Origin of the sequence: Cedecea neteri (genome assembly GCF_000758325.1) — a bacterium.
Classification (GTDB): Bacteria; Pseudomonadota; Gammaproteobacteria; order Enterobacterales; family Enterobacteriaceae; genus Cedecea; species Cedecea neteri_B.
Genome location: NZ_CP009459.1, coordinates 2,977,150 through 3,034,820, shown reverse-complemented (window position 1 = coordinate 3,034,820; position 57,671 = coordinate 2,977,150). Strand labels below are relative to the sequence as shown.

Here is a 57,671-nt window from a genome sequence, read left to right as displayed (position 1 = left end):
TGCTGGAGCGTAGCCTGACTGACACCCGCACGCGCCGCCAGCTGCTCCATGGTGGCATCCGGTAACTGGAAGAAATTCTCCAGAAAAAAGCGGGCCAGCCGCGTTTCTTGTGGAGAAGAGTCGGCTAACCCATGGACCAGGTGGTAAACAATATCCATCGCTGAAAGGTTCCTTGTGTCTGCGTCGCAGGCGGATAAATCATCATAATGCTTTGAAATTATTTTTCAATTAACTTTGCCGCGACGCTTTGCCGTTGCTCTCCCCCTCCTCGGTAAAAGCCTTGTTATTCCTTTAACATTCGGGAAACCAATAATCCAACGCAGATCACGGTCATGAAAATAATTTTCATACATGCTGAATAAACGCGCTGTTGTTTGAAACACGTTTTCAATTTGAAGGATAAAGGTAATGAAAAAGATCATGTTGTGTTGTGCCGCAGGGATGTCCACCAGCATGCTGGTGCAGAAAATGCGCGCCGAGGCCACGAAACGCGCCCTGGACATTCAAATTGACGCCGTCTCTGTCGCCGAAATTGAAAGCCACCTCCAGAGCGCCGACGTGGTGCTGCTCGGCCCTCAGGTGCAGTTCGAACTGGCACGCCTTTCCGAGCTTTCAGCTCCTCTCGGCAAACCGGTCGCGGTGATCGACATGATGGATTACGGCACCATGCGCGGCGACCGCGTACTGGATAAAGCCATCACTCTGATGGCCTGACAACCGGGAGAAACCAATGAAAATTACCGTTGTAGGCGGGGGCAGCAGCTACACCCCGGAACTGATTGAAGGCCTGATCCTGCGCCATGCCGCCCTGCCGATGACGGAGCTGGCGCTGGTGGATGTAGAAGCGGGCCGCCAGAAGGTGGAAATCATCGCCGCGCTGGCTCGTCGCATGTTCGACAGCAAAGGTCTGGAGCAGGTCAAAGTGACGGTACATTACGAACCAGACGCCGCGATTGCGGGTTCCAGCTTTGTGCTGACCCAGCTTCGCGTGGGGCAACTGCCCGCTCGTGCCGCCGACGAACGCCTGGGCCTCAGCCACGAGCTGCTGGGCCAGGAGACCACCGGCGTCGGCGGTTTTGCCAAAGCGCTGCGTACCATTCCGGTGATGCTGGACATTGCTAAACGCGTGGAGCATCTGGCCCCGAATGCGTGGATTATTAATTTCACCAACCCGGCAGGGATCGTCACCGAGGCGGTTTCCCGCTACAGCTCCGCGAAGATTGTGGGCCTGTGCAATGTGCCGGTGACGATGCACCACACCATCGCTGACATGCTTCAACTGCCTTACGACAAAGTCACGCTGCGCTTCGCCGGGCTCAACCACATGGTGTGGGTGCACGAGGTGATTGCCGATGGCCGTGACGCGACCGCCGAGGTGATTGAAATGTTGTGCGACGGCGAGCAGTTGTCGATGAACAACATTAAAGCGATTCCGTGGCCGCCCGCCCTGCTGCGTGCCCTGAAAGCGATCCCTTGCCCGTACCATCGTTACTTCTGGCAAACCCGCACCATGCTCAAAGACGAGCTGGCGGATGCGGCCAACGGGAAAGGTACGCGCGCTGAACAGGTGATGAAAGTCGAGGCCGAATTGTTTGAGCTGTACGCCAACCCGCAGCTCGACAAAAAGCCGGAGCAGTTGAGCCAGCGCGGCGGCTCGTTCTACTCGGAAGTGGCCCTGGAGCTTATCGACGCCCTGCACAACAACCTCGGCAAACAGATGGTGGTGAATACCGCCAACAACGGCGCTATTCAGGGGCTACCGGACGACGCAGTGATCGAAACCAACTGCGTGATCGATGCGCTGGGGGCTCATCCGCTGGCCTTTGGCAAACTTCCTCCTTTGATGAATGGCCTGACTCAGCAGGTGAAAGACTTTGAACGGCTGACGATTGAAGCGGCGGTTCACGGCGATAAGCAGCAGGCGCTCCTGGCGCTGATAGCGAACCCGCTGGTGGCTGACGTGAATATCGCTCAGACGTTGCTCGACGAAGTGCTTGCAAGCAACAAGGCGTGGCTGCCGCAGTTTAATTAGCGCCGATTACCGGTGGGCGATGCTTTACGCCCACCCCACAACAGAAATCAATAACAATAATGCCCGGCCATGCGCCGGGACAGGGGTAACCGTGTCCGCAAAGAAATCGTTTCTTGAAAAATATGTGCTGCCCGTGGCGCTGAAAATCGCCGGGCAAAAGCACGTGCTTTCCGTCCGCGACGGGATCATTCTGAACATGCCGTTCATGCTGATTGGCTCGTTCTTCCTGATTTTCGCCTATCTGCCGGTGCCGGGTTACCCCCAGCTAATGACCGATCTGTTTGGGGCCACGTGGCAGACCAAGCTGCTTTATCCGGTGAAAGCGACCTATGACATCATGGCGATTATTTCGAGTTTCGGGATCGCCTATCGTCTGGCCGAAAAATACCGCACTATCGACCCGCTCACCGCCGGGGCGGTGTCACTGGTCGCTTTTATCATGACCATCCCGCAGAACATTATGTTCACGCCGCCGTCCGGCGGGCCCGCTGAGTTCGTGAAGGGCGTGCTGCCGATGGGGCAAATTGGCAGTCAGGGGCTGTTTGTCGCGATTCTGATCGCCCTGCTTTCTACCGAGATTTACCGGTTTATCAGCAACCGTAATCTGGTGATCCGCATGCCAGAAGGTGTGCCGCCTGCGGTAGCAAAATCGTTCCTCGCGCTGGTGCCGGGTTTTTGCGTGCTGGCGGTGGTGCTGGCGCTTCGCCTGCTGGTGGAAGCCACGCCGTTTGGTGACATCAACACTATGATCACGGATCTGGTCGGCATTCCGATGAGCCACATTGGCGGCTCGTTACCGGGAATGATTGTGTCGGTGATCCTGATTGGCATTCTGTGGACGCTCGGCCTGCACGGCGACACCATCGTGCTGGTGTTTATCCGCCCGGTCTGGCTGACCAATATGTCCGAGAACCTGGCGGCATTCCAGAACGGTCTGCCTATCCCGCACATCATTACCCAGCAGTTCTACGACCTGTGGATCGCCCCTGGCGGCACCGGGGCGCTGCTAGGCCTCGTGATCTTTATGCTGATCCGCAGCCGCAGCGTGCAGATGAAGCAACTGGGTAAGATTGCCGCGCCGGGCAGCCTGTTTAACATCAGCGAACCGATGGTGTTTGGCATTCCGCTGGTGATGAACCCGTACCTGGTGGTGCCGTTTATTTTGACCCCGGTGGTGCTGGTTATTGTCTCCTACACGGCGATGGCAACAGGCCTGGTTGCGCCACCTGCAGGGATTGCGCTGCCGTTCACGACGCCGATTATCGTCAGCGGCTATTTGGCGACGGGCGGCCATATTTCCGGCTCGATTCTGCAGATTGTGAACCTGGCTATCTCGCTGGTGATGTATTACCCGTTCTTCCGGGTCTGGGATAACCTGAAGTTCCGCGAGGAACAGCAGGCGAATCAGGCGACGGCAGCTGCGCCGGTTGAGGCGGTGAGTGAGCGGAGTACGGTGTAGCGGTTTATTTGGCTGCGAGTGGGTAAAGCCCCTCACCCCGGCCCTCTCCCCAAGGGGGCGAGGGGGAAAACGGCATGCAATCTTTTTTATTCCCTCTCCCCAAAGGGAGAGGGACCTTCAGCCGACTTACTTCTTCACATCCACCTGATAAAAAATGTGCTTCCCGAACGGGTCAATTTCATACCCGGTCACCTCTTTACGCACCGGCTCGAAAATCGTGGAGTGGGCAATCATCACCGCAGGCATCTGGTCGTGCATCATTTGCTGCGCTTCTTTGTAGAGTTCGACTCGCTTATCGTGGTTCCCCTCGGCACGGGCTTCAAGAATCAGCTTATCAAACGGCTGATAGCACCATTTGGATGAGTTAGACCCGCCGTTGGCCGATGTGCAGGTAAATAGCGGCCCGAAGAAGTTGTCCGGGTCACCGGTGGCCGTCGTCCAGCCCATCAGCGCCGCCTGGTGCTCGCCGCCCTTCACTCGCTTGAGGTATTCGCCCCATTCGTAGGTGACAATTTTCGCCGTCACACCAACTTTCGCCCAGTCCGCCTGAATCATCTCCGCCATACGTTTAGCGTTCGGGTTATACGGACGCTGCACCGGCATCGCCCACAGGTCAATGCTCATGCCGTTGGCAAACCCGGCTTCTTTGAGTAGCGCCTTCGCTTTTTCAGGATCGTAATCGTAGTCTTTGAGCTTGTCGTCCGCGCTCCACACGCCCGGCGGCAGCAGGTTTTTCGCCTCGATGCCCGTGCCGTGGAACACCGCTTCGATAATCGCCGGTTTGTTAATCGCCATTGCCAGCGCCTGTCGCACTTTCACATTATCCAGCGGCGGCTTCTGGGTGTTAAAAGCCAGAAAACCGGTATTCAGCCCCGCTTTTTGCATCAGCGTGATGTCTTTGTTTTCCTTCATGCGCGGCAAATCCGCCGGGTTCGGGAACGGCATTACCTGGCATTCGTTTTTCTCAAGCTTGGCGTAGCGAATCGAGGCATCCGGCGTGATGGAGAACACTAAACGGTCGATTTTTGATTTGCCCTGCCAGTAATCAGGGAAAGCGGTATAGAGAATGCGGGAGTCTTTCTGGTATTGCTTCAGCTCAAACGGCCCTGTGCCGATGGGGTCGGAATCAACGCGCTCAGGCGTGCCAGCCTTCATCATGGCATCAGCGTATTCGGAAGAGAGAATCGAGGCAAAATACCAGCCCAAATCCGCGACAAACGGCGCTTCCGGGTGTGCCAGCGTGAAGCGCACGGTGTTGTCATCCACTTTATCAATCGCGGTGATCAGCTTGCCAAACTCCAGGCTTTCGAAGTTGGAATAGTTGCCGTTGGAGACGTTGTGATACGGATGCTTCGGATCTTTCTGGCGCATAAACGAGAAAATCACGTCATCCGCGTTGAAATCTCTGGTGGGCTTAAAATATTTGTTGCTCTGGAACTTCACACCTTTGCGCAGATGGAAGGTATAGACTTTGCCGTCCTCGCTGACGTCCCAGCTTTCGGCCAGGCTGGGCTGCAGTTCCGTGGTGCCGACTTTAAAATCCACCAGCCGGTTATAAACCGGCACCGCGCTGGCATCCACACTGGTGCCCGAGGTATAGAGCTGCGGGTTGAAGTTTTCCGGTGAGCCTTCGGAGCAATAAACCAGCGTGCTGGCCGCCACGCTGGTACTGATAGAGAGCGCCGCTACGGCAAGTGCAAGCGTTGTAATCTTTGTTTTCATCGCTGTCTTCCTGTGGTGTTTGTCCTGACCCTGAATGAATAAAGCTTGTGCAAAGCGCCTTAATAAATAACATTAAATTTACATTGCCAACAAACAACATCGAACAATAAGGAAACACTATGTCTTCGTCGCTCAGCGAGCAGCTCACCCAACGCTTCTTTCGTTATCTGGCGGTGACCAGCCAAAGTGACCCGCGCGTCAGCAGCCTGCCCAGTACCCCAGGGCAACACGAAATGGCCAGTATGCTCGCTGAAGAACTGCGTACGCTGGGACTTGAAAATATTGTGATTGATGAGCACGCCACGGTCACCGCCGTGAAGAAAGGCAACGTGGCCGGCGCGCCGCGCGTGGGGTTCATTACACACATTGATACCGTTGACGTTGGCCTTTCCCCGGATATCCATCCGCAGATCCTCCGCTTCACGGGCGAAGATTTATGCCTGAACGCCAAAGAGAACATCTGGCTGCGCACGGCGGAACACCCTGAAATCAACGCCTGGCCTGGGGAAGAGATTATCTTCAGCGACGGCACCAGCGTGCTGGGCGCGGACAACAAGGCCGCCGTCACGGTGGTGATGACGCTGCTGGAGAACCTGACTGCAGAGCACCAACACGGCGACATTGTGGTGGCCTTCGTCCCGGATGAAGAAATTGGCCTGTGTGGCGCCAAAGCGCTGGATCTGGCGCGTTTTGACGTCGATTTCGCGTGGACCATCGACTGCTGCGAACTGGGCGAAGTGGTGTATGAAAACTTCAACGCTGCCCACGCGGAGCTAAAATTCACCGGCGTCACCAGCCATCCGATGTCCTCCAAAGGCGTACTGGTGAACCCGCTGCTGATGGCGATGGACTACATCAGCCATTTTGACCGCCAACAGACGCCAGAACACACCGAAGGGCGTGAAGGTTACGTCTGGTTTAACGGGATGCAGGCTTCACAGAGCGAAGCGCTGCTGAAGGCAAATATTCGCGACTTCGATTTGGCCAACTTTGAACGCCGCAAACAGCAAATTGGCGAAGTGGCGCAGAAGATTGCTGCGCAATACCCGACTGCACGCGTCGAGTTCAGCATCAGCGATACGTACAGCAACATCAGTAACGCCATTACCGATGACCGCCGGGCCATTGATTTGATTTTTGCCGCTCTGGATGAGCTGGGGATTGAGCCGAAGGTGATCCCAATGCGCGGCGGCACGGATGGCGCGGCGCTTTCGGCTAAAGGCTTGCTGACGCCGAACTTCTTTACCGGCGCGCACAATTTCCATTCGCGATTTGAGTTTTTACCGCTGCGGGCGTTCGAGGCTTCTTACAATGTGGCGCTGAAGCTTTGCCTGCTGGCGGCGAAGTAATTTTCCCCTCACCCTAACCCTCTCCCCTAAGGGAGAGGGAATTCATACAGAGAACGCTTTAATTCCCCCTCTCCCTTCCAGGGAGAGGGACGGGGTGAGGGTTAATTTTTACATTTACTTCTTACGCGCCAGCATCGTGGCAAAACGCAGCTTGATGCGGTTGCCGTTCTCATCGGTCTTGTGCAACTGCCCCACATCTTCGTTGTATTTAATCAGTTCCCATCCTTCGTAGTAGTTCCGCAGCTCCCCCTCTTTAAAGGCAAACGGGAAGCCGACCGTGCACGGGAAATCCTCGGTATCCATGGCCGCCACAATCAGGTTGTAGCCGCCGGGTTTGGTGCAGCGCTGCATATTGGCGATAAGCCCTGGGATCGTGCTTCGCTCGAGGAACATCATCACCACGGTGGAGAGAATAAAGTCGTACTCGCCGTCAAAGCTCAGCTGGTTAAGGTCAGCCTCGGCGGTGACAATGTTTTTCAGCCCTTCTGTTTCGATAATCTGATTCAGCCTGGCGATGCTCATCGGGTTTTTATCCCAGGCGGTGACGTCGAACCCTTTCTGGTTCAGGTACAGGCTGTTGCGCCCGCCGCCGCAGCCAAGATCCAGCGTTTTGCCTGGCGCAACGTACTTCACGGCGTTCAGTACATCAGAATGTGTGGCAGTTAAGCCGTATTTTTCGCTGTAATAGCTTTCAGACTTCTCGGTCATGACAGATCCTTTTTTTCAGGCCGCGCGGTGCGCAGAATCAATTTTCCCTGCATTAGCAGGATAAAAGTACGCGCCAGCAGCAGGCCGATAATCACATTAGTAAAAATAAACAGCGGCACGGCAATGACGTGAAACAGCCCGTCCCCGCTGCCCGCGCTCAGATGGAGCGCCGTGGTGGCCAGCGCAGAAATACCGAATGAGAAACTCCAGAAAGAAGCATTGAACGGCTGCGCCAGGTACCAGGGCATTAAGCGCAGCATGAAAAGCAGTTGCAGCAGGCCGTAGCCAAACAGCATTTTGGCAAAGAAATCCGTCACGCCGCCATTCACGGCAAGGTAAGCGCTGCAGGCCACCAAGGCAGGGGCAAGCTGAATGCCCAGCGATGTGCGCACCGGCGTGGGCAGTTCCCCGGCGCTGCGCATACGGTGCAAAATCGCCGGTTCCAGACTGAGCCAGGAAAACACACCGGCCCCAAGGAACAAGATCCCCAGGTCGTGATAACCCAACGCGCCGCAGGCCATCGCGCTGATAAAATTATTGGCGACGGTGGGCAAATACAGCCCCGGCGTCGTGGCATCCTGCGGGTGCGTGCCCCGCCATAATCCGGCGGATTGCCAGGCGGCATAACAAAGCTGCACCACGGCACCAAAGCCAAACATCACTGCGGCGAGCGGGCGTAGATAAGGGGCCACGCCGATGGCCACCAGCATGGTCGTCGCCGGGAACAGGCTCACGAAGCTGCTCATTAAAGGATGATGAATTTCTGCCAGCACGCTGTGCGGGTAGCGCACCAGACGCGTCACGAACGCTAACGCCAGCAGCAGCCAGATGCCTGCGGCAAGCGCCACCAGCGTCTCACCGATAAAAGACGGCACCGGCCAAATCGTGGCGGCATATCGCCACGCAAACCCCATGCCGATGATGCCCAGCACCATGCCAAAGTAGCCTGCGGGAAGATTGATAAAGCTGCCGGTGGTCGGTTTATTCATTTTGTTTATTTTTTAAAATGTATTTTAAATGCATTTTATGCGATTACGCCGCCAAACGCTACGCCGGTGAATTACCTGCTACGTTTATCAGCAGTGCACAGCGAGAAATCACCATGAAAAAATATCGGCTTACGGACGTTTCACGGCTTCATGATTATCAGCATGATGGCGAACAGCGGCAAGTTCGACTCTGGCAAATTGAGGCGCTTTACGCTTTCGGCAACGTCGTGGCCGGGCAATGCGGCGGCTGGATTGAAGAAGAAGCGAACTTAAGCCACGCGGGAAGCTGCTGGCTTGAGCCTGACGCCCTGGCCTGGAACGGTGCACGCGTTGAAGACGACGCCAAAATCCGCGGTGAGTCTGAAATCTGCCATCGCGCAAAAGTGGGAGGCAACGCGCGGGTCGAGGATTCCCGCATCAGCGGCGAATGCTTTATTTCTGGCTCGGCCCGCGTGTTGCAGCAGAGCCAGGTGATTGCCGTGCTGGGGCTGACCGAAGATACAGAAATGCGGCTGCAAATCTACGGGAACGCCACGGTGCTGGCCTCACGCATCGTCCATCAGGCGCAAATCTACGGCCACGCCCGCGTGAACAACGCCTTTGTCGAACACCGCTCAGCCATTTTTGATAACGCCGTAATTGAAGGCAATGCAGAGAACAATGTCTGGGTTTGTGACTGTGCACAGGTGTCCGGTAACGCACGTATTATTGCCGGCAGCGGCGACAGCCAGATCCCGACCATCCGCTACTCTTCTCAAGTTTACGGCAACGCCCTTATTGAAGGCGACTGCGTGCTCAAGCACCGCGTCCAGGTCTACGGTAACGCGGCGCTTATCGGCGGCCCGGTTCTGCTGGACAACAATGTGCAAGTGTATGGCGAGGCGAAAGTGATGGGTAACGTGCTCATCGAAAACAACGTGCAGATTTATGATGAGGCGGCGGTGGAAGGCTTTGGCGGCGAACTGATTCATCTTCGCGGCATGAAGGATATTAATGGCGCACAGCGAATTACCCGCACGCCGTTTTACGGCATTTTTTAATCAACAATGCGCCCGTAAATATTCTGATCGTGGAACTCGTCGTTCAGAAACTCGGCCTGTTTCAGGCAGCCTTCAAGGGAGAAGCCATTGCGTTGGGCCACCCGGTTACTGGCCCGGTTGGTGACGATACATTTGATGACAAACCGGCGCACCGTCCCTTCCCCCGCATACTTGCCGATCGCGGCCTCAATCACGGCGGAAATGATCCCCTTGCCCTGCCGATCCTCGCTTAACCAGTAGCCGATGTAGGCCGTTTTGTCGGTCGGGACTATCTGGTTAAAGGAAAAGACGCCCGCCAGCTCGCCGCGATAGAGGATCATAAACATCTTCGCGTAGCCCTTATGGTGGAGAACATAGTTCCCCTGCAGCGTTTTGCGGGTGTCGTCCTCGGAAACAACATACTGCGGCCAGTTCATCGCCTTTTGCAGCCAGCTCTTGTTACGCTGCACCAGGACAAAAACGTCTTTGACGAACCGCTCATTCACCGAATGCAGCTCGATGTCATCATTAACCGCGATCACTTCATCCTGCCAGGCCTGCTGTTGTTCCACGCGCGACTCCCGCTTTTATTAGAAGGTGACAGTTATCTTATGTCACTTTTTTGTGGCAACGCACGAGATTTAAAACACCGCCAAAAGTGAACATATAGAAATTCATTATGAAAGAGTATTTATGCAATAAGAGGACGAGACGGTGAAACGGGCATAAAAAAGCCCCGCGGCTTTTACGCGGCGGGGCTGGTGATTAACGCATTTCGCGGTCGTCGACGTATTTACGTTTGTCCGGCGGCGGCGGGAAGTACTGGTAAAGCCAGGTTTCACTGATCGCTTTGCCCTGGCAACGCAGGAACATGCGCATCTCGACCGGGTCGGTAGAGTCGTTGGTAGGGTACCAGTCAAACAGAATTCGGTAGCCGTCGAACGGTTCTACGTAGAGGATCTCAATCTGTTTCGCTTCGCCGTTGGAGAGCGTGATCACCGGCTCAATGCCCTTCGGCGCGGCGGCTTTCAGGTCGCCCCCGATAAAGTCGATAGCAAAGCGGCGGGACCATTTCTCCGGGAAGTGTTCGCCCGGCGCCCAGCCTTCCGGGAAGCTGCCCATCCCGGTGCGGGTGGCGTAAACGCGGGCCAGATCCGTCGTCACCGGCGGCAGACCGCTCCAGTAGAGGCGATATTTAAACTCGAACTCATCCCCGGCTTTGACCGGTTTTTCCGGCTGCCAGAAGCAGACAATATTGTCGAGCGTTTCGCCGGTGGTCGGGATTTCCATCAGGCCAACGGTGCCTTTACCCCACTTGTTACGCGGCTCCACCCACAGGCTCGGACGCTTGTTGTACCAGCCCATGATGTCCTGGTAGCTGGCAAAGTCGTGATCCAGCTGCAGCAGGCCAAAGCCTTTGGGGTTCTCGTCCATAAAGGCGTTGAACTGAAGTTTCTGCGGATTATTCAGCGGGCGGCAAATCCACTCGCCGTTACCGCGCCACATGGCCAGGCGGTCGGAGTCATGAATTTGCGGGTGAATGGTGTCGCAGGTCCGGCGTTCATTGGTGCCGCAGGCAAACATGCTGGTCATCGGCGCGATGCCCAGCTGCTTGACGTCTTTACGGGCATAAAGGTGGTTGTCCACCTCCATCACCACGCGCTCGGCTTCGCAGCTGATAATAAATTTGTACGCGCCGGTCACGCTCGGGCTGTCGAGTAAGGCATAGACCACAAAAGTCGTGTCGGAGGCTTTCGGCGTTTCGAACCAGAACGAGGTGAAGTCCGGGAACTCTTCCGGCGTGTCGGTGAAGGTATCCACCGCGAGGCCACGGGCGGAAAGGCCGTACTGGTATGTGCTGTCTACGGCGCGGAAATAGCTTGCCCCGAGGAAGGACACGACGTCACGTCGCGCCAGCTCAGGTGCTTTGAAGACTTTCAGGCCGGCAAAACCAAGATCCGTCTGGCCTTCGAGCTGTTTGGTGTCCACGCCGGCATTGTTGTAGTTAAACAATTCAGGGCGGAAGTGGATCTCGCGCGCCTGATGGGTGGCGGAATCCAGCGAGAACATTCTGACGCGGCGGCGGAACCCCATGCCGACGTGGAAAAATTGCACGTCAAGCTGGCGGTTTTCGATGTTGTTCCACAGCGAATGATCGGCGTCGTACTGAATGGCGTTATAAGCCTGAGGCGTCAGGTTAGCCAGCGTGTTGGGCAGCGCGCGCGGTGCACCGCCCCATGGTTTTTTCGACAGGTCGTGCGCCATGCCCTGAAGCACCGCAAAATCGAAGGCGGTTGAATGCCCGTCTGCGATACCTGATTCGGCAGCAAAGGCGCTTCGGGAGAACAGCGTGGCAAGGGTTGGCGTGCCGCAGGCAGCGGCGAGAGCCATAGAGGCCTGGATAAAACGTCTGCGATTCATGCCTGAGAAATCGTCCTTATGTGTCGATGTGTTTTGTTCCTCCCGGCGGGAAGAACAGCGGCAAGAGACTGCTACCTGTACGACCGCACACTCTAGACAAAATTCACAGTGAATCCAATGGGCGGAGAAGGCGTTTGGGGGAGGAACGAAAGTTTTTTTTCAGGAAACCAGATATCACCGAAAAATTCGCCATGGCCTGGCGAAAAAAGCGTTCAAGGCCCGTCAGCCATTGTGCCGACGAGCCCTGATAAACGTTACTTCACGCTAACGTCGATGCCAGGGAAGAACTTCTGTGCAAGCTTCGTCACGGTGCCGTCGGCTTTCACTTTATCTATGGCCGCATCCAGCTCTTTTTTCGTGACCGCGTCACCTTTACGCAGACCAAAACCAATCCCGCTGCCGAGGATGGTGTCGTCGCTAACCGGCTTGCCGATAAAGCCAAAGCCCTTACCCTGCGGCGTGCTGAGGAAGCCAGCCTGGCCCGCAGCGGACATCACCAGCGAGGCATCAATACGGCCATTCAGCAAATCAGCCCAGGCCATGTTCTGGTCTTTGTACGACACGACGTTCACGCCCTGCTTTTCCCAGTGCTCTTTGGCATAGGTTTCCTGAATGGAGCCCTGGAGCACGCCGATGGTTTTGCCTTTCAGCCCTTCCGGCGTGGCTTCAAGGCCACTGCCTTCTTTGCCCACCAGTTGAGACGGGATACGGTAGATTGGCTGGGTAAAATCAATACTCTTGCGGCGCTGCTCGGTGATGTTCATTGCCGAGTTGATGGCGTCAAACTTCTTCGCCACCAGCCCTGGGATCAGCGAATCGAACGACGTTTCAACCCAGGTACATTTGAGGCTGGCCGCCTGGCAAATGGCTTTCCCCAGCTCGACGTCAAACCCTTCCAGCTCGCCCGCGCTGTTGCGGCTTTCAAACGGGGGATATTCCGCTTCGAGGCCATAGCGCAGCTCACCGGCTGCCAGCGCAGAAAACGAAGAACACAGCCCAAGAAGCAAACTTAGCGCATAAACTTTTTTCATCATGACCCCTTATCAGCGTGGCTTAACCCGGCACAGCGCCTCAGCGCCCGCCCGTAATGTAGCTTCATCTTTGGCAAATGAGAGCCGGATAATTTTATTGTCAGTACCATCGGTATAAAACGCGGAGAGCGGAATGGTCGCCACGCCGTAATCGGTGATTAGCCGCTTCACCATCTCGCTGTCGGACTCATCGCTGAAGTGCCCGAAGCGGGCCAGCAGGAAGAATGACCCACCGCTCGGCAGCAGTTCAAACGGCGAATCAGCCAGCAAAGACTGCATTAAATCACGCTTGCGCTGATAAAACGCCGCCAGTGAAAGATAAGTTTGCGGATCGCTCATATAGTCGGCGAACGCATACTGCATCGGCGTGTCGGCGGAGAACATCAGGAACTGATGCACCTTGCAGATCTCATCCATCAGCGCCGCCGGGGCCAGGCAATACCCGACCCGCCAGCCTGTGACGTGGAAGGTTTTACCGAATGACGACACAACCACGCTGCGCTCGGCCAGCTGCGGGTGCGTCGCCATGCCGTGGTGCTTTTTGCCGTCAAAGACAATGTGTTCATACACTTCATCGGACAGAATCACGATGTCGGTATTGCGGGTTAGCGCCGCCAGCATTTCCAGGTCATGGGCGCTGAACACCTGCCCGCTTGGGTTATGCGGCGTGTTCACGATAATCATCCGCGTGCGTGGCGTAATCGCCGCCCGCACTTCGTCCCAGTTAACGGTGAAATCCGGCAGGCTCAGCTTGATCGCCACCGGTTTGGCGCCCTGCAGGCGGACAATCGGTGCGTAGCTGTCAAAAGATGGCTCAAAATAGATAACTTCATCGCCGGGATGTACCAGGCCGCCGATGGCAGAATAAAGCCCTTCGCTGGCGCTGGCGGTGACCAGCACCTCCTCTGCAGGGTCATACACGGCCCCGTAAAGGCTCGCCACTTTATCGGCAATCAGCTGTTTCAGGGATGCCAGGCCGGTCATCGGGGCGTACTGGTTATGCCCTTCCTGCATGGCTTTGGTGACGCCGGCGATCAGTTTTGGGTCACACGGGAAGTTGGGGGCACCCTGAGAAAGATTTATCGCCTTGTGCTGCGCGGAAAGCTGGCCGATCACCGTAAAAATCGTGGTTCCGACGTCCGGCAATTTTGAACGTTGTTGTACCGGGGTTTGTATGGCCATAGCGGCTCCTGAACGTGATGCGATTTGCATAACTATTCAATATCGCCGCCATTGCCACGACAATCGAATTGTTGTCATAATAGCCATGCGAAAAATGCATAGCTCAGCGGAGAGCATCATGACCCGGCGTAATTTTCCCCTAAATACTCTCGATGCTTTCCTGGTCACGGCCAGGCACCTGAACCTCACCAGAGCGGCAAAAGAGCTTTGCCTGACCCAGGGTGCCGTCAGCCGTAAAATCGCGGCGCTGGAACAGTGGCTGGGGTTTGCGCTATTTGAGCGCCATGCACGCGGATTACGCCTCACGCCCCAGGGCAGCGCCCTGCTGCCCGATCTCCAGAGCGCCTTTAACACGCTGCTGGACGTAGCCGACCGGGCCTGCCATAAGCCTGAAATTATTCGTCTTAAGGCCCCCACCTGCGCTATGCGGTGGCTGGTGCCGAAACTGATTCAGCTTGAGCAACGTATGCCTGAGATCCAGGTAGCGTTAACCACCACCGTGGAGCACGGCGTCAATTTCAAAAACGAGCCGTTTGATGCCGCCATCGTGTTTGGTCAGCAGGCCAAAAGCGGCACGCTGCTGTTTGAAGAAAGGCTGACGCCGGTTATCAGCCAGGCGCTTATGCCGCCAGAGGGCAGCAACTGGGAGCGATTAACCTTTTTGCACCCGACTCGCGATCGCACCGACTGGTCATTGTGGCTGTCAGATAATCCCTCTCCCCCGTGGCAAACGATGCAGAAAAATCAGCATTTCGACACTATGGATCTGGCGATCAGCGCCGCCATTCAGGGATTTGGGATAGCCATCGCAGACGAAACGCTGGTGGCCGAAGATCTTCGTACCGGACGGCTAGCGCGGCCTTTTGCCGGGAGCGTAAAAACCGGGGCCAGTTACAGGCTGGCAGTGAAGCCCGGCAGCGAAGGCACCGCCGGGCTGGAGGCATTTTGCAATGCGTTACTCAGTCCAGACTAACGTGGTGTTTCATCACTCGCTTAAATAACTGCATTCTCAGCCGCATAAAGCGATTTTCTACCTTAAACTGCCCCCGCAGATGAACGCCCAGCCGCAAGGTGCGGTCTCGCCCTTTGGTGCTGGCAGGCCAGCTTAACGGCCCAGGTAACGCTTTGCTGCGCGCCCCGGCGCTGCGGGCGAAGCTGACCCAATAATCGCCAATCTGAGCGGCAAACTGCAGGTCACGTTCAGTCACATATTCACTGGCAGGCGGGGAAAGCTGCAGCGTGTTAAACACATAAGCCACTTCGTTGCCGTGCCAGGTGCCGTTGGCGTAAGTTTCACGCTCGGCCTCCGCCACGTAGTCAAAATAATACCGCCAGCAGGGCTGGCCCGCGCGCTGCTGCGCCTGCATCACCACAAACCCCAGCGTGGTAAAGGCCATGTCCCGGCACACCTGACGCCCCAGCTCAGCATCGCCTTTAACGCCAGGATACAGCAGCTTGATCAGCCCCAGGCCAAAACGCTTTTCCCGACGCAGAAGCTCAACCTGGCCCGCAGGGTCAATCCCGAAGTAGCTCAGCACGCTGGCCTCATCGCTGTTGCTGCCCACCATCAGCGGCATGCGGTGCTGCCGTCCGGCAAAAAACGTGTCCAGCATCGGTTCAGGCAGAACAATGTCGCCGCTGACGGGCGTCGGCCCGATGTTTAGCGGGGCCTCCAGCGCCCATAGTTCACTGGCGGGAAGGGAACGCAGCGCTTCAGCATCTGCATTTTTAAGCCCAAAATGCTCTGCCACCGCCACGCCGCGCTTCAACGCTTTACGGCGATCGACATCCGGCAGCGTATAGGCGCTTTGTATGATTCCTTTGTGGAACAGGCCGCTGGCCAAAGGCGACGCCAGCAGAGAAAGCACGCTGCGAGCGCCTGCTGACTCGCCAAACAGCGTAACGTTGCTAGCGTCCCCGCCAAAAGCTGCGATGTTGTCCCGCACCCACTTCAGCGCAGCTATCTGGTCGAGCAAGGCAAAGTTGTGAATCGGCCCTTCCGGGTTTTCTTCATCCAATGCAGGATGAGCAAAAAAGCCCAGATGCCCAAGCCGGTAGTTCACCGTCACTAACACCACGCCGCGCGAGGCCAGCGCAGCGCCATCATACGGCGGCAAAGAGCCAGCCCCGATGGTGTAGCCTCCCCCATGCAGCCAGACCATCACCGGCAAGGGTTTGCCCGTTCCACGGGCGGGTGTCCAGATATTGAGGTAAAGGCAGTCTTCTGAGAACTGGCCCGGATCGCCGCCGCCGACGGCTTTACAGTATTCCAGGCTTTGCCAGCAGGCCGGAGCGAAGGTATCGGCGACGCGAATACCTTGCCAGTTTTCTGGCGGCTGAGGCGCTCGCCAGCGCAGATTTCCAGTGGGAGGCATGGCAAAGGGAATACCGCGATACACCGCAATATTCCCCTGAAGGGCGCCGCTCAGTTGACCCTGAGCGACGTTAACAACGTGTTCCATCTGCTGTTCCTTGTGACTGACATTCCAGCAGGGTAACGCGTTTACAGTAAACCGCAACGGCGTTTGCTGCGATCCTCCGCCTGTTGATAAAGGCTGAATTCATCGGCGACCGCCGCACCCAGCGCCGTTTCGAACTCGCTGCGGCTGGAGTGCCCGTGCTGCCGCTGCCCACCGTCACTGCCTAAATTTGACTGGAAGATGCCCGCGGCGCTAACCGGCAGGAAGTCTTCATAGATAATAGGCTGGGCGATGAGCCAGCCGCGCTCAATCAGCAACTGCGGATCGTCGCCTGGTTTGATGGACTGGCGATGCATGTCCCCCACCGGCGTCAGGCGGTAGCGAAAATAGGCCAGCCCCTGGCGACGTAGCAGCGCATCGCTGTCCGGGAAGCGGCTGAACACTTCCTGCAAATGCTGCTGATGGCTTAGGTTGTCCGTGCCGTTACCCGCTTCGAGCAATAATTCATCATACAGCGCGCGGCCTTTCGGCGTCAGCGCCACGCCGCGCTGTTCAATCTCACCAAACCGGGCGGTGTGCGTGCCGTGGTGCTCACCGGCAAACAAAATAGGCTCTTCCAGCGCTTTAAAACTGGTCTGACGCAGCAGAATGGGCCGTTCCCGGCGAGGCGGGCCTTCAATAATGGCTTTGGGCGAGATACCCCGCTCCGGCATCATCGCCTGAACGCGGTCGATATCCAGCGTGCGCGGCGTGAGATGGTTAATGTGACAGCCGCGGAAGCAAACCACATCGGCAATCAGGCGGTGTTCGTCATGCAGAGCGCGGTATGTGTCGGCGTCAACCGTGGCATGCTGATGCCAGCGGAACGTTTCCAGCGCTTCAGCCACAAAGGTGTTCGCCTCTGCCTCGCTGAATCCGCCCTGCCTGTCGTGAAGATCGAGCATTTCGCGGCAGCGGGGAGTGAAAATGTCGCGTTTATCGAGAATGGCGGCAGCACGGGCCCTTAGCGTCGGGTTGTCGATAAGCTCCAGACGCAATAAAGAGGTAAACACGCGGAAGGGATTTCGTGCCAGCGCCTGGTCGTCAATCGGGCGAAAAGCGGTCGAATGCACCGGCACCCCGGCCTGGGAAAGATCGTAGTAGCCCACCGGATGCATGCCCATCACCGCGAAAATTCGCTTCAGCACCGCCAGCTCTTCGGCCTTCCCTACGCGAATCGCGCCGTGGCGCTCTACGTTTAATCTTGCCAGCTCGTCGGCATTTTCGAGTTGCTGGTGCAGCTCAGGATCGTGTTCCAGCACGGCCAGGTTTACATCCGCCACCAGTTCTAACAGCGTGCCGTACTGCGGAACTTCTTGCTGGTACATCGCCGACATAGCTTGCGAAAATTTGTCCCGAATCTCATCGGCCGTGAGGGTGTTCGCCATGATGTCATGCCTCCAGTGGATAGTGCTGAAAGCGTAGAACCTGGTGGATCACTTATCAGGAAGAATTTCCATTTTGTGATCTGCTTTGCAGCACCTAAAAAGTAATTTTTTCAGCATATTACATAACGCAGCGTTATGCAGAATGCCCGCCACAAAGATTATAAATTAACAAAAAATTAACTAAAACAGGCCGCGTTAAAATCTGCCGACTGGCATCACTTTTCAGCAAAATAGCGCCCTTTTGTCGAAAAAATCTTCTCTGATTTAAAGCGGTTATGTACCTGGCCATAACGAAATGTTAATAATATTTTGCAATGAAGTTATCAAAATTCAACACCGAGGCTTGTCAGCGAAGCCGGACTGTTTTTAACATTGCTTATGGAAAAAAATGGTCTCTTCAGTCAGCGCATTCGCTTGCGCCATTTACATACTTTCGTGGCCGTCGCTCAGCAGGGAACACTGGGCCGCGCGGCTGAAACTCTTAACCTGAGCCAGCCTGCGCTCTCCAAAACCCTCAATGAACTGGAGCAGCTTACCGGTACACGCCTGTTCGAACGCGGGCGGTTAGGCGCTCAGCTTACGCTCACCGGCGAGCAGTTTTTAACCCATGCGGTAAAAGTTCTGGATGCCCTGAATCATGCCGGGCAGTCGTTTGTCCGCCGGGAAGACCGGCCTTCTGATGTGATACGAATTGGCGCGCTGCCTACCGCCGCGTTGGGTATTTTACCGGCGGTGATCGGCGAGTTTCATAGGCAGCAAAGCGACGTCACCCTGCAGGTCGGCACCATGAATAACACCATGCTGCTGGCAGGGCTAAAGTCCGGGGAACTGGATTTAGGCATCGGGCGCATGTCCGATCCTGAGCTGATGACGGGCCTGAATTATGAACTGCTGTTCCTTGAGTCTCTCAAGCTGGTTGTTCGCCCTAATCACCCGCTGCTGCATGAAAATATCACCCTTAGCCGGGTGATGGAATGGCCTGCGGTGGTTTCTCCCCAGGGTACGGTGCCGCGCGATAACGCGGAATCTTTGCTCGCTTCACAGGGCTGCAAACTGCCTTCCACCTGTATCGAAACGCTTTCGGCTTCGCTCTCTCGCCAGCTGACCGTAGACTACAACTATGTCTGGTTTGTGCCTTCCGGCGCGGTGAAGGACGATTTACGCCAGGGTACGCTGACCGCACTTCCTGTTCCGATTCCGGGCGTCGGGGAACCTATTGGTATTCTTACGCGAGTGGACACTCAGCTCTCAACGGCCGCGCAAATTCTGCTGTCTTCGATTCGGAAATCAATGCCGTCCTGAGGGAGGTCACCGCCATCCCGCCGCTCAACGGCTTCGTTTGGCGTGTTTCTCCCAGGTTTCCAGTTTGGCCTGCTCTGATTTTTTTAAAGCCACATAGCAGGCCCCGCTGCCGCCGTGGTGCGGCATCGCCACGCAAAAAGCCTGCACTTCGTCAAACTCGGCCAGCCAGCGCCCAAGGAAGCTACGCACCACGTTGGCATGGGATTTATCTTCTCGCCCTTTGCCGTGCACGATCAGCAGATTACGCAGGCCATCCTGCTTAGCCTGCATAATATAGGCAAACAGCATCTGCCGGCAGCGCTCCACGGGCTGGCGGAGCAGATTAAGGCTTGCTTGCTGGCTGTATTTTCCGAGCCGGAGCTTGTCCAGTACGCCGCTCTGTAGGCCCTCACGCTTGTACTCCAGCGGCGTGTCGAGGGGAATGATGTCCAGAAAATCGGTGGTGAGAAAGTTGTCCAGTTGGGTAGTGTCTGGCTTTACGCCAATGCGATCTTTCTGAGGTTTGATCCACTGGCTGTCCGCACAGTTTTTCAGCGGTTTGACATCCTCCATGGCGTCAAGAAACAGCGATTTGTCGTCAAGGTTCACGGTCAATCCTCCTGAGTTAGCTGGCGCTACTATAACCCCGCCCTGCCTGAGGCTCAACGGGACAACCGTGGGCGATATTCCAGAATAGTTGGCAAATTATTTATGTCACCGGCTGTTTAAAATGAAAATATAAAGTTTGCATTTGCGTTAAAGAAAAGTAAATCAAATGACCATGAAAGAGATTATTATTGCCTTCGCCGGGGAAATAATCACTGCCGCAATCAGACAGCCTGACGCTAACTATTTCGGGTGATGAGTCAGGTAATTATCAAACTTTTTTTCCACGCCCGGCCATTATTTTCAGTCTTCGCCCAAGTATATAGATGCGGTGATAATCCTTTTGAGGTCTGGCTGGTGTCGTTGGGGGTATGTTATCTTTTCAGCCTCAAAATGGGCCACGCATTCGCTCAGGCCTGACAAAAACGGAGTAATACCGTGCTGACAATACTGGAAGATAAGATTGACACTCCGCTTGGGCCGCTGTGGATCCTGTGCGACGAACAGTTCAGGCTTCGGGCCGTGGAATGGGAAGAGCACGGCGACCGCATGGAACAGCTGCTGAACATTCACTATGGGAAACAAGGGTTTCAACGCGTTAGCAGCCGTAACCCTGGGAACCTCGGCAGCAAGCTGCGTGACTATTTTGCTGGCGATCTGGCGGTGATTGATAATCTGCCCACGGCAACGGCAGGCACGGATTTCCAGCGCCAGGTTTGGCAGGCCCTGCGCGATATTCCCTGCGGACGAGTGATGCATTATGGCGAACTGGCAGAGCAGCTAGGCCGCGCAGGCGCTGCGCGCGCGGTCGGCGCCGCGAACGGCTCAAACCCGGTGAGCATTGTGGTGCCGTGCCATCGCGTCATTGGCCGGAACGGGACAATGACCGGTTACGCAGGCGGCGTGGCGCGGAAAGAGTGGCTGCTGCGCCATGAAGGTTATTTATTACTGTAATGGTGCCAAAAGTGCGGCTATTTATTCCAAAATTGAGTAGCTGCATTTTAATGTTTTAGGGAATTCAACAAGATGAAGACCCTTTTTTAACCTCCTACCTTTATTATTGTCCGAATAACGTTCTGCCAGACTTACCTGATCGCGAAAAAGATGTTAAAATTGACCAATATCAATTACGGTCCGAGCATATCTATGATCCCTGAAAAGCGTATTATTCGACGAATTCAGTCTGGCGGTTGTGCTATCCATTGCCAGGATTGCAGCATCAGTCAATTATGCATCCCCTTCACGCTTAATGAGCATGAACTCGATCAGCTTGATAATATCATCGAGCGTAAAAAGCCGATTCAAAAGGGTCAAACCCTGTTTAAAGCAGGTGATGAACTGAAATCGCTGTACGCTATTCGCTCTGGCACCATCAAAAGCTATACCATTACCGAGCAAGGCGATGAGCAAATCACCGGTTTCCACCTCGCAGGTGACCTGGTCGGCTTCGACGCCATCGGCACTGGCCATCACCCTAGCTTTGCTCAGGCACTCGAAACCTCGATGGTTTGTGAAATCCCGTTTGAAACGCTCGACGATCTGTCCGGTAAAATGCCGAGCCTGCGCCAGCAGATGATGCGCCTGATGAGCGGCGAAATTAAAGGCGATCAGGACATGATTTTACTGTTGTCGAAAAAGAATGCCGAAGAGCGCCTGGCGGCGTTTATCTACAATCTTTCTCGCCGCTTTGCACAGCGCGGCTTCTCACCGCGTGAGTTCCGCCTGACCATGACCCGCGGCGATATCGGTAACTACCTGGGCCTGACGGTAGAAACCATCAGCCGCCTGCTGGGGCGCTTCCAGAAAAACGGTATGCTGGCGGTGAAAGGCAAATACATCACCATCGAGAATATCGATCTGTTATCCGACCTCGCGGGCCAGTCACGCAACGTCGCCTGATTACCACTACCTTTGCCGGGTCGGCTTTTATCCCTTTTATTGATCCGGCAAGGGCTCTCCACCTGTTTCATTCCTTTCTTATGGGTTAATCTTACTTCACAGACTGTGGTTAAGCAGTTGTAAGGAGACCTGTATGGCAAACTACCAAAACATGCTAGTCGCGATTGACCCTAACCAGGACGATCAACCTGCCCTGCGGCGTGCTGTTTATTTGCATCAACGGATTGGCGGCAGGATCAAAGCCTTCCTGCCTATCTATGATTTTTCCTACGAAATGACCACGCTTCTGTCTCCCGATGAACGCACCGCGATGCGCAAAGGGGTTATCAGCCAGCGAACGGCCTGGATTAAGCAACAGGCGCAGTACTATATCGAAGCCGGTATTCCTATTGATATTAAGGTGGTGTGGCATAACCGCCCATTCGAAGCCATCATCCAGGAAGTGATCGCTGGCGGACACGACCTGCTGCTGAAAATGGCGCACCAGCATGACAAGCTGGAAGCCGTGATCTTCACGCCCACCGACTGGCATCTGCTGCGTAAATGCCCCTGCCCGGTGTGGATGGTCAAAGACCAGCCGTGGCCGGAAGGCGGTAAGGCGCTGGTGGCGGTGAACCTTGCCAGCGAAGAGCTTTACCACAACGCGCTGAATGAAAAGCTGGTGAGAGAAACGCTGAAACTGGCGGATGATGTCAACCACACCGAAGTTCATCTGATCGGAGCCTATCCGGTTACGCCAATCAATATTGCCATTGAGTTGCCTGATTTTGACCCAAGCGTGTATAACGACGCCATTCGCGGCCAGCATCTTGTGGCCATGAAGGCTCTGCGCCAGAAATACGGCATTGATGAAAAGATGACGCACGTTGAGAAAGGGCTGCCGGAAGAGGTTATCCCTGACCTGGCCGAACATCTTCAGGCCGGGATTGTGGTGCTCGGCACCGTCGGGCGAACGGGGCTTTCCGCAGCGTTTTTGGGCAACACCGCAGAACAGGTTATCGACCATTTGCGCTGTGATTTACTGGTAATAAAACCGGACGATTACCAAACGCCGGTTGAGATGGATGACCCCGAAGATGACTGATATCGCCCCCTCTTAAACATAAACCCCGCTGATTACCAGCGGGGTTTTCATTTGTGGCTCAGGCATTGTCATCGAGGCGAATGATGAGGCCCCGCAGGTAATCGAGCACCATTCTCTCGCTTTCCACCAGCGTGTTTTCCTTCAGGGTGACAGCGCCTACATCCATGTAGGTTGAACTATCCTCTATCGTTTTTCGCATCACCCGTAACCCCTCATGAGACCAGGGCCGATAGACCAGATCTGATAAAATAGTGACGCCCCTTCCCTTGGCCACCAGGCTGCGCACTGTTTCAAAGGACGTGGTGGTAAAAACGATATTTGGTCGCCCTCCTTTCGCCTGCCAGTGCTGGCAAATGACGTCCGGGTATTTATCCGTATCCAGCATAATAAACGGTGCGCCTGCAATATCGGCCAGTTTCACACCCGACTGGCTGAGCAGCGGATGGCCCTGAGCAACCCAAAGACGGCGCTGCGAGCGAATAAATGTCTCAACGTTAAGTCCCGCGTCGTGGCTAATGTTCGACGTAAGCACCAGGGAAAACGCCAGCGTTCCGTGCCGGAGTTGTTCAATAAGCCTGGCTGGCTCGTTTTCAACAAAACGGATCACCATCAGGGGAAAGTGCTGTTCGACTTCACTGATAATTGCCGGCAGTAAATAGGCCGAAATCGTCCTGGCGATGCCAATCGTTATCTCTCCCGCAGCCAGCTCGGGCTGGTACTGCAGATCCTCGATAGCATGCTGACTGTCGCTGATAATTTTGCGCGCATGAAGCAAAAAGCGCTCACCGGACGGCGTAAGCTGCACGCCCTTAGCGTGACGCAGAAAGAGCTGGCTGTTCAGCACTTCTTCCAGATTGCGCATGGCGACGGTCATTGAGGACTGCGAAATATGGCAGCGCGTCGCCGCTTTGGAAATCTGTTTCGTCTGTGCTAAAGCAATGAAAAACTTCAGTTGCCGAAGAGTAAAATCCATAGATAAAAACGATACCTTGAAATTAAAAAGATGAATTAGCTTTGCATTTCGCTCGCACTTATCCTTTTTGTGTCGACAAGAAAACGCAATTCGTCCGTAAAATCAATCATCAAGCCGTTTGCATCTACTTTGATGTATCGTGCTCGGCGGATGCTTTATCGAAATTATAGATAAAAACGATATTTAGCATCCAGCTAATAGCCTACGATGGAAATTAATCTATGCCGTATTTATTACTCAGCCTCGCCGCCCTGTTCTGGGGCGGTAACTATGTTGTCGGGCATGTGCTGGTGGCTCAAGCCGATCCGATTGTTCTCTCTGAAGCACGCTGGTTGCTGACCGCGCTGCTGTTAATGGCGCTTTACCGGAAGCAAGTGATTAAACAGTGGCCGGAAATGTTGAAAGCCAGGGGTACAGTTTTTTTTCTGGCGCTTTGTGGCCAGGTGCTGTTCCCGGTGACGTTGTATATAGGACTGCAATACACCTCCTCGCTCAACGCTGCCATTTACCTCTCGACTACGCCAGCGCTGGTATTACTCATTAATAAACTGGTGTTCAAAGAGACCATCTCACGGCGTAACATTTTGGGCGTTCTGCTCAGCTCAGTAGGGGTGCTCTATCTGGTGATGCAGGGTGATTTGCTGCATATCGACACACTAAAAAATCTGAACAAGGGGGATGCCTGGACGATGGGCTCGGCGGTAAGCTGGGCGCTGTATTGTGCATTTTTACGGCTCAAGCCCAAAACCATCGGCGGCAATGCCTTTGTTGCCGTCAGCGCCGTGATTGGTGCGCTGGTACTGATTCCGCTGCTTGTTTTTACGTTTATGCCCCAGCCGCAGCCATTTAAAGGCCAGTATCTGAACACTGGTTTTTTAGCCGGATTGGCTTACCTCGTTATCTTCCCTTCATGGCTGGCTTATCTGCTTTGGAACAAAGGGATTTTAGCGATTGGCGCGACTCGCGGAGAAATTTACTCGCACCTGATCCCACTTAGCGGCGGCGCGTTCAGCATCCTCTTTTTGAATGTCCCGCTACATGCTTTTCATTTGATAAGTGCATTGTTGATAGCGTCCGGGATAGCGCTTTGCTCGGGGCAGGCAAAAAAAAGCCGCCCATTAGGACGGCTTTCACAGGATAGCTGACGCTTACAGCGCTTTCAGAATCGCTTCCACGCTGGCTTTGGCATCGCCAAACAGCATCTGGGTGTTCTCTTTAAAGAACAGCGGGTTTTGCACGCCTGCGTAACCGGTATTCATCGAACGCTTAAACACAATCACGTTCTGCGCTTTCCACACTTCCAGCACCGGCATACCGGCGATTGGACTGCGCGGATCGTCCTGAGCTGCAGGGTTAACGGTATCGTTAGCCCCGATAACCAGTACGGTATCGGTATCGGCGAAGTCGTCATTGATCTCGTCCATTTCCAGCACGACATCGTACGGCACACGGGCTTCAGCCAGCAGTACGTTCATATGGCCCGGCAGACGCCCCGCGACAGGGTGAATACCAAAACGGACTTTGACTCCGCGAGCACGCAGTTTTTCGGTAATTTCCGCCACCGGATACTGCGCCTGGGCTACCGCCATGCCGTAGCCTGGAGTGATGATAACCGACGTAGAGTTTTTCAGCATTTCAGCCGTTTCTTCCGCGCTGATTTCACGGTGTTCCCCCGCCTCTTCCGTTTCACCGGTTGAAGAACCGTCGGTGCCAAAACCACCGGCAATCACGCTGATAAACGAGCGGTTCATCGCCTTACACATGATGTAGGACAGGATGGCACCAGAAGAACCGACCAGTGCACCAGTGACGATAAGCAAGTCGTTGCTGAGCATAAAGCCCGCCGCAGCAGCGGCCCAGCCGGAGTACGAGTTAAGCATTGACACCACAACCGGCATGTCTGCCCCACCGATCGACGCCACCAGGTGCCAGCCAAACGCCAGGGCAATGATAGTCATCACCAGTACGGCCAGAACCTGCATGCCAACGCTTTCGGTACGCACAAACACCAGCAGCAGCGCGAAGGAAACCACCAGCGCCGCCAGATTGAGCTTATGACGGTTTGGCAGCATCAGCGGTTTAGACGAAATTTTGCCGCGCAGCTTACCAAAGGCGACAATAGAGCCGGTAAAGGTCACTGCCCCGATGAAGATCCCGATGAAGACTTCCGTTAAGTGGATGTTCTCCATAATTGGCTCAAGGCCCGGGCCATGATCGAGGTAGCTGTTAAAGCCTACCAGCACCGCTGCCAGGCCCACAAAGCTGTGCAGCACGGCAACCAGCTCCGGCATTTCGGTCATTTCCACCTTCTTCGCCAGATGAATACCGATCGCCCCGCCGATCACCATCGCGATGATAATCCACACCACGTTGCCGGTTTCCGGGCCAAAAATGGTCGCCACCAGCGCAATCGCCATCCCCGCGATACCAAACAGGTTGCCCTGCTTTGAGGTTTCGTGTTTGGACAGGCCAGCCAGGCTAAAAATAAACAGGATCGCGGCAACAATGTATGCAGCTGTAACTAATCCACCAGACATGTGTTACCCCTTAGTTCTTCCGGAACATTTTCAGCATGCGCTGAGTGACGGTGAAACCACCAAAAATATTGATACTGGCGATCAGTACCGCAATGAAGCTCAGGAAGCTAACCCAGCCGCCGTGACCAATCTGCAGTAGCGCACCCACCACGATTATCCCTGAAATAGCGTTAGTTACCGACATGAGCGGCGTATGCAGCGCATGGGAGACGTTCCATACCACGTAGTAACCCACCACGCAGGCTAGCGCAAAGACGGTGAAGTGACCAAGGAACTCTTTTGGTGCCACGCTTGCGAACCAGCCAAACAGAATAATTGCCAGCGCCATCAGGCCATATTTGAACCATGGAGACGTTGGTTTTTTCTCTTCGACCGCAGCCGCTGCTGGTTTTGCTGCGGCCTGAGGCTGAGCGGACACCTGAATCGGTGGCGCAGGCCAGGTGACTTCACCTTCGCGAATAACGGTCACGCCGCGCACAACCACATCATCAAAATCGACGGTGATATTGCCGTCTTTTTCCTTGCACAGCAGCTTGAGCAGGTTAACGAGGTTAGTGCCGTAAAGCTGGGAAGACTGAGTTGGCAGACGGCCTGGCAGGTCGGTATAACCGATAACCTTCACCCCGTTAGGCGTCACGGTAACCTGATTTGCAACGGTGTACTCGCAGTTGCCGCCGTTTTGTGCCGCCAGATCGACAATCACGCTGCCGGGCTGCATGGAATCCACCATTTCACGGGTAATCAGCTTAGGCGCAGGTTTGCCCGGAATCAGCGCCGTAGTGACGATGATATCGACCTCTTTCGCCTGAGCCGCAAACAGCGCCATTTCGGCTTTGATAAAGGCTTCGGACATCACTTTCGCATAGCCATCCCCGCTGCCGGCTTCTTCTTTGAAGTCCAGCTCGAGGAATTCGGCGCCCATGCTTTGCACCTGCTCTTTCACTTCAGGGCGGGTATCAAACGCGCGAACAATTGCACCCAGGCTGTTGGCCGCGCCAATCGCCGCCAGGCCCGCAACACCCGCGCCGATAACCATCACTTTAGCTGGCGGGACTTTACCGGCAGCGGTGATTTGCCCGGTGAAGAAACGGCCAAACTCATGCGCAGCTTCGACAATCGCACGGTAACCGGCGATGTTAGCCATGGAGCTAAGCGCGTCCAGCGACTGTGCACGTGAAATACGCGGCACGGAGTCCATCGCCATGACGGTGATATTTCGCGCCGCCAGTTTTTCAAGCAGCTCTGGATTTTGTGCCGGCCAGATAAAGCTGACAAGCGTCGACCCTTCACGAGCAAGCTCAATTTCGTTATCCAGCGGGGCATTCACTTTAAGGATAATGTCCGACTGCCAGACATCCGCGCCGCTGGCAACGATCGCCCCCGCGCGCTCAAACGCTTCGTCGTCAAAACTTGCCAGTTTACCCGCATCGTTTTCAACGGCGACACTGAACCCCAGTTTAATCAGCTGCTCTACCGTTTTCGGCGTGGCGGCTACACGGGTTTCATTGGCCAACCGCTCTGTTGGTACACCAATACGCATAGTATTCCCTTCCATCTGTTTTTGATGATGGTTTGCCAGACCTTGCCATGGCCAGACGCAAGCATCCGCCCGCACGCGCAGGCAGATATCTGTTCCATTACCACTTCAACAAAAAATACATCTGTAACAAACTTTTTATAACCTACTGAAAATAACGACTGTGATCTACATCTGCATCCTGGTATTTCTATTTTTATCGCAAAAATTCAGTCACCATGGGCTCAGACAGTTGTTTTAATCTTTATTTACACGCCGAGGCCTGATAATACGCTTAACCGACACGGTAAGACATGATTCTACGCCGCGACAAAAACCATTTTTAACAACATATTAACTAAATAAGTCATAAGCTTTATCAGTTTTAGCGGTGAATGCCTCTTTTTTTAACTTAATAACGTTTGTCACTGTTATTCATCGCCTGGAAGGCACAAGGCGCGAAAAATGCCGCAGACAAGGACGTTATTTCAAGCCATAATCGGCAGCTAATCGGTCTTAATCAGAGAAGTACCTGTATTCATTTTGCGCAAGGCGAAGGATTATTTTTATGAATCTCAAGAACACCCTTCTGGCGTCAGCTCTTATTTCCGTCACCTCGCTGTCCGCTCAGGCGGCGACCGAACTGACACCAGAGCAGGCGGCCGCACTTAAGCCGTACGATCGAATCACTATCACAGGCCGCTTTAATGCTATCGGCGATGCTGTTGCCGCCGTTTCTCGCCGCGCGGACGCTATCGGGGCCGCCTCTTTCTACGTGCTGGACACCAGCGCAATGGGCGAAAGCGGCAACTCCCGCGTCGTGGCTGATGTTTATAAGAATGATGCACCTAAAGCCGATGCGCCTAAGAACCGCGTGATCAATGGCGTGACGGAGCTGCCGAAAGACCAGGCTTATCGACTTGAACCCTTTGATACCGTCACCGTTCAGGGTTTCTTCCGTACCCAGCCGGACGTTAACGATGCCATTACCAAAGCTGCACGCGAAAAAGGGGCTGCCTCCTTCTTTATTGTGCGCCAGGTCGATACCAACCAGGGCGGCAACCAACGCGTAACGGCGTTTATCTATAAAGCTGACGCTAAAAAACGCGTTGTTCAAAGCCCGGATCTGCTGCCAGCAAACTCCGAAGCAGGTAAAGCTGCACTGGCCGCGGGCGGCGCTGCCGCTAAAAATGTGGAAATTCCAGGCGTTGCTTCTTCTGAAACCCCATCTTCTGACGTTGGCCGTTTCTTTGAGACCCAGTCCTCTCAGGGCACGCGCTATACCGTAACGTTACCGGACGGCACAAAAGTACAGGAAGTGAATAAGATCACTGCTGCACAGATGGTGCCGTTTGACAGCATTAAGTTCACCGGTAACTTCAGCAGCATGACAGACGTCTCCTACCAGGTGGCGAAGCGTGCGGCCGAGAAAGGGGCTAAGTTCTACCACATCACTCGCCAGTGGCAGGAACGTGGTAACAACTTAACCGTAAGCGCCGACCTGTTTAAATAAGATACACCATCAATCACAGGGCAGCTTCCGCTGCCCTTTTTTTTGCATTCAAATCATTTTATCGCACCACGCTCATTGCAAGCAGTTCACACACTCCGTAAAATCCCGCGCCTTAGCGTGATCCTCCATTTATATGCGTAAAAGCAAAATAATTATGCTGGTTCACTTCAGACCTCAACGGGATACCTATGGAAAAGAAACTTGGCCTCGCCGCGCTTACTGCGCTGGTATTAAGCTCCATGCTAGGCGCGGGTGTATTTAGCCTGCCGCAGAATATGGCGAGCGTTGCGAGTCCGGCAGCATTACTGATCGGCTGGGCGATCACGGGCATAGGTATTCTCCTGTTAGCTTTGGCTATGCTGGTACTCACCCGACTGCGTCCCGATTTAGACGGCGGAATATTCACTTACGCGCGTGAGGGCTTTGGGGAGCTTATCGGCTTTTTCTCGGCCTGGGGTTACTGGCTGTGCGCGGTGATCGCCAACGTTTCTTACCTGGTCATTGTTTTCTCCGCACTTAGCTTCTTTACCGACACGCCAGAGCTGCGCCTGTTCGGCGACGGCAATACCTGGCAATCCATCGTTGGCGCATCCGTGCTGTTATGGATGGTACACTGGCTGGTGCTGCGAGGCGTGCAAACGGCGGCCAGCATCAACCTGGTCGCAACGCTTGCAAAGCTGCTGCCTTTAGGGATGTTTGTGGTACTGGCCGCGGTTGCCTTTAAGCTATCCACCTTCTCTCTCGATTTTACCGGTCTTAAACTCGGCGTTCCCGTCTGGGAGCAGGTGAAAAACACCATGCTGATTACCCTTTGGGTCTTTATCGGCGTGGAAGGGGCCGTGGTGGTGTCCGCGCGAGCAAGAAATAAAAAAGACGTTGGCAGAGCAACCCTGCTGGCGGTCATTGCCGCGCTCAGCGTCTACCTGCTGGTCACGCTACTTTCGCTCGGCGTAGTTGCTCGTCCTGAGCTTGCCGCAATGCGCAATCCGTCGATGGCAGGCCTGATGGTCGAAATGATGGGCCCCTGGGGAGAAGTGATTATTGCTGCCGGATTGATTGTTTCCGTGTGCGGCGCGTATCTGAGCTGGACGATTATGGCCGCAGAGGTGCCGCTTCTGGCTGCGACCCATAAAGCTTTTCCCAAAATGTTCGCCAGTCAGAATAAAAATAACGCACCGTCAGCTTCTCTTTGGCTGACGAATATTAGCGTGCAAGCTTGCCTCGTGCTGATCTGGCTGACCGGGTCAGACTACAACACGCTGCTAACTATCGCCTCAGAAATGATTCTGGTGCCTTATTTCCTGGTAGGCGCATACCTGCTAAAAATCGCTACCCGTCCTCTGCACAAGGCGATTGGTGTTGGAGCCTGTCTTTACGGTTTGTGGCTGCTTTATGCGTCAGGCCCGATGCATCTGCTGCTTTCGGTTGTATTGTATGCGCCTGGATTATTAGTCTTTATTTACGCGCGCCGTACCCATACGCACGAAAAGTCGCTAAATTTAAAGGAAAGAACGATGATTTGCCTGATGCTGCTGGCAGCATTTCCGGCAACGTGGATGCTGGTGGGGTAACGAATCCTTTCCCCGGCAGCTATTCTGGATGAGGGGAACCAAGCTATTAACCGACCCATTCTTATCACCGGTGCAGGCCAGCGTATCGGCCTGGCACTGGCTCAGCATTTTCTGGCTAAATCTCAGCCGGTAATTATCAGCTATAGAACTCGTCATCCCGCTGTCGACAAACTCGAACAAGCCGGTGTCACTTGCCTTTACGCCGACTTCTCAACGAATGAAGGCATCCTTGCATTCTCTGAACGGGTGAAGTCACTTACGCCCGCCCTGCGCGCCATCATTCATAATGCCAGCGAATGGAAACCAGAAACCCGCGAAACTGCGCTCGGTGATACGCTACAAGCAATGATGCAGGTTCATGTTGCCGCGCCGTACTTACTTAATCATGAGCTGGAGAGCTTGCTGCGGGGACACGGGCAGGCGGGCAGCGATATTATCCATCTGACCGATTATGTGGCGGAACGCGGTAGCGACAAACATATCGCTTACGCCGCCAGCAAAGCCGCGCTTGAAAATATGACGCTCTCTTTTGCGCTTAAACTGGCCCCGGAAGTCAAAGTTAACGCCATCGCACCGGCGCTGATCATGTTTAACACCGACGACAATGCCGACTATCGTCAGCGCTCGCTTAACAAATCGTTGATGAAAATTGCCCCGGGTGAACAGGAAATTGTAAGTTTGGTTGAGTATTTGTTGGGCAGCCGCTATGTCACCGGTAGAAGCCATGCCGTAGACGGTGGTCGGCACCTACGCTAACACTGTTTACCAACCATTAATGGTGTAATCTATTGCATCATTGTATGTTCAAATTTTAAAAGCCGACGCGGCGGATTATGAGCAAAATAGTTTACGTGGAAGACGACCCGGAAGTTGGCGGCCTGATAGCCGCCTATCTCGGGAAACATGACATTGACGTTATCGTTGAAACCCGCGGTGACCGCGCCGAAGCGGTTATCCAGCAACAACAGCCGGATTTGGTTTTGCTGGATATTATGCTGCCAGGGAAAGACGGGATGACGCTATGCCGCGACCTTCGCCCACAGTGGGACGGCCCGATTGTTCTGCTGACATCATTAGACAGTGACATGAACCATATTTTGTCGCTGGAAATGGGGGCAAATGACTACATTCTAAAAACAACGCCGCCTGCGGTGCTGCTGGCGCGTTTACGACTGCATCTCCGTCAGCGTGTTTCAGCCCAACAAACTGCTGACACAACGGCCAGCAACCTCAAGCCACATAAAGCTATACGTTTTGGCACGTTATGCATTGACCCGCTGAACCGCCAGGTCACGCTTGGGGATGAAAACGTCGTGCTGTCGACTGCAGATTTCGATCTGTTGTGGGAGCTAGCCACCCACGCCGGCCAGATAATGGACCGTGATGCCTTATTGAAAAATCTGCGCGGTGTAACCTACGACGGCATGGATCGCAGCGTGGATGTGGCCATCTCCCGCCTGCGTAAAAAGCTGCTGGATAATGCGACTGAGCCCTTCCGCATCAAAACCGTACGCAACAAAGGCTACTTATTTGCCCCACACGCCTGGGAAAGCGAAGCTTAATGAAAGACGGATTTGACGGTAAAGCTCAATGAAAAAGCTGTTTGTACAGTTTTATCTTCTGTTGTTTGTCTGCTTCCTGGTGATGACCATGCTGGTCGGGCTGGTGTATAAGTTCACCGCCGAGCGGGCAGGCCGCCAGTCACTGGATGATTTAATGAAAAGCTCGCTGTACCTGATGCGCAGCGAGCTGCGTGAAATTCCGCCGCGAGACTGGAATAAAACGATCAACGATCTCGACCTGAACCTCTCTTTTAAGCTCAATATTGAGCCGATGAGCAAGTTCAAACTCGATGACGTTGCCGCTCGCCACCTGCGCGAAGGCGAGATCGTAGCGCTGGACGAAGAATATACATTTATCCAGCGCATTCCACGCAGCCACTACGTTCTGGCCGTCGGCCCGATCCCTTATCTCTTTTATCTCCACCAGATGCGGCTGCTGGATATTGGCCTGATCGCTTTTATCGCCATCTCCCTCGCCTTCCCGGTGTTTATCTGGATGCGGCCGCACTGGCAGGACATGCTCAAACTGGAAAGTGCCGCCCAGCGATTTGGTAAAGGGCACCTCGATGAGCACATTCATTTTGATAATGCCTCAAGCTTTGAAAGGCTGGGCATCGCCTTTAACCAAATGGCGGATAACATCAATGCGTTGATTGCCAGCAAGAAACAGCTGATCGACGGGATTGCGCACGAGCTGCGTACCCCGCTCGTCCGATTGCGCTACCGTCTTGAAATGAGCGATAACCTTAGCGAAGACGAATCCCTGGCGCTCAATCGGGATATTGGCCAATTGGAAGCGCTGATTGACGAGCTGCTAACCTACGCCCGCCTCGATCGCCCGCAGACCGAGCTTCATCTGGCGCACGTCAAATTTGCCAGCTGGATGGAAACGCATATTGCCGACGTACAGCTCATTCACCGTCAGCGCCAGATTGCCCTGGAGACAGATGTCCTCACTGCCATTGACTATGGCGCGCTGGATCTGCGCCTCATGGAACGCGTCACGGACAACCTGATCAATAACGCCCTGCGCTATAGTGAGCAGCAGCTGCGTGTCAGCCTATGGCGTGAAGATGATATCGCCCATTTGCAGGTAGAAGATGACGGCCCCGGCATTCCCGAAGAAGAGCGCGCCCGCGTATTCGAGCCTTTTGTTCGCCTTGACCCCAGCAGGGACAGAGCAACCGGCGGCTGCGGGCTTGGCCTGGCGATAGTCCATTCTATTGCCGTGGCGATGGGTGGGCACGTCACCATTGAAAGCAGCCCTTTGGGTGGGGCCAGCTTCCGCTTTTCCTGGCCGGTAAACACCACGTACCTCTCATAAGCAGCAGGCCCGAGCGCTCTCTCGGGCCCGTTTCCCCCTGTAGAATACAAACGATGCTATTGCTGAGGTGGCCTTCTGTTGCTACAGTTTATTAGTATGTTGTAACTAATGTGAGTTACTATGCCACGCTACGACCTTATTGCGCGCTTGACGTCCACCTGCCGGGAGCTGGAGCAGCACCTGGCGGTGCTCAAGTCACAGCTCGGCCAGCTTCGACTGCTCAGCGGGCGCGTCTTTACGCTGCCGGAGATAGAAAAAAGCAAAGAGCACGATCCGCTCTCTAAGATTGAAGTCACCCAGCGCGTCGGGCTGGAGGCGCATCATGCCGCCGTCGCCCACTTTACGCGGCTGTTTATCCAGCAGCAGTCGGAAAAAATCAGCACCAAGGCCGCCGTGCGCCTACCCGGCGCGCTCTGTTATTCGGTCAGCGAAGAGCAATACCAGCAAACTTCCGGGCTCCTGCAAAACATCAACCAGTTGAAGTTCACGCTGGAGCAGATTATCAGCGTCGAGTCGGGGCTTCCCTCCGCCCAGCGTTTTGAATGGGTTCACCACCATATTCCCGGCCTGCTGACCCTGAACGCCTACCGCGCCATTACCCTGCCTGAAACGCCGGACACCGTGCGATTTGGCTGGGCGAATAAACAGATTGTCAAAAATATGAGCCGTCAGCAGGTGCTGGAGATGCTGGAAAAAAGCCTGAATGCCGGGCGAGCCGTGCCGCCGTGGACGAAGGAACAATGGGCCGAACGCGTGAGGCAGGAAATGGATGAAGTGCAAAGGCTGCCGGAAAACGCACGACTGAAAATCAAGCGCCCGGTGAAGGTTCAGCCGGTGGCCCGCGTGTGGTATCAGGCCCATCAAAAGCAGGTACAGTATGCCTGCCCTTCTCCGCTGATTGTTTTGTGTAAGCAGGCAAGCGGTGAAACCCCACCCGATTTAGGCGAGCTGCTGAATTACGATGCCGAAAACATTCAGCACCGCTATAAGCCTAAAGCGCAGCCGCTAAGACTGATTATCCCGCGGCTGCATCTGTACTGCGAAACGTAAAACTTACGACTTCATACTGCCGACCATATCCTCAGGGCGAACCCAGGCGTCGAACTCTTCCTCGGTCAGATAACCGAGCTTCAGTGCCGATGCTTTAAGGGTCAGTCCCTCTTTGTGGGCTTTTTTAGCAATTTCAGCCGCCTTGTCATAGCCGATATGGGTATTGAGCGCGGTCACCAGCATCAGCGACTCGTTCAGCAACTGGCTGATGCGATCGCGATTAGGCTCAATGCCCACCGCGCAGTGTTCGTTGAAGCTTTCCATGCCGTCGGCCAGCAGGCGAACGGATTGCAGGAAGTTATGGATAACCATCGGCCGATAAACGTTCAGCTCGAAGTTACCGGACGCACCACCGATGTTCACCGCCACATCGTTCCCCAGCACCTGGCAACACAGCATGGTGACGGCTTCGCACTGGGTCGGGTTCACTTTGCCCGGCATGATAGAACTGCCCGGTTCGTTCTCAGGAATCGACAGCTCGCCAATGCCGCAGCGCGGGCCAGAAGCCAGCCAGCGAACGTCGTTGGCAATTTTCATCATCGACGAAGCCAGCCCTTTCAGCGCGCCATGCGCGTGAACCAGGGCATCACAGGTGCCCAGCGCTTCAAACTTATTTGGCGCCGTGACGAACGGCTGCTTTGTGAAATCAGCCAACTCTTTTGCAACGCGCACCGCATATTCAGGATGTGTGTTCAACCCGGTGCCTACCGCCGTACCGCCCAGCGCCAGCTCCGCCAGATGCGGCAGGCTATGATCGATGTGCTTCAGGTTATGCTCAAGCATCGCCACCCACCCGGAGATCTCCTGCCCCAGCGTCAGCGGCGTGGCGTCCTGCAGGTGAGTACGGCCGATTTTGACGATATCTTTAAAAGCATCGGCCTTTTTGGCCAGCGTTTGCTTAAGCACGTTTAGCTGCGGCAGCAGATGCTCGCGAACCGCGATAATGGCCGCCACGTGCATGGCGGTCGGGAAAACGTCGTTCGAACTCTGACTTTTGTTCACGTCGTCGTTCGGGTGCACCAGTCGCTCCATCCCACGCACGCCACCCAGAATTTCACTGGCGCGGTTCGCCAGCACTTCATTCATGTTCATGTTGCTTTGGGTGCCGGAGCCGGTCTGCCAGATAGCCAGCGGGAACTCACCGGGGTGCTTTCCGGCCAGCACTTCATCGGCGGCCGCGATAATAGCCGTGCCGCGCTCTGCGGGCAGCAGGCCGAGGTCAACGTTGACCTTCGCCGCCGCGCGCTTGGTGAGCGCCAGCGCCCGAATCAGCTCGGTGGGCATTTTCTCGGTAGAAATGCGGAAGTGCTCAAGTGAACGCTGGGTCTGCGCCCCCCACAGCTTATCTGCCGGGACGTCGATCGGGCCCATTGAGTCTTTTTCACTGCGACTGGATGTCATGCCTTTCTCCTTTGCGATAAAAAAAGCCGCCACTATAGGCGGCGGCTTGAGTATTACTTAACGCATCGAGAGCACTGTGAGGCCTGAATTTTCTGGAAGAAGTCGTTGCCTTTGTCATCCACCAGGATGAACGCCGGGAAGTCTTCCACTTCGATTTTCCAGATAGCTTCCATACCCAGTTCCGGGTACTCCACACACTCCAGGCTCTTGATGCTATTTTGCGCCAGCACCGCCGCCGGGCCACCGATGCTGCCCAGGTAGAATCCGCCGTGTTTGTGACAGGCGTCGGTTACCTGCTGGCTGCGGTTGCCTTTCGCCAGCATGATCATGCTGCCGCCGTTGGCCTGCAGCTGATCCACGTAGGAGTCCATGCGGCCCGCAGTGGTCGGCCCTAAGGAGCCGGATGCGTAGCCGTCCGGCGTTTTGGCCGGGCCTGCGTAATAAATCGGGTGATCTTTCACGTACTGCGGCAGATCTTCCCCGTTATCGAGACGTTCTTTCAGTTTAGCGTGAGCGATGTCACGCGCCACAATAATGGTGCCGGTTAACGACAGGCGGGTGGACACCGGGAAGTCGGACAGCTGGGCGAGGATCTCTTTCATCGGGCGGTTCAGGTTGACCTTCACGGCCTCACCCTCGCCCGCCTGACGCAGCTCCTCCGGGATGTACTTGCCCGGATTGTGCTCCAGTTTCTCAAGCCAGATACCGTCTTTGTTGATTTTGGCTTTGATGTTGCGGTCGGCGGAGCAGGACACGCCCATCCCGACCGGGCAGGATGCGCCATGACGAGGCAGACGCACTACGCGGATGTCGTGCGCGAAGTATTTGCCGCCGAACTGCGCGCCCAGGCCAAGATTCTGCGCTTCTTTCAGCAGTTCTTCTTCCAGCTGCACGTCGCGGAACGCCTGACCGTATTCATTGCCTTCGGTCGGCAGACCGTCGTAGTACTTGGTTGACGCCAGCTTCACGGTTTTCAGCGTCGCTTCAGCAGACGTTCCGCCGATGACAAACGCCACGTGATACGGCGGGCAGGCCGCGGTGCCCAGCGTACGCATTTTCTCAACCAGGTAATCTTTCAGCTTCGCCGGGGTGATCAGTGCTTTGGTTTCCTGGTACAGATAAGTTTTGTTGGCCGAACCGCCGCCTTTGGCGATGCACAGGAATTTGTATTCGTCGCCATCCACGCTGTAGAGGTCAATCTGCGCTGGCAGGTTGGTGCCGGTATTCACCTCTTTGTACATATCCAGCGCGGCGTTCTGGGAATAGCGCAGGTTATCTTCAATAAAGGTGTTGTAGACGCCGCGGGACAGCGCTTCTTCGTCGCCGCCGCCGGTCCAGACACGCTGGCCCTTTTTACCCATAATGATGGCGGTGCCGGTGTCCTGGCAGGTCGGCAGAATGCCTTTGGCGGCGATGTCAGAGTTACGCAGGAACTGCAGCGCAACGTATTTGTCGTTCTCGCTGGCTTCCGGGTCGCTCAGGATGTCTGCCACCTGCTGCTGGTGCGCCGGGCGCAGCATAAACGAAGCGTCGTGGAAGGCATGCTGGGCCAGCAGCGTCAGGGCCTGAGGATCAACCTTAAGGATTTGCTGGCCGTCAAACTCGGCGACGGAAACATAGTCGGAGCTCAGGAGGTAATATTCGGTTGGGTCTTTCTGGAGCGGGAAAGGCTCCTGGTAATGGAAGGGTTTATTCGACATATTTCTCTCACTTGCGACAACAGTAACGTTAATTTTTATATTTCAGCGCAGGATCTTACGCTGCGTTCCAAAAACAAGTCATAACATGCTACACAATTTTTTAACAGAAACTGAGACTAATACGACTTTTTGTTGCCCTGGTTACTTCACGGCGGATAATTGGTTTAATAACTGAAACTTCGATTCAATGATGACAGGGACCTGAGATGCAAAAATTGATCAATGCGGTACAAAATTATGCCTGGGGAAGTGAAACGGCGCTAACGGAACTGTACGGCATCGCCAACCCACAGCATAAGCCCATGGCCGAACTGTGGATGGGCGCTCACCCAAAGAGTAGCTCAAAAGTGCTCGATGCCAACGGGCAACCGCACGCATTGCGCGATGTGATCGACGCCGACAAGCAAGCGCTGTTGGGGAAAGCGGTTGCTGAGCGTTTTGGCGAGCTGCCTTTTCTGTTCAAAGTCCTTTGCGCTGCCCAGCCGCTTTCCATTCAGGTTCACCCAAACAAAAAAGCCTCTGAAATCGGTTTTGCTAAAGAAAATGCAGCGGGTATTCCGCTTGATGCCGCAGAGCGTAACTACAAAGATCCTAATCACAAGCCTGAACTGGTCTTTGCCCTCACGCCGTTCCTGGCGATGAACGCCTTCCGCGAGTTCTCTGACATTGTGTCGCTGCTGCAGCCGGTTTCTGGCGCTCACCCGCTGATTGCTCATTTCCTGCAACAGCCTGGCGCAGAAAGCCTGGCGCAGCTGTTTGCCGGCCTGCTTAACATGCAGGGTGAAGAAAAAGCCCTGGCACTTGGCGTACTAAAAGCGGCGCTGAACAGCCAGCAGGGCGAGCCGTGGGAAACCATTCGCGTAATTTCCGAGTTTTACCCTGACGACAGCGGCCTCTTCTCCCCGCTGCTGCTGAACGTGGTTAAGCTTGAGCCGGGCCAGGCGATGTTCCTGTTCGCCGAAACCCCACATGCCTACCTGAACGGCGTGGCGCTGGAAGTGATGGCCAACTCTGACAACGTGCTGCGTGCCGGGCTGACGCCGAAGTACATCGACATCCCTGAACTGGTGGCCAACGTCAAATTTGAGCCAAAACCGGCCAATCAGCTGCTGACCCAGCCGCAGAAAAGCGGCAGCGAGCTGGACTTCCCTATTCCTGTAGATGACTTTGCCTTCTCCCTGCACGACCTGAGCACGCAGGAAGCTGCGCTGGCACAGCAAAGCGCGGCCATTGTGTTCTGCGTGGAAGGTGAAGCCGTATTAACCAAAGAGGCACAGCGTCTGGTGCTGAAGCCGGGTGAGTCTGCGTTTATTAGCGCCGCCGAGTCGCCAATTGCCGTCAGCGGCGTTGGCCGGGTAGCACGAGTGTTTAATAAACTTTAACTTACTGATCTTTTTAGCGCGTATTGCTAAGCTAGTAAGCATGTTGACGAAAACGCCTGTTATCAGGCGTTTTAAACGACTAACAAACCTCTGGCGAGAGAAGAGATACCAGACGGTTCGTTAAAAAACTGGAAAATCAATTCATTGATTTTCGGCTGATAACCACAAAGAGGGAAAAACCACGCTTTTTCTTTCTTTGTCAGCAATCTAAGACGCCTGTTATCAGGCGTTTTTCTTTCGCCCGGTGGAGGACGGCTGCCGGCTTCTATACATGGATAATGACACGATGAAAAAATCTCTGGTTGCGGTTGGGGTAATTGTTGCGCTGGGCGTGGTATGGACCGGTGGCGCCTGGTTTACGGGTAAACAGCTCGAAGGCCGTATGGCCGAAATGATTGATAACGCCAATTCTGAAATCAAAAACTCAGCGCCGGAATCAGGGATTGTGCTGAGCTATCAGGACTACAAGCGTGGGCTTTTCCACAGTTCGGTGCAGCTGGTTGTTAAACAGGTTGCCGGGACGAAAAATGCCCTGCTCACGCCGGACCAAAGCGTGTTATTCAACGAAACCATCGACCATGGTCCTTTCCCGTTCGCACAGCTGAAGAAATTCAACCTGATCCCGAGTATGGCATCGATCCACACCGAACTGGTGAATAACGACACCACCAAACACCTCTTCACGCTGACCAAAGCCAAGCCGCTTATCGGCGTGGAAACCCGCGTGGGCTACAGCGGTGCAACATCTTCGGATATCGCCCTGGCGGCCATTGACGCCACCGAGGGTGAAGACAAGTTCAGCTTCAGCGGCGGCAAGTTCACCGCCGACGTTGATGGCGCGGGCAATGAAATCGCCCTGTCCGGCTCAGCCGACAGCGGCCTGGTGAACACCGTTAACGAATACGGCCAGCGCGTACAACTCTCTTTCAACGGGATCAAAACCGACGGCGACAGCAAACGCAGCCTGTTTGACCAGCGCGTAGGTTCGCAGAAAGCGACTATCGATAAGCTGTCTATGGTTGTGGATGGCAAAGAAATTGCCGTCGTGGAAGGCTTTAACCTGAACGCAAAATCTGACGTGCAGGACGATAAAAAGCACTTCACCGGGCAGTTCGACTACAGCCTGGATGCGCTGAAAATCCAGAACCAGAACATGGGCAGCGGCAAGCTGACGCTCAAGCTTGGCAATATTGATGCCGCCGCGCTGCGCGAGTTTACCCAGAAATACAACGCTGGCGTGCAGCAGTTGATGGCCGATCCAGCGCTGCAGCAAAACCCTGAGCTCTACCAGCAAAAATCCGTGGAGCTGATTAGCGCTAACCTGCCGCTACTGCTGAAGGGCAACCCAATCATTACCGTCGCCCCGCTGAGCTGGAAGAACACGAAAGGTGAATCGACCTTTAATCTGTCCCTGTTTATGAAAGATCCGCAGGGCGCAACTGGCCCGGCCAATACGCCGGAAGAGCAGCTGGATCGCTACGTGAAATCTCTCGATGCGAAGCTGGTTATCCCTATGCCGATGGCTACAGGGCTGATGTCCCAGGTGGCGCAGCTGGAAGGCTATAGCCCGGAAGAATCAGACAAACTCGCCAGCCAGCAGATCAAAGGCCTGGCCGCCATGGGGCAGATGTTCCGCGTCACCAAGGTCGACGGCGATAACATCACCACCAGCCTGCAGTACGGCAACGGGAAAGCTTCGCTGAACGGGGAGCAGATGTCGCTGGGTGAGCTGTTCAGCATGTTTGCCCTACCAGCCGGTATGGGTGGCCCGGCGCTGCAGGATAACGACAGCGATGCCGTGCCGCAGCCGCAGGACGAAGCGCCGGGAGATGATGCTTCTCCGGACGCCGCCCCGGCACCTCAGCAGTAAGCCATACAAAAACCCGCCATTTGGCGGGTTTTTTAGTTTCTGTCGGCCAGTAGCGCCGCAAGCGAGTCCCGAATCTCCGGCCACTCATCGTCAATAATGCTAAATCTCACCGAATCACGCTTGCGGCCATCCGGCATGATTCGCTCGTGTCTGACTATCCCTTCCTGCTTCGCGCCTAATCTCAGAATCGCGCGGCGAGACTTTTCGTTAATCACATCCGTGGTGAACTGCACCCGTACGCAATCCAGTGTCTCAAACGCATATTGCAACATCAGAAATTTGGCTTCGGTATTGGCCCAGGTCCGCTGCCAGCGGGCGGCAAGCCACGTACTGCCAATTTCAAGCTTGCGGTTTTTCATATCTATTTTCCAAAACCGCGTGCAGCCAATCGCCTGTCCAGATTCAATATCCGTCGTCACGAACGGCAAAATAGTCCCTGCCTGACGCCCGTTGAGCGCATGCTGGATGTAGTCGTTTACCGTCTGCGCGGACGGCACAACGGTAAATGGCAAATTCCACAGCTCACCGTCCGAAGCGGCCTCAACCAGCAGTGGGGCATCGCTCAGTTCCAGGGGCCTAAGCTTGATACGCTGGCCGGTAAGTGTAGGAAAGTCGCTCATGTGATTCCTGCAAAAGTTAGTTTTTAATGGTGATTAAACGAGCCGGCATAATCTGGTTGCTGAACACCACGTCGCTTTCCTGGGCTCGCTGGAGAATCCTCTGCGCCGCGCTGCGGCCGATTTCTCTCGCAGGCGTCGTCACCCAGGTCATCGGCACGTCGTCCAGGTCATCCTCTGTGACTTCGGCAAAGCCTGCCAGCGCGATGTGCCGGTCGTAATAACTGTCCACGCTGCCGCCGCCCATCTGCCAGCCCGCGCGGGTCAGGCCGAACCACGCCCCCATCGCCACGGTGCTGTTGTGACAAACCACCGCGCTGATGGTCGGGAAATTGTGCAGCAGTTCCGTGATGGCATCCGCCGCCTGCTTCTGGCTCGGTTCACACTCGAGGATCCAGTCGCTATGGAAAGGCAGCCCATGCTGCATCAGGGTGGCGCAAAAGCCGCCCAACCGCTCCGCACGCGTTAACGACGAGCTACGCCCGCCCAGCCACGCAATACGCTGATGCCCGCGCTTAATCAGATGCTCGGTCACCATTTGCGCCGCCTGCATATTATCCGGGCGGATGATATCAACCTCGTCCAGATAACTTGCTCGTGAGGCAAACACCAGCGGCACCTTATTCTGGACTGCCATATCCCGCAGGTCCGCGCCCTGGCCTGCCGCACCGGCAATAATAATGCCGTCCACGCCCTGGGCCACCAGCGTGTCGAAACAGCGCTGCATATGCTGCCCCTGGCTACCGCTCTGGGTCAGAAACAGAAGCTGCCCCTGCTGCTCCAGCGCTTCCGTTAACCCGGCGGTCAACTCCGCATAAAAAGGATTACAAAGGTCGCGGACAATCAGGCCAATCACCCCGCTCTGCCCACCGCGTAGCGAAGCCGCCTGGCGATTACGCACGAAGCCTAACTTTTCGATAGCCTCATTCACCCGCTGACCGGTGGCGGTGGAGATCCTGCCCTTGCCGCTAAGCACCAGCGATACCGTGGTCACCGAGACACCTGCGGCCTCGGCAACCTCGTTGATAGTGATTCTTTTGGTCAGCGTCGACATCGTTAAGTCAGATCCTCCGTGAATCGATAAATATAAAGATAAAACGTTTTACTTATGCTGGCATATTCAACTTCATTATGCGCGGTAATTCTGCGATCGTCCTCACGATAAAATTGGGTAAAACGTTTTATCATTTTCAAACTTTACTTACACAACACCTCATTTTAACCGGGTCAAGGAGTCGTGATGGCGGCTAATACACCACAAAAAAAATCACTTTGGGAGTTTTTCCAGAACCTCGGCAAAACCTTTATGTTGCCGGTGGCGCTGCTGTCGTTCTGCGGCATCATGCTTGGGATCGGCAGCTCGCTGAGCAGTCATGACGTTGTGACCGAGATCCCGTGGCTGGGCAACCCGGTCTTACAGCTGATCTTCACCTGGATGAGCAAAATGGGCTCATTCGCCTTCAGCTTCCTGCCGGTGATGTTCTGTATCGCCATCCCGCTGGGCCTGGCGCGTGAGAATAAAGGCGTGGCCGCCTTCGCCGGTTTCGTCGGCTATATGGTAATGAACCTGGCGGTTAACTTCTGGCTGACCGCTAAAGGCATCCTGCCGACAACCGATGCGGCAATCCTCAAAGCCAACAACATTCAAAGCGTGCTCGGCGTGCAGTCGATTGATACCGGTATTCTGGGCGCGGTCATTGCCGGGATTATCGTTTATCTGCTGCACGAGCGTTTCCATAACATTCGCCTACCGGACGCATTAGCATTCTTCGGCGGCACCCGCTTTGTGCCGATTATTACCACCCTGGTGATGGGGCTGGTTGGTCTGGTTATCCCGCTGATCTGGCCGATTTTTGCCGCCGGGATCAATGCTTTGGGCTACATGATCCACAGCGCAGGTATCTTTGGCCCGATGATCTTCGGCACCGGGGAACGTCTGCTGCTGCCGTTCGGCCTGCAGCACATTCTGGTGGCCCTGATTCGCTTCACCGAAGCGGGCGGCACAATGGACGTGTGCGGTCATACCGTGAGCGGCGCGCTGACTATCTTCCAGGCGCAGCTGAGCTGCCCGACTACCCACGGCTTCTCTGAAAGCGCAACGCAGTTCCTGTCTCAGGGTAAAATGCCAGCCTTCCTCGGCGGCCTGCCAGGTGCAGCGCTGGCGATGTACCACTGCGCTCGCCCGGAAAACCGCCATAAAATTAAAGGGCTGTTGATCTCCGGCGTGATTGCCTGCGTCGTGGGCGGCACCACCGAACCTATCGAGTTCCTGTTCCTGTTCGTCGCGCCGGTGCTGTACCTGATTCACGCCGTGCTGACCGGGATTGGCTTCACCATGATGTCCGTGCTGGGCGTGACCATCGGCAATACCGACGGCAACATTATCGACTTCTTCGTCTTCGGCGTGCTGCACGGCCTGTCCACCAAATGGTATATGGTACCGGTTGTGGCCGCGGTATGGTTTGCTGGCTACTATGCTATCTTCCGCTTCGCTATAACCCGCTTTAATATCAAAACCCCAGGGCGCGATATTGAAACCACCACCGCAGAAAAACCGGTTGGCGGCCACACGGGCAAATCCGGCTATAACGTGCCGGCTATTCTGGCGGCGCTGGGCGGCAGCGATAACATTTCGACGCTGGATAACTGCATCACCCGCCTGCGTCTGTCGGTTAAAGACATGTCTCTGGTGGATACCGCAGCCCTGAAGGCCAATCGCGCCATCGGCGTGGTGAAGCTCAACGAGCACAACCTGCAGGTGGTTATCGGGCCACAGGTTCAGTCGGTAAAAGATGAGATGGTCGGCCTGATGCGCACCGTCGAGGCTTAATTCACCAAAGAGCGCTTCGGCGCTCTTAATTATCCGACAAAGAGGGCAAACGCGGTTTTCCCTCTTTGTGGTTAAAAGCTGTGAGGTTTTATGTTTGATTTTTCTGTTCCGGTTGACCGCCACGGGACCTGGTGCACCCAGTGGGACTACGTGGCTGACCGCTTCGGCGCCGCCGACCTGCTGCCCTTCACCATCTCCGACATGGACTTCCCTACCGCGCCCTGCATTCTTGATGCCCTGCAAAAAAGATTGGCCCACGGCGTGCTTGGCTATAGCCGCTGGAAGAACGACGATTTTCTCTCCGCCATCGCCCACTGGTATCAGCAGCGTTTCGGCAGCAGCATCGATCCGGAGAGCGTAGTCTACGGGCCTTCGGTGATTTACATGGTTTCGCAGCTTATACGCCAGTGGTCGCAGCCGGGTGACGGCGTGCTGATTCACACCCCCGCGTACGATGCGTTCTACAAAGCAATTGAAGGCAACCAGCGTCAGGTTCTGAGCGCGCCGCTACAAAAAACTGCGGAAGGCTGGCGCTGTGATATGGCAGAGCTGGAAACCCTGCTCGCCCGGCCTGAATGTAAAATCATGCTGCTTTGCAGCCCGCATAACCCAACGGGCAAAGTCTGGGCACGGGAAGAGCTACAAACCATGGCTGAACTTTGCGAACGCCACGGCGTGCGGGTTATCAGTGATGAAATTCATATGGATATGGTGTGGGGCAATAACCGTCACATTCCATGGTGCGAAGTTGACCACGGCGGCTGGGCGCTGCTCACGTCCGGCTCCAAAAGCTTCAACATCCCGGCACTCACCGGTGCTTATGGGCTGATAAATAATGCGAACGATCGCCAGCAGTACCTGAACGTACTCAAAGGCCAGGACGGTCTTTCCTCTCCGGCCGTGCTGGCGATTGTGGCCCATATCGCCGCCTACCGTGAAGGCGAGTCCTGGCTTGATGCGCTGCGGGACTACCTGCAAAGCAATTTGCAGTTCGTGGCCGACAGGTTAAACCAGGCGTTTCCCGAACTGAGCTGGCAGCCGCCGCAGTCCACTTACCTGGCCTGGATTGATTTACGCCCGCTAGGGCTGGACGACAAAGCCCTGCAGAAGGTCCTAATTGATGAGCAGAAAGTCGCCATCATGCCAGGCTACACCTACGGTGAGGAAGGCAACGGTTTTGTACGCCTGAATGCCGGGTGTCCGCGCGGCAAACTTGAGGCAGGCGTCGAGCGACTTATCAATGGGATCCGTTCGTTGATATAGCCGTGTGAATGCTGAATTGAAAAAGCCCACTAATGTGGGCTTTTAGTGTGCAGAAGCTTAGAAACGGTAGCCTACGCCCAGCATCCAGGTACCCACTTTCACTTCGTCGAGCTTCGAATATTCATACGATGCGTCGATAGCAATGTTGGAAACCGGGTTAATCTGCAGGCCCAGGCCGTAAGCCGCAGAGGTTTTGCTCTCGCTCTCAGAATCACCGAAGGCAGACACTTTCACTTTACCGGTACCCAGACCGATCAAGGCATAGGCGCTGACGTATTCGTTAAAGCGATAAGAAGGGCCCGCGGTGACTGAATAGTAATCCAGATCGCCATTGCCAATTTTTTGGCCGTAGTAGTAGAAATCATAACCCTGATGGGTATACGCGAAAGAGCCAACCACGCCCCAGTTGTTATCGATTTCATAGCGATACTTAACGTTGAAACCTTTTGGGTTGTCGTCGAGTTTATCACCATCAACTTTCACATTGCTCTGAGCATAACCGATAGAGATTGTGCTTTCGCCTTCCGCGTAGACGTTTGCAGACGCAACAGATAGACCGGCCAGAATAGCCAGTGCTAATACCTTTTTCATTATATTTTTCCGTAAGTTGTTTGAAGCGGACGCACTCTATCATGAAGGGCGTAACAGAGTGTAACTACGCTAATTGGTAGTTGAAGCGATAAAAATTCCCGTCAACATTGCCTGTCCATTCATCGCTTCGTCATTTTTCCGACACCCAATCGACACACAATCTTCACCCGCTCCCCTTAAGCTTTTCACCATTAAAAACAGGAGCACATCATGCACGTTTTTTCCGGTGAAATTCCCTTCGGTCATGCCGTTCACACCTTCCTTGTGGCAGACAATACCCCGGCGATTAGCCTGACGGGCACGACGCTGCGCACCGGGCACCTCTACTGCTACCTTTACGACAGCCACCAGCAGCTAAGAGCCTCGGTGATGCTGCAAAAACCTGAAAAGGTGCTTACAGTCTGCGCGGACTGGGCTTCCATCGGTGCTCTGCCGGGTGAACTCCCCGCCGGAGAATGGCAGTTGCATATCTATAACGTCATCGGTGAAACTCGCTCGCCACAGCCAATGAGTTATCAACTGAACATCAGCTTTGACGCACTGGCCGCTCCCGTTGATTTTGAAAAACAAGACGTGCTGCGCCCGGATCACCAGATCGTTTTTGACTACCAGCGCACGCTTAGCGATCGTCCAGGCTGGTATCGTGGTGACCTGCACGGCCATACCACGCTGTCCGACGGCAACAACACGCTGCCTGAGGCACTGGATATCATGGCTTCGCAGGGGCTGGATTTCTTCTTCCTGACCGAGCACAACTTGTCCCACGCCTGCCTGCCGCGCCACGACAGCGTGCTGCTGCTGCCGAGCATTGAAGTCACCGCCGACAAAGGCCACCTGAACGTTCACGGCCCCGCCGCCACGCTGAATATGCTTCATGCGGACTACAGCAGCCGCGGTCTGCTCACTCAGGGCATTGCGCTCAAACGGTCAGAAAGCGTGCTGAGCGTAAACCACGTCATGCTGCACCCGTGGAGCTGGCTTTATAACGACATGCCTATGGCGGATATCGACGTGCTGGAAGTACTCAACGATCCGACCTGGAAAAACGCCACCACCGCGAACGAGCAGGTAGTTGAGATCTTCACCACGCTGTGGAACGCGGGACACCGAATTTATGCCGTCGGCGGAAGCGACTGCCATATGCAGCCCCATGAGCGCTATCCGCAGGCGACCGAGCCGTCAATTTACGGCGACCCGGCAACCTGGGTTTATGCCGAGGCGCTCAGCGGAGAGGCTATTCTTGCCGCCCTCAAAAGCGGGCATTGTTACTTCGAACGCCGCTGCGGCCTGACGTTCAGCCTGAACGACGGTGCGCTGCTGCCGGGCGACGCCGCCGACGGCAAACAGATCGCATTGACTGTAGCGGTAAAAGATAGCGAACACCGCTACACGCTCCAGGTTGTGTCGGACGCGGGCATTCTGGCTGAATACTCCCTGGAAAATACTCCGCAAGACATTCACGCAGATATGACAAAACATGCGTGGATTCGCTGGGATATTCGCCGTGAGGACGGCACGCTGGAGGGCATGATCAACCCTGTTTACTGCGCTCAGCATCCGCTGTTTCTCTCGCCAGTAGGCGCTACCTGGGGCGAGGTGACAGGCCACCTTGAATTTCCCCGCAGCATCGATTCAGAGTAATTTTTAAGCACTTTCGTCTGGTTATCTTTTTGGTTTGTAAAATTTTGAAATTATTTAATGTGAATATTTAGTCGTTCTGCTTTGCATAAAACCGCTAAAAACGACGAAAATGCTCCCTCATCATAGTCATAAAAATTAAGACCCGGTGACGCCTCGCTTCCCGGGTCTTTTTGTTGTTGAGAGAGACAATATGAGTTTATCTTCCGGCCACGCCTCGCATCAGGCCATTCCTCCCGGCTCGGGCGCGCTGTTCTTTATTCAGATGTTCGCCACCCTGGGCTTTGCGGTGCTTTACTCCACGCTGGTGCTGTACGTCACCAAGCGACTGGGCTTTAGCGAAGGCCAGGCCGATGCCATGATGGGGATCTTCGGCGCATTCAACTACGGGCTGCACCTGTTTGGCGGCTGCCTCGGCGGCCGCTATCTGAGTAACCGGAATCTGTTTGTGCTGGGCATGCTGCTGCAGGTCGCGGGATGCTATCTGATTGCCGAAGCGGGTCTGACGGGCCTGTGGTGGGGGCTGGCGATGTTCCTGAGCGGCAGCGGGCTGAACGTCACCTGCCTTAACATGATGCTGACCCAGCGTTTTGCGCCGGACGACGATCGCCGTGAAGCCGCCTTCCTGTGGAACTACGCCGGGATGAACCTGGGCTTCTTTATCGGCTTTACCGTGGCGGGCTACTACCAGTTGACCGAAAGCTACCGGGCGCTGTTCCTGTTTGCCACTCTCGGCAACGTCGCCGCCGTAGTCATTACCCTGCTCCGCTGGCCGGTGCTGGCCGATATCAGCACGCCGCTGCAGCACATCAAAGGGAAAGGGTTTTATCTGCGCATGGCTTTTGGCCTGCTAATCCTGATTCTTCTGGTTCCAGTCCTGCGTCTGCTGCTGGGCCATACCGAATTCAGCAGCACGTTTGTCATTGTGCTGGGGGCGCTGGTCTTCCTGTCGCTGTGCGTGATGACCGCCCGCCACCCTCGTAAACACGAGCGTCGCCGCATGGCAGCTTACCTGCTGCTGGCCGCCGGTTCGCTGGTGTTTTGGTCACTGTACCAACTGGCACCCATGGGGCTGACGCTGTTCGCCGAGCATAACGTCACCCTCAACGCTTTCGGCTGGGAAGTCTCTCCCCAGTGGCTGCAAAACATCAACACTATCGTCATCGTAATCGGTGGCCCGCTGATGGCCTGGCTGTTCAAACGCCTGCGCGATCGCGGCGTGCGCATCGACATTCCCGCCCAGTTTGCCTCTTCGCTGTTCTGTATGGGCGTTGGCATGCTGGTGCTGCCGCTGGGCATCTCCATGGCGGGTGCGGACGGCATGGTGGCGCTGAAATGGATTGTGCTGAGCTACATTCTGCAAAGCATCGGCGAACTGCTGATTTCCCCGGTGGGCTACTCGATGATCGGCAAACTGGCCCCTGCCAACCTGCAGGGCCTGATGATGGGCTGCTGGATGATGGTTACGGGCGTGGCCTCCGTGCTGGCGGGCTATGTTTCCGGCCGCATGCCGCAAAACAGCGGCAGTACCCCGGTACTGACCGACCCGGGCTACAGCAAAGTCTTTAGCCAGCTGGGCTGGGGCTCCGTCGCTACCGGCGTTATTTTACTGCTGCTGATCCCGCTGCTGCGCCGCCTGATCGAGCAAAAAAATACGGTTCAGGCTTGAGTCACTGAGTGCGGGGTAACCCGCGCTTTTTGTACTACCTCAAATGGCGGTTGACCCCCTTCCCGGCAGGAACTAAAGTTAATCGTCCACTCTTTCTCCCCGAGGTTTGCAACGAAATGAACAACTAATGCGCTCGCTGCCTGACTTATGCCAGTGTGAATACGCATTGCTGTTTATTATTGCAGTTTCGGCTGCGGCTTCTGCCGCGCATCTCGACGCTATTCCCTGGCTCTGCTTTTCACTCCCCAGAGGAAAATAAGATGCCTGATACATTGCCCCACTCTTCCGACTTACTCGAGCACAACCGCGCCGCATGGGATGCCCTTGCCCGCCAGCAGTGCAAATGGTCCCAGCCTGTCAGCGCCGACATCATTGCGCAAGCCCGCCGCGGCGAGTGGCAGATTCATTTAACGCCAGGCAAGCTCCCTGCCAGCTGGCTGCCGAACGTGCAGGGAAAACGCATTCTCTGCCTGGCGTCTGCCGGCGGCCAGCAGGCACCGGTGCTCGCCGCTGCCGGGGCGGACGTCACCGTATTCGACTTCTCTCAGGAGCAGCTCAATAAAGATCGCTTTGTTGCGCAACGGGACAAGCTGACGCTGACATTTGTCCAGGGCGATATGCGCGATCTGTCCCGTTTCGCGGATGAAAGCTTTGACTACATTATCCACCCGATATCCAACCAGTACGTGCCGGATACTCGCCCCGTCTGGCGCGGCTGTTATCGGATTTTAGCGAAAGGCGGAAAGCTGTTATCCAGCTTTTTTAATCCGGTTGTTTTCATCGGCGATCGTGCAGCCAGTTATGCCGAACAGGGCGTTATCCGCCCAAGATTCAGCCTGCCCTATTCTGACGTCAAAGACCTAACGGCTGACGAGCTGGCTGCGAAACAGGCGCGGGGAGAAGCGTTAGTCTTCGGCCATTCACTGGAAGAACAGATCGGCGGGCAGCTTGAGGCGGGTTTCGTCCTGGCCGGTTTTTATGAAGATAAGCAGCCCAATCCGCGTTTTTTGATTGACCAGTTTATGCCAACGTTTATCGCTACCTGCGCGATTAAATATGGGTTGGCAGCCGTCCGTGAGACAGGCGAATAAAAAGATCTTTTTTATTTAAATATGCTTACAAACAACTTTTTATAAAACCCAAAAACGGCCAGCCCTAAAAGCTGGCTGTGCTAACATTTGCCGACACAAGCCTTCCTTCCCCTGATGGAAACCAGCCAATGACCGAGATACTGTTTCGTAAAGCACAGCTTGCCGATGTTCCCGCCATTATCACGCTGTTAGCCGACGACATTCTGGGCCGCCTGAGAGAAGATCCCAGCCTCCCCTTAGATCAGCGCTACATTGAGGCTTTTCATGCCATCAACGCCGACCCGAATCAGCTACTTGCCGTAGCCGTATCAGGACAGGAGGTCATCGGGACATTACAACTGACCTTTATTCAGGGCTTAGCGCGGAAAGGCGCGTGGCGCGGCCAGATTGAAGCGGTTCGCATTGCGCGTTCGCAGAGAGGTACGGGATTTGGCAAACAGATGGTGGATTGGGCCGTCCAGCAGTGCAAAGAAAGAGGCTGTCACCTCGTGCAGCTCACTACGGACAAAACACGGACGGATGCGCACCGCTTTTATGACAACCTTGGTTTTGAGGCCAGCCATCTTGGCTACAAGCTAACGCTGCAATAATTTTTCTCGGCAAAAGCGCGACAGGGACGTTTGCGCAACAAAATGCTGACAGCCGTAGCAATTGCCCCCCATTTCTTTTTATAATACGCCGCACTTTAATCAAAAAAAGAGTGCGACCATGATTGATACCACCCTGCCGTTAACCGATTTGCACCGCCACCTTGATGGCAATATTCGTGCACAAACCATTCTCGATCTCGGCCGCCAGTTTAATTTATCTTTGCCTGCCAACACCCTCGAAACCCTCCGTCCTCACGTTCAGGTCGTTGAAACTGCACCGGACCTGGTCAGCTTCCTGCAAAAACTGGACTGGGGCGTGAAAGTGCTGGGCGATCTCGAGGCCTGTCGCCGCGTCGCCTGGGAAAACATTGAAGACGCCGCTCGCAACGGCCTGCACTATGTGGAGCTGCGCTTCTCTCCTGGCTACATGGCAATGAGCCACAACCTGCCGGTCGCTGGCGTGGTTGAAGCCGTAATTGAAGGTGTACGCCAGGGCTGCCGCGACTTTGGCGTCGAAGCCCGCCTGATCGGCATTATGAGCCGTACCTTTGGTGAAGCCGCCTGTGAAGCGGAGCTGAACGCCCTGCTCGCCCACCGCGACAGCATTACCGCGCTGGACTTAGCCGGAGACGAGCTCGGCTTCCCGGGCAGCCTGTTCCTGAATCACTTTAATCGTGCGCGGGACGCTGGCTGGCGGATCACCGTGCATGCAGGCGAAGCTGCCGGGCCGGAGAGCATCTGGCAGGCTATCCGCGAGCTGGGCGCGGAGCGTATCGGCCACGGCGTAAAAGCAGTTGAAGATCCGGCGCTGATGGATTTCCTGGCCGAGCATAAAATCGGGATTGAGTCCTGCCTGACCTCAAATATTCAGACCAGCACCGTTGCGGCGCTGGACAAACACCCGCTGATTGCTTTCCTCGATCACGGCGTGCTGGCGACGATCAATACCGATGACCCGGCGGTTCAGGGCATCGATATTATTCATGAGTATAAGGTCGCGGCACCTCAGGCCGGCCTCAGCGCGGCGCACATTCGCACCGCGCAGGAGAATGGCCTGAAGATTGCGTTCCTGAGCGAAGCTGAAAAACAGGCGCTTATCGCTAAGGTTAAGGCGGCGTAAAAGTACCGGTAGCTGGCGTCAGGACGCGGATTCCAGCTGCCGTTTTTGTTCGGCCGTTTTGCGGGCATAGCGCTGAGCCAGCACGGCGCAAACCATCAGCTGGATTTGGTGGAAAATCATCAGCGGCAGCACCATCATCCCCACGGCACTCGCCGGGAACAGCACGTTTGCCATCGGCACGCCGTTAGCCAGGCTTTTCTTCGACCCGCAGAATACGATTGTTATCTCATCAGCCGTATTAAAGCCCAACAGACGCGCCGCCAGCGTATTCACCACCAGCACAATAGTCAGCAGCACCAGCGAGCAAACCAGCACCATCAGCAGCGAGAAACCGTTGACCTGATGCCAAATCCCTTCGACTACCGCCTCGCTAAACGCCACATAGACGACAAGTAAAATGGACGACCGGTCGGTCAGGCCAATCAGCTTTTTATGACGATCGACCCATTTGCCAATCAGCGGCCGGGAAAGGTGCCCGATAACAAACGGCACCATCAGCTGCATAATGATTTTGCCAATGGCATGCAGCGTGTCGGTTGTCCCTTCCTGAGTCTGCATCAGCGCCCCGACCAGAACTGGCGAAAGGAAGATCCCCAGGATGCTGGATGCTGAAGCGCTACACACCGCCGCCGCCACGTTCCCCCCGGCAACAGAAGTAAAGGCGATGGCCGACTGCACCGTTGCGGGCAGCGCACAAAGATAGAGGAAGCCCATATACAGCGGCTGACTAAGAATAGCCGGAGAGAGAAAGCCCATCGCCAGTCCCAGCAGCGGGAACAGCGCAAAGGTACTGAGAAACACCACTAAATGAAGCTTCCAGTGCCCCATGCCCGCCACAATGGCATCGCGGGACAGTTTTGCGCCATGCATAAAGAAGAGCAGCGCGATGGCAAACGTCGTCAGGTATTCAAACCCGGTTTTCACAATCCCCTCGCACGGGAACAGCGACGCAACGATCACCACGCCAATCATGATCAGTAAAAAATTATCAATTTTTAGTTTTTGTAGCCAACCCATCCTGTTCCTCTACCTGCCAGAGATCATTTTGGCTGTTACTTTGCAACAAATCGGTCGCGCTGGCGAGTTAACAATTCTGCAAACTTCCAAAAAATGCACAGTGTGTTCATGTCGTTTTATCTTAAAGCGAAACGTCATCAATTAAGCGTAACTAAAACTAAAATATGAATACAGCACAGCTTAATTTTATAGCAATTTAAAGAAGACATTTCAGGGTAAATCAAGTTAATTGCCATAAAAATATTTTTACCCCTTGGTAAAAATATAACTTAATGATAACTATGATATTAATATCAAAAACATTCAATCCACAAATGCGGAAATACGACAAAAATCCCATTTAGAAATTTAAATTCATATTATATGAGTCGTGATGTGGCAGTGATTAAAATACGCCATACACTTATTAATACGCCGTCCGGCGTGCTAATAGTGGAGTATTGCTATGCGCTCAAATAACTTTGGCCGCCTCAGCGCTATTGCGATGGCGGTACTTCTTGCCTTCTCCCTGTCGGCCTGTAGCGGCGGCGGCGGGAGTTCGCACAATACGGCGAAAACAGCCGGGTCTGCCGGCACCACGGGCACAGACACCGCAAGCAACGGCGGTAGCGGCTCGGGGAGTGGCGGAACCGGCTCAGGTGGCGGTACTGGAACAGGTACTGGTACTGGAACAGGCACTGGAACAGGTGGCGGTTCGGGCGGAGGTGGAACCGGTGGCGGTACTGGCGGAGGTGGAGGTACTGGTGGAGGCACAGGTGGCGGAACAACCGTCGCTAATAGTGCAGGTAATAATATTATCGGCGATGCCGGCGGCGTCGTAAGCGGCGTTGGCAGTACCGTCAGCGGAGTAGCTTCTCAGTTACCGGTAAATAATCCAGTGACCTCCACTGTTGCCGTGGCTGTGGATGGCACCGGCAGCGCAATTTCAACCGTCGGCAACGGCGTAGTAAACGGCCTTGGCAATGCCAATAACCCGAATGGCGTGGGGACCACCGTGACTGGCGCCACTAATGCCGTATCCGGCCTGGGCACAACGGTCTCAGCGGTCGGGACTACTCTGGCAAGCTCAACGGCCAATACGCCAGTCGGCGGGGTAACCGGCGCTGCAGGCGGACTGGTCAATACTGCGGGCCAGGTTGTGACCGGTACAGGGAATGCTCTCACCCAAACGGTGCAAAGCCCTGGGGTGTCCAACCTGACAACTGGCGCTACGGGGCTGGTTAACACTACCCTTTCAGATACGCAGAAAGCAACACAGGCCGTGGGCGGGGCTACCGGGCTGGGTACGCCGGTCAGTAACCTGCTGACCACCACAGGGGGAGCCGTCAGTGGTCTGGGGACCAATATTAGCGGCAGCAATCCATCCCTGGGCGGCGTGGGACAGGTCGTCCAGAATACCGGACAAGTGGTGACTGACAGCGGTGCGCTGGTGAAACCAGTCCAGACCAGCGGCAGCTCAGGCACCGTTTCAGCGGGGGCTTCTGGCTCGCTGGGCGTTGGGGGTAATGGTGTAGTTTCCAACCTTGGCACCACCGTTAACGGCCTGACGTCTTCGTTAACCACCAACGTTAGCGCCAGTGCAACGGGTAGCAACACAAGTTCAGGCCAGCAAGTCGGTCTTACCGGCGCGGTCAGCGGTCTTTTGAAAACCAAATAGTGCTCGCTATGGCACATGTGCTCCCGTGGTAACGGCGGGAGCACTTTTTTCACAGCATCTTCTTCGCTGCGCAGTTAAGGGAGATCATCATGGACACTCGTCTGGGTATCGTGTTGCTTTATGGCGCTACGCTGAGTATCAGCTATGCCGATATGTCCCCCACGCTTATCGACCCCAATAACCCCGCAAAAGCCGCTCGTTCTCTTGCTATACCAGCTGTTCCGCAAAAGCAGCCGGAGGTAAAAACGCCGCTGCCGATGCCGCAGCTCACCCCGCAGACGCCGATTACGGTGAAGCATCTGCAGTTTATTGGCGGCACGCGCTATAAACTCGACTCGCTGGCCCAGCCGTTTATGCCGCTGGTCGGCAAAACAGTCCCGCTGGCCCAGTTGATAACGTTAACCAACGGTATTACCCAACGCTATCAGCAGGATGGCCTGCCGCTGTCCTACGCTTACCTGCCGAGCGACAATTTCCACGACGGCACGGTGCGCATTGTGCTGGTTGAAGGCTATATCGCCCACAGCAACATCAAAAGCGATAACGCTAATACGGGCGAACGGTTAAGTCGTTTGTCGGCGCTAATGATGAATGAAAAGCCGCTCAGTCAGGCGACGTTTGACCGCTACAGCCTGCTGATGCAGCGCACGCCGGCGACAAAAGTGGAAGCCAATGCCGCGCTTCCCAACAACATTTACGGCGCGGCGGATATGAAAGTCGAAGCCACACAGCCGCATATCTGGGATATTTCCTCCACGATAGACACGCGCAAAGGCTCAAACCTGGCGCTGATTAATGGCACGCTCAGCAACCTCACCAGCCACGGGGATCAGCTGGGGCTTGCGACGCTGGTGCCGCTGGATAGCAGCACGAAAAAGACCTACTTTGGGGCCAACTATCAGCAATACCTCACCGATAACGGCCTGTTGATGCAGCTGAAAGGCAGCTTCTATCGTGAAAATCCCAGCGACTACACGCCGCTGCTTTATTTGCCGCAGAACATCTCTATCGATGCAAAGGAAAAAACCACCCAGTACACCGGGGGGATAGCCTTTAGCTATCCGCTGCTGCTTGAGCGCAAGAAGCAGTTTTCGGTCAGCGGCGGGCTGGATTATGTCGATAAGCGCGACGATTATGCGCTGCGCGCCAGCGGCTTCGGCAATACCATTGATTTGCCCGGCGTCAGCCAGCGCGCTCGCTACCCGGCGGCCGAGTTCTCGGCCTGGGGCTACCGCGAGTACGAAAAAGCCAACTGGAGCGCGCGCCTGACTCTGCGCCAGGGTATTGATGCCTTTGGGGCCAGCGTCACGCCGGGCTCAAACACTAATCTCAACTTCACGCGCTGGAAGGGCAACGTCGATGCCGCCTGGCTGGTTGCGCCTAAATGGCGATTGAGTACGTCGCTGGAGGGGGACTGGTCGAACAATAATCTGCCTGAAGCCGAACGCGTTAGCTTTGGGGCACAACGTTATGGCCGGGGATATCCCGACGGCGAGGCCAGCGGGGATTACGGCTATGGTGGGCAGGTTGAAATGCGCTATATCCATAGTCTCGATCAAGGCGTGTGGATTAACACGGTGCAGCCCTACGTCGTGGCCGACACTGCCCAGACCTGGTTCAATCAGCCGGGCTTCCGTCACCAGCGCCTGGCCTCTATCGCAACCGGGGTCACGGTGGGCGACAGCCGCCACTACTCTCTGTCAGTCGAAGCGGCCAGACCTCTGGCGGATTTACCCAGCGACAGCAGTCGCCGGGACGTCCGCTTCAGCCTGACCTTTACCTACAACTTCAACAATCTGCATTAACGGTAAGCCCTCACCGTACGCGGTGAGGGCTATGCTCAGGCAAGGTTCAGCGTCGCGCGCTTTTTAGCGGACTCAATGCCCAGCTCAATCAGTTCCATGACCTGAATCGCCTGGGCTGCCGGGACAGGGTTCTCACCTTTACCGGCCAGAGCATCACGCACTCCCGCATAATAAGCCGGATAGTTACCCGGCACGGTCAGCAGCGTCTGCTCGTCCATTAACTCGCCTTGAGCCAGGGTCAGCACGCCGTCGCGCATGTCGTAACCCCAGTCTTCCTGCGGCAGCCGTTCGCCCGCTTTGAGGCGATCTTCCTGCGGATCAAGACCGTATTTAATGTAGCTCCCACGCGTGCCGTGCACGATGTAACGCGCCGTTTCCGCCGCCGCCAGCAGCGTGCCGTGCAGCACGACACGACGCTGTGGGTAAGCCAGCACAGCATGGAAGTAATCGGTCGCCTGCGCCCCGGAGCGAAGCTGCGCGAGGTCCACGGTCAGGCTGACTGGTAGCCCAAACAGAGTGATGGCCTGATCAAGCAGATGCGGCCCAAGATCGTACCAAATACCGCTGCCGACGCCCGCCTGTTCACGCCAGCGGTTACGTACCTGCGGGCGGTAGCGGTCAAAATGAGACTCAAAATATGCCACTTCGCCTAGCGTCCCTTCCGCCAGCAAATTTTTCACCGTCAGGAAATCGCTATCCCAACGGCGGTTGTGGAACACGGAGAGCAGCAGGCCGAGCTTTTTAGCCAGCGCATC

The 57,671-nt window shown here is 55.3% G+C and carries 49 protein-coding genes (2 of these 49 only partly in view); 28 read left to right on the top strand and 21 right to left on the bottom strand.

Annotated features, from left to right (window positions below; genetic code table 11):
• Positions 1–158, bottom strand: partial view of a MurR/RpiR family transcriptional regulator gene (locus LH86_RS22135; RefSeq protein WP_052045586.1) — the beginning only. Its footprint begins 652 nt before the window's first position; 158 of the gene's 810 nt are visible here — the first part of the coding sequence; the start codon lies at positions 156–158; its stop codon lies beyond the left edge, outside the window.
• A 250-nt stretch (positions 159–408) separates the two neighbouring features.
• Here LH86_RS22135 and LH86_RS14330 point away from each other — a divergent pair, with 250 nt between their 5' ends.
• The 3 genes from LH86_RS14330 (at position 409) to celB (ending at position 3,491) form a co-directional block, all read left to right on the top strand.
• Entirely contained in the window at positions 409–714 is a 306-nt protein-coding gene (locus LH86_RS14330) for a PTS sugar transporter subunit IIB (protein WP_008460736.1), read from the top strand.
• 16 nt (positions 715–730) lie between these two features.
• Positions 731–2,032 carry a 6-phospho-beta-glucosidase gene (locus tag LH86_RS14325; protein ID WP_039302550.1) on the top strand — a complete coding sequence of 434 codons (1,302 nt, stop codon included), beginning with the start codon at positions 731–733 and terminating at the stop codon, positions 2,030–2,032.
• Between the two features lie 91 nt (positions 2,033–2,123).
• Complete coding sequence (gene celB, locus LH86_RS14320; RefSeq protein ID WP_039302547.1) at positions 2,124–3,491, top strand: PTS cellobiose transporter subunit IIC; 1,368 nt, start codon at positions 2,124–2,126, stop codon at positions 3,489–3,491.
• A 126-nt stretch (positions 3,492–3,617) separates the two neighbouring features.
• Here the strand turns inward: celB and LH86_RS14315 are convergent, their stop codons facing one another.
• Entirely contained in the window at positions 3,618–5,213 is a 1,596-nt protein-coding gene (locus LH86_RS14315) for an ABC transporter substrate-binding protein (protein ID WP_039302544.1), read from the bottom strand.
• 119 nt (positions 5,214–5,332) lie between these two features.
• Between LH86_RS14315 and pepT the strand changes: the two genes are divergently transcribed.
• Positions 5,333–6,562 (top strand): peptidase T, encoded by a 1,230-nt coding sequence (gene pepT / locus LH86_RS14310; RefSeq protein ID WP_039302541.1) that lies wholly within the window; start codon positions 5,333–5,335, stop codon positions 6,560–6,562.
• 114 nt (positions 6,563–6,676) lie between these two features.
• Here pepT and tehB read toward each other — a convergent pair whose 3' ends face one another.
• A complete protein-coding gene (gene tehB, locus LH86_RS14305) occupies positions 6,677–7,270 on the bottom strand; it encodes a tellurite resistance methyltransferase TehB (protein ID WP_039302538.1) in 594 nt (197 codons plus the stop codon).
• On the bottom strand, positions 7,267–8,259 hold the full coding sequence (tehA, locus tag LH86_RS14300) for a dicarboxylate transporter/tellurite-resistance protein TehA (protein ID WP_039302535.1): 993 nt from the start codon (positions 8,257–8,259) through the stop codon (positions 7,267–7,269). Before tehA ends, tehB begins: the two co-directional genes overlap by 4 nt.
• Positions 8,260–8,372: 113 nt before the next feature.
• Between tehA and ydcK the strand changes: the two genes are divergently transcribed.
• On the top strand, positions 8,373–9,299 hold the full coding sequence (gene ydcK, locus LH86_RS14295) for a YdcK family protein (RefSeq protein ID WP_039306203.1): 927 nt from the start codon (positions 8,373–8,375) through the stop codon (positions 9,297–9,299).
• On the opposite strand, the gene rimL is transcribed toward ydcK, so the two are convergent.
• The 4 genes from rimL to LH86_RS14275 form a co-directional block, all read right to left on the bottom strand.
• Positions 9,296–9,850 (bottom strand): 50S ribosomal protein L7/L12-serine acetyltransferase, encoded by a 555-nt coding sequence (gene rimL, locus LH86_RS14290; RefSeq protein WP_039302533.1) that lies wholly within the window; start codon positions 9,848–9,850, stop codon positions 9,296–9,298. The two genes, ydcK and rimL, sit on opposite strands and share 4 nt — an antisense overlap.
• Before the next feature lie 193 nt (positions 9,851–10,043).
• Complete coding sequence (locus tag LH86_RS14285) at positions 10,044–11,699, bottom strand: glucan biosynthesis protein D (RefSeq protein WP_039302529.1); 1,656 nt, start codon at positions 11,697–11,699, stop codon at positions 10,044–10,046.
• 254 nt (positions 11,700–11,953) lie between these two features.
• Entirely contained in the window at positions 11,954–12,730 is a 777-nt protein-coding gene (locus tag LH86_RS14280; protein ID WP_039302526.1) for a transporter substrate-binding domain-containing protein, read from the bottom strand.
• A 12-nt stretch (positions 12,731–12,742) separates the two neighbouring features.
• Positions 12,743–13,912, bottom strand: coding sequence for a pyridoxal phosphate-dependent aminotransferase (locus LH86_RS14275; RefSeq protein WP_039302523.1), 1,170 nt, complete (start codon positions 13,910–13,912; stop codon positions 12,743–12,745).
• Between the two features lie 118 nt (positions 13,913–14,030).
• Here LH86_RS14275 and LH86_RS14270 point away from each other — a divergent pair, with 118 nt between their 5' ends.
• Complete coding sequence (locus tag LH86_RS14270; RefSeq protein WP_039302520.1) at positions 14,031–14,885, top strand: LysR family transcriptional regulator; 855 nt, start codon at positions 14,031–14,033, stop codon at positions 14,883–14,885.
• Here the strand turns inward: LH86_RS14270 and LH86_RS14265 are convergent.
• Both LH86_RS14265 and LH86_RS14260 read right to left on the bottom strand, forming a co-directional pair.
• Entirely contained in the window at positions 14,872–16,374 is a 1,503-nt protein-coding gene (locus LH86_RS14265; RefSeq protein ID WP_039302518.1) for a carboxylesterase/lipase family protein, read from the bottom strand. The two genes, LH86_RS14270 and LH86_RS14265, sit on opposite strands and share 14 nt — an antisense overlap.
• Positions 16,375–16,415: 41 nt before the next feature.
• Complete coding sequence (locus LH86_RS14260; RefSeq protein WP_039302515.1) at positions 16,416–17,759, bottom strand: VOC family protein; 1,344 nt, start codon at positions 17,757–17,759, stop codon at positions 16,416–16,418.
• Between the two features lie 378 nt (positions 17,760–18,137).
• On the opposite strand from LH86_RS14260, the gene LH86_RS14255 reads away from it, so the two are divergent.
• On the top strand, positions 18,138–19,061 hold the full coding sequence (locus LH86_RS14255; protein ID WP_039302512.1) for a LysR substrate-binding domain-containing protein: 924 nt from the start codon (positions 18,138–18,140) through the stop codon (positions 19,059–19,061).
• Between the two features lie 24 nt (positions 19,062–19,085).
• Here LH86_RS14255 and smrA read toward each other — a convergent pair whose 3' ends face one another.
• Entirely contained in the window at positions 19,086–19,649 is a 564-nt protein-coding gene (smrA, locus tag LH86_RS14250; RefSeq protein WP_039302509.1) for a DNA endonuclease SmrA, read from the bottom strand.
• A 435-nt stretch (positions 19,650–20,084) separates the two neighbouring features.
• Here smrA and ogt point away from each other — a divergent pair, with 435 nt between their 5' ends.
• From ogt to uspE, 3 genes are all read left to right on the top strand, one after another.
• Entirely contained in the window at positions 20,085–20,600 is a 516-nt protein-coding gene (gene ogt, locus LH86_RS14245) for a methylated-DNA--[protein]-cysteine S-methyltransferase (RefSeq protein WP_039302506.1), read from the top strand.
• Between the two features lie 192 nt (positions 20,601–20,792).
• Complete coding sequence (gene fnr, locus LH86_RS14240) at positions 20,793–21,545, top strand: fumarate/nitrate reduction transcriptional regulator Fnr (RefSeq protein ID WP_039292628.1); 753 nt, start codon at positions 20,793–20,795, stop codon at positions 21,543–21,545.
• 133 nt (positions 21,546–21,678) lie between these two features.
• Entirely contained in the window at positions 21,679–22,629 is a 951-nt protein-coding gene (uspE, locus tag LH86_RS14235; protein WP_008456376.1) for a universal stress protein UspE, read from the top strand.
• A 58-nt stretch (positions 22,630–22,687) separates the two neighbouring features.
• Here uspE and LH86_RS14230 read toward each other — a convergent pair whose 3' ends face one another.
• Entirely contained in the window at positions 22,688–23,602 is a 915-nt protein-coding gene (locus LH86_RS14230; RefSeq protein ID WP_039302502.1) for a LysR family transcriptional regulator, read from the bottom strand.
• Positions 23,603–23,823: 221 nt separating this feature from the next.
• Here LH86_RS14230 and LH86_RS14225 point away from each other — a divergent pair, with 221 nt between their 5' ends.
• Entirely contained in the window at positions 23,824–24,747 is a 924-nt protein-coding gene (locus LH86_RS14225; RefSeq protein WP_039302500.1) for a DMT family transporter, read from the top strand.
• A 3-nt stretch (positions 24,748–24,750) separates the two neighbouring features.
• Here LH86_RS14225 and pntB read toward each other — a convergent pair whose 3' ends face one another.
• Together pntB and pntA are read right to left on the bottom strand one after the other, a co-directional pair.
• The gene (gene pntB / locus LH86_RS14220; protein ID WP_008456379.1) at positions 24,751–26,139 is read right to left on the bottom strand and encodes a Re/Si-specific NAD(P)(+) transhydrogenase subunit beta; all 1,389 of its coding nucleotides are present in this window, start codon (positions 26,137–26,139) and stop codon (positions 24,751–24,753) included.
• A 10-nt stretch (positions 26,140–26,149) separates the two neighbouring features.
• Positions 26,150–27,679 carry a Re/Si-specific NAD(P)(+) transhydrogenase subunit alpha gene (gene pntA, locus LH86_RS14215; RefSeq protein WP_039302496.1) on the bottom strand — a complete coding sequence of 510 codons (1,530 nt, stop codon included), beginning with the start codon at positions 27,677–27,679 and terminating at the stop codon, positions 26,150–26,152.
• A gap of 544 nt (positions 27,680–28,223) precedes the next feature.
• Here pntA and ydgH point away from each other — a divergent pair.
• The 6 genes from ydgH to tus all read left to right on the top strand — a co-directional run bounded on the left by ydgH (position 28,224) and on the right by tus (position 34,675).
• Positions 28,224–29,168 carry a DUF1471 family protein YdgH gene (ydgH, locus tag LH86_RS14210; RefSeq protein WP_039302493.1) on the top strand — a complete coding sequence of 315 codons (945 nt, stop codon included), beginning with the start codon at positions 28,224–28,226 and terminating at the stop codon, positions 29,166–29,168.
• A gap of 188 nt (positions 29,169–29,356) precedes the next feature.
• On the top strand, positions 29,357–30,739 hold the full coding sequence (locus LH86_RS14205; protein ID WP_039302491.1) for an amino acid permease: 1,383 nt from the start codon (positions 29,357–29,359) through the stop codon (positions 30,737–30,739).
• 24 nt (positions 30,740–30,763) lie between these two features.
• On the top strand, positions 30,764–31,495 hold the full coding sequence (folM, locus tag LH86_RS14200) for a dihydromonapterin reductase (RefSeq protein ID WP_052045585.1): 732 nt from the start codon (positions 30,764–30,766) through the stop codon (positions 31,493–31,495).
• Between the two features lie 77 nt (positions 31,496–31,572).
• The gene (gene rstA, locus LH86_RS14195) at positions 31,573–32,301 is read left to right on the top strand and encodes a two-component system response regulator RstA (protein WP_008456384.1); all 729 of its coding nucleotides are present in this window, start codon (positions 31,573–31,575) and stop codon (positions 32,299–32,301) included.
• Positions 32,302–32,329: 28 nt separating this feature from the next.
• Entirely contained in the window at positions 32,330–33,625 is a 1,296-nt protein-coding gene (rstB, locus tag LH86_RS14190) for a two-component system sensor histidine kinase RstB (RefSeq protein ID WP_039302484.1), read from the top strand.
• Between the two features lie 120 nt (positions 33,626–33,745).
• A complete protein-coding gene (gene tus, locus LH86_RS14185; RefSeq protein ID WP_039302482.1) occupies positions 33,746–34,675 on the top strand; it encodes a DNA replication terminus site-binding protein in 930 nt (309 codons plus the stop codon).
• A gap of 3 nt (positions 34,676–34,678) precedes the next feature.
• On the opposite strand, the gene fumC is transcribed toward tus, so the two are convergent.
• A complete protein-coding gene (fumC, locus tag LH86_RS14180; protein WP_039302479.1) occupies positions 34,679–36,076 on the bottom strand; it encodes a class II fumarate hydratase in 1,398 nt (465 codons plus the stop codon).
• Between the two features lie 53 nt (positions 36,077–36,129).
• Positions 36,130–37,776 (bottom strand): class I fumarate hydratase FumA, encoded by a 1,647-nt coding sequence (fumA, locus tag LH86_RS14175; protein ID WP_008456390.1) that lies wholly within the window; start codon positions 37,774–37,776, stop codon positions 36,130–36,132.
• Positions 37,777–37,982: 206 nt separating this feature from the next.
• Here fumA and manA point away from each other — a divergent pair, with 206 nt between their 5' ends.
• Positions 37,983–39,158, top strand: coding sequence for a mannose-6-phosphate isomerase (gene manA, locus LH86_RS14170; RefSeq protein WP_039302477.1), 1,176 nt, complete (start codon positions 37,983–37,985; stop codon positions 39,156–39,158).
• Positions 39,159–39,444: 286 nt separating this feature from the next.
• Positions 39,445–41,028, top strand: coding sequence for a YdgA family protein (locus LH86_RS14165; protein WP_039306200.1), 1,584 nt, complete (start codon positions 39,445–39,447; stop codon positions 41,026–41,028).
• Positions 41,029–41,060: 32 nt separating this feature from the next.
• On the opposite strand, the gene LH86_RS14160 is transcribed toward LH86_RS14165, so the two are convergent.
• On the bottom strand, positions 41,061–41,648 hold the full coding sequence (locus LH86_RS14160) for a GNAT family N-acetyltransferase (RefSeq protein WP_039302476.1): 588 nt from the start codon (positions 41,646–41,648) through the stop codon (positions 41,061–41,063).
• 16 nt (positions 41,649–41,664) lie between these two features.
• Positions 41,665–42,699, bottom strand: a complete 1,035-nt coding sequence (locus LH86_RS14155) for a Mal regulon transcriptional regulator MalI (RefSeq protein WP_039302474.1) — start codon at positions 42,697–42,699, stop codon at positions 41,665–41,667.
• 186 nt (positions 42,700–42,885) lie between these two features.
• Between LH86_RS14155 and malX the strand changes: the two genes are divergently transcribed.
• A complete protein-coding gene (gene malX, locus LH86_RS14150) occupies positions 42,886–44,475 on the top strand; it encodes a maltose/glucose-specific PTS transporter subunit IIBC (RefSeq protein WP_008456400.1) in 1,590 nt (529 codons plus the stop codon).
• Positions 44,476–44,565: 90 nt separating this feature from the next.
• The gene (locus LH86_RS14145; RefSeq protein ID WP_039302472.1) at positions 44,566–45,738 is read left to right on the top strand and encodes a MalY/PatB family protein; all 1,173 of its coding nucleotides are present in this window, start codon (positions 44,566–44,568) and stop codon (positions 45,736–45,738) included.
• A 57-nt stretch (positions 45,739–45,795) separates the two neighbouring features.
• Here LH86_RS14145 and LH86_RS14140 read toward each other — a convergent pair whose 3' ends face one another.
• Positions 45,796–46,329 (bottom strand): Ail/Lom family outer membrane beta-barrel protein, encoded by a 534-nt coding sequence (locus LH86_RS14140; RefSeq protein ID WP_419655715.1) that lies wholly within the window; start codon positions 46,327–46,329, stop codon positions 45,796–45,798.
• A gap of 210 nt (positions 46,330–46,539) precedes the next feature.
• Between LH86_RS14140 and LH86_RS14135 the strand changes: the two genes are divergently transcribed.
• From LH86_RS14135 to add, 5 genes are all read left to right on the top strand, one after another.
• On the top strand, positions 46,540–47,970 hold the full coding sequence (locus tag LH86_RS14135; RefSeq protein WP_039302464.1) for a CehA/McbA family metallohydrolase: 1,431 nt from the start codon (positions 46,540–46,542) through the stop codon (positions 47,968–47,970).
• Between the two features lie 190 nt (positions 47,971–48,160).
• A complete protein-coding gene (locus LH86_RS14130) occupies positions 48,161–49,636 on the top strand; it encodes a peptide MFS transporter (RefSeq protein ID WP_039302462.1) in 1,476 nt (491 codons plus the stop codon).
• Between the two features lie 260 nt (positions 49,637–49,896).
• Positions 49,897–50,727, top strand: a complete 831-nt coding sequence (locus tag LH86_RS14125; RefSeq protein WP_039302459.1) for a class I SAM-dependent methyltransferase — start codon at positions 49,897–49,899, stop codon at positions 50,725–50,727.
• A 128-nt stretch (positions 50,728–50,855) separates the two neighbouring features.
• Complete coding sequence (locus LH86_RS14120) at positions 50,856–51,317, top strand: GNAT family N-acetyltransferase (RefSeq protein ID WP_039302456.1); 462 nt, start codon at positions 50,856–50,858, stop codon at positions 51,315–51,317.
• 118 nt (positions 51,318–51,435) lie between these two features.
• Positions 51,436–52,437, top strand: coding sequence for an adenosine deaminase (add, locus tag LH86_RS14115; protein WP_039302453.1), 1,002 nt, complete (start codon positions 51,436–51,438; stop codon positions 52,435–52,437).
• An 18-nt stretch (positions 52,438–52,455) separates the two neighbouring features.
• On the opposite strand, the gene LH86_RS14110 is transcribed toward add, so the two are convergent.
• On the bottom strand, positions 52,456–53,454 hold the full coding sequence (locus tag LH86_RS14110) for a bile acid:sodium symporter family protein (protein WP_039302450.1): 999 nt from the start codon (positions 53,452–53,454) through the stop codon (positions 52,456–52,458).
• 445 nt (positions 53,455–53,899) lie between these two features.
• On the opposite strand from LH86_RS14110, the gene LH86_RS14105 reads away from it, so the two are divergent.
• Complete coding sequence (locus LH86_RS14105; protein WP_039302447.1) at positions 53,900–55,111, top strand: collagen-like triple helix repeat-containing protein; 1,212 nt, start codon at positions 53,900–53,902, stop codon at positions 55,109–55,111.
• Positions 55,112–55,200: 89 nt separating this feature from the next.
• Positions 55,201–56,916 (top strand): ShlB/FhaC/HecB family hemolysin secretion/activation protein, encoded by a 1,716-nt coding sequence (locus tag LH86_RS14100; protein WP_039302444.1) that lies wholly within the window; start codon positions 55,201–55,203, stop codon positions 56,914–56,916.
• A 35-nt stretch (positions 56,917–56,951) separates the two neighbouring features.
• Here LH86_RS14100 and LH86_RS14095 read toward each other — a convergent pair whose 3' ends face one another.
• Positions 56,952–57,671 carry the 3' portion of an oxidoreductase gene (locus LH86_RS14095; protein WP_039302441.1) on the bottom strand. 321 nt of this gene lie beyond the right edge of the window, so the window shows 720 of its 1,041 coding nt (coding positions 322–1,041); its start codon lies off the right edge, out of view — the gene reads right to left on this strand; its stop codon occupies positions 56,952–56,954.

What these genes read in the sequence shown, in the direction of transcription:
- fumC (WP_039302479.1), bottom strand. Translation starts at nt 36,076, where the DNA reads ATGACATCCAGTCGCAGTGAAAAAGACTCAATGGGCCCGATCGACGTC.
- LH86_RS14230 (WP_039302502.1), bottom strand. Translation starts at nt 23,602, where the DNA reads ATGGATTTTACTCTTCGGCAACTGAAGTTTTTCATTGCTTTAGCACAG.
- LH86_RS14105 (WP_039302447.1), top strand. Translation starts at nt 53,900, where the DNA reads ATGCGCTCAAATAACTTTGGCCGCCTCAGCGCTATTGCGATGGCGGTA.
- LH86_RS14270 (WP_039302520.1), top strand. Translation starts at nt 14,031, where the DNA reads ATGACCCGGCGTAATTTTCCCCTAAATACTCTCGATGCTTTCCTGGTC.
- LH86_RS14140 (WP_419655715.1), bottom strand. Translation starts at nt 46,329, where the DNA reads ATGAAAAAGGTATTAGCACTGGCTATTCTGGCCGGTCTATCTGTTGCG.
- LH86_RS14125 (WP_039302459.1), top strand. Translation starts at nt 49,897, where the DNA reads ATGCCTGATACATTGCCCCACTCTTCCGACTTACTCGAGCACAACCGC.
- LH86_RS14155 (WP_039302474.1), bottom strand. Translation starts at nt 42,699, where the DNA reads ATGTCGACGCTGACCAAAAGAATCACTATCAACGAGGTTGCCGAGGCC.
- LH86_RS14275 (WP_039302523.1), bottom strand. Translation starts at nt 13,912, where the DNA reads ATGGCCATACAAACCCCGGTACAACAACGTTCAAAATTGCCGGACGTC.
- LH86_RS14225 (WP_039302500.1), top strand. Translation starts at nt 23,824, where the DNA reads ATGCCGTATTTATTACTCAGCCTCGCCGCCCTGTTCTGGGGCGGTAAC.
- ydcK (WP_039306203.1), top strand. Translation starts at nt 8,373, where the DNA reads ATGAAAAAATATCGGCTTACGGACGTTTCACGGCTTCATGATTATCAG.
- LH86_RS14130 (WP_039302462.1), top strand. Translation starts at nt 48,161, where the DNA reads ATGAGTTTATCTTCCGGCCACGCCTCGCATCAGGCCATTCCTCCCGGC.
- rstA (WP_008456384.1), top strand. Translation starts at nt 31,573, where the DNA reads ATGAGCAAAATAGTTTACGTGGAAGACGACCCGGAAGTTGGCGGCCTG.
- LH86_RS14325 (WP_039302550.1), top strand. Translation starts at nt 731, where the DNA reads ATGAAAATTACCGTTGTAGGCGGGGGCAGCAGCTACACCCCGGAACTG.
- tehB (WP_039302538.1), bottom strand. Translation starts at nt 7,270, where the DNA reads ATGACCGAGAAGTCTGAAAGCTATTACAGCGAAAAATACGGCTTAACT.
- tehA (WP_039302535.1), bottom strand. Translation starts at nt 8,259, where the DNA reads ATGAATAAACCGACCACCGGCAGCTTTATCAATCTTCCCGCAGGCTAC.
- pntA (WP_039302496.1), bottom strand. Translation starts at nt 27,679, where the DNA reads ATGCGTATTGGTGTACCAACAGAGCGGTTGGCCAATGAAACCCGTGTA.
- LH86_RS14260 (WP_039302515.1), bottom strand. Translation starts at nt 17,759, where the DNA reads ATGGCGAACACCCTCACGGCCGATGAGATTCGGGACAAATTTTCGCAA.
- tus (WP_039302482.1), top strand. Translation starts at nt 33,746, where the DNA reads ATGCCACGCTACGACCTTATTGCGCGCTTGACGTCCACCTGCCGGGAG.
- LH86_RS14285 (WP_039302529.1), bottom strand. Translation starts at nt 11,699, where the DNA reads ATGAATCGCAGACGTTTTATCCAGGCCTCTATGGCTCTCGCCGCTGCC.
- fumA (WP_008456390.1), bottom strand. Translation starts at nt 37,776, where the DNA reads ATGTCGAATAAACCCTTCCATTACCAGGAGCCTTTCCCGCTCCAGAAA.
- LH86_RS14110 (WP_039302450.1), bottom strand. Translation starts at nt 53,454, where the DNA reads ATGGGTTGGCTACAAAAACTAAAAATTGATAATTTTTTACTGATCATG.
- add (WP_039302453.1), top strand. Translation starts at nt 51,436, where the DNA reads ATGATTGATACCACCCTGCCGTTAACCGATTTGCACCGCCACCTTGAT.
- LH86_RS14135 (WP_039302464.1), top strand. Translation starts at nt 46,540, where the DNA reads ATGCACGTTTTTTCCGGTGAAATTCCCTTCGGTCATGCCGTTCACACC.
- LH86_RS14165 (WP_039306200.1), top strand. Translation starts at nt 39,445, where the DNA reads ATGAAAAAATCTCTGGTTGCGGTTGGGGTAATTGTTGCGCTGGGCGTG.
- fnr (WP_039292628.1), top strand. Translation starts at nt 20,793, where the DNA reads ATGATCCCTGAAAAGCGTATTATTCGACGAATTCAGTCTGGCGGTTGT.
- LH86_RS14330 (WP_008460736.1), top strand. Translation starts at nt 409, where the DNA reads ATGAAAAAGATCATGTTGTGTTGTGCCGCAGGGATGTCCACCAGCATG.
- LH86_RS14120 (WP_039302456.1), top strand. Translation starts at nt 50,856, where the DNA reads ATGACCGAGATACTGTTTCGTAAAGCACAGCTTGCCGATGTTCCCGCC.
- uspE (WP_008456376.1), top strand. Translation starts at nt 21,679, where the DNA reads ATGGCAAACTACCAAAACATGCTAGTCGCGATTGACCCTAACCAGGAC.
- LH86_RS14145 (WP_039302472.1), top strand. Translation starts at nt 44,566, where the DNA reads ATGTTTGATTTTTCTGTTCCGGTTGACCGCCACGGGACCTGGTGCACC.
- LH86_RS14315 (WP_039302544.1), bottom strand. Translation starts at nt 5,213, where the DNA reads ATGAAAACAAAGATTACAACGCTTGCACTTGCCGTAGCGGCGCTCTCT.
- LH86_RS14205 (WP_039302491.1), top strand. Translation starts at nt 29,357, where the DNA reads ATGGAAAAGAAACTTGGCCTCGCCGCGCTTACTGCGCTGGTATTAAGC.
- LH86_RS14265 (WP_039302518.1), bottom strand. Translation starts at nt 16,374, where the DNA reads ATGGAACACGTTGTTAACGTCGCTCAGGGTCAACTGAGCGGCGCCCTT.
- ydgH (WP_039302493.1), top strand. Translation starts at nt 28,224, where the DNA reads ATGAATCTCAAGAACACCCTTCTGGCGTCAGCTCTTATTTCCGTCACC.
- malX (WP_008456400.1), top strand. Translation starts at nt 42,886, where the DNA reads ATGGCGGCTAATACACCACAAAAAAAATCACTTTGGGAGTTTTTCCAG.
- pntB (WP_008456379.1), bottom strand. Translation starts at nt 26,139, where the DNA reads ATGTCTGGTGGATTAGTTACAGCTGCATACATTGTTGCCGCGATCCTG.
- rstB (WP_039302484.1), top strand. Translation starts at nt 32,330, where the DNA reads ATGAAAAAGCTGTTTGTACAGTTTTATCTTCTGTTGTTTGTCTGCTTC.
- manA (WP_039302477.1), top strand. Translation starts at nt 37,983, where the DNA reads ATGCAAAAATTGATCAATGCGGTACAAAATTATGCCTGGGGAAGTGAA.
- LH86_RS14280 (WP_039302526.1), bottom strand. Translation starts at nt 12,730, where the DNA reads ATGAAAAAAGTTTATGCGCTAAGTTTGCTTCTTGGGCTGTGTTCTTCG.
- LH86_RS14160 (WP_039302476.1), bottom strand. Translation starts at nt 41,648, where the DNA reads ATGAGCGACTTTCCTACACTTACCGGCCAGCGTATCAAGCTTAGGCCC.
- LH86_RS14100 (WP_039302444.1), top strand. Translation starts at nt 55,201, where the DNA reads ATGGACACTCGTCTGGGTATCGTGTTGCTTTATGGCGCTACGCTGAGT.
- LH86_RS14255 (WP_039302512.1), top strand. Translation starts at nt 18,138, where the DNA reads ATGGAAAAAAATGGTCTCTTCAGTCAGCGCATTCGCTTGCGCCATTTA.
- pepT (WP_039302541.1), top strand. Translation starts at nt 5,333, where the DNA reads ATGTCTTCGTCGCTCAGCGAGCAGCTCACCCAACGCTTCTTTCGTTAT.